The organism is Loktanella salsilacus (assembly GCF_900114485.1).
Taxonomy (GTDB): domain Bacteria; phylum Pseudomonadota; class Alphaproteobacteria; order Rhodobacterales; family Rhodobacteraceae; genus Loktanella; species Loktanella salsilacus.
Genome location: NZ_FOTF01000026.1, coordinates 1 through 40,644, shown reverse-complemented (window position 1 = coordinate 40,644; position 40,644 = coordinate 1). Strand labels below are relative to the sequence as shown.

Annotated in this window: 39 protein-coding genes and 1 riboswitch; of the genes, 18 read left to right on the top strand and 21 right to left on the bottom strand. The window is 61.7% G+C overall.

Annotation, left to right across the window (positions count from 1 at the left end; genetic code table 11):
- A partial coding sequence (locus BM131_RS16945; RefSeq protein ID WP_139222673.1) for a transposase occupies positions 1 to 224 on the bottom strand: 224 nt, incomplete at its 3' end.
- Between the two features lie 354 nt (positions 225 to 578).
- Between BM131_RS16945 and BM131_RS16940 the strand changes: the two genes are divergently transcribed.
- Positions 579 to 1,658: a methyl-accepting chemotaxis protein gene (locus BM131_RS16940; RefSeq protein WP_175499417.1), complete on the top strand. Its 1,080-nt coding sequence runs from the start codon at positions 579 to 581 to the stop codon at positions 1,656 to 1,658.
- 371 nt (positions 1,659 to 2,029) lie between these two features.
- Positions 2,030 to 2,656, top strand: a complete 627-nt coding sequence (locus BM131_RS16935; RefSeq protein ID WP_090191366.1) for a cytochrome b/b6 domain-containing protein — start codon at positions 2,030 to 2,032, stop codon at positions 2,654 to 2,656.
- Here BM131_RS16935 and BM131_RS16930 read toward each other — a convergent pair.
- Both BM131_RS16930 and BM131_RS16925 read right to left on the bottom strand, forming a co-directional pair.
- On the bottom strand, positions 2,612 to 4,015 hold the full coding sequence (locus BM131_RS16930) for a sensor histidine kinase (protein WP_090191358.1): 1,404 nt from the start codon (positions 4,013 to 4,015) through the stop codon (positions 2,612 to 2,614). The genes BM131_RS16935 and BM131_RS16930 overlap by 45 nt on opposite strands.
- Entirely contained in the window at positions 4,012 to 4,686 is a 675-nt protein-coding gene (locus tag BM131_RS16925) for a winged helix-turn-helix domain-containing protein (RefSeq protein WP_090191356.1), read from the bottom strand. Before BM131_RS16925 ends, BM131_RS16930 begins: the two co-directional genes overlap by 4 nt.
- A gap of 213 nt (positions 4,687 to 4,899) precedes the next feature.
- Here BM131_RS16925 and BM131_RS16920 point away from each other — a divergent pair, with 213 nt between their 5' ends.
- Both BM131_RS16920 and BM131_RS16915 read left to right on the top strand, forming a co-directional pair.
- On the top strand, positions 4,900 to 5,532 hold the full coding sequence (locus tag BM131_RS16920) for a hypothetical protein (RefSeq protein WP_090191355.1): 633 nt from the start codon (positions 4,900 to 4,902) through the stop codon (positions 5,530 to 5,532).
- 23 nt (positions 5,533 to 5,555) lie between these two features.
- Positions 5,556 to 6,329, top strand: a complete 774-nt coding sequence (locus BM131_RS16915; protein ID WP_090191353.1) for a COG4705 family protein — start codon at positions 5,556 to 5,558, stop codon at positions 6,327 to 6,329.
- On the opposite strand, the gene BM131_RS16910 is transcribed toward BM131_RS16915, so the two are convergent.
- Both BM131_RS16910 and BM131_RS16905 read right to left on the bottom strand, forming a co-directional pair.
- On the bottom strand, positions 6,316 to 7,560 hold the full coding sequence (locus BM131_RS16910; protein ID WP_090191352.1) for a cytochrome P450: 1,245 nt from the start codon (positions 7,558 to 7,560) through the stop codon (positions 6,316 to 6,318). The two genes, BM131_RS16915 and BM131_RS16910, sit on opposite strands and share 14 nt — an antisense overlap.
- A complete protein-coding gene (locus tag BM131_RS16905; protein ID WP_175499415.1) occupies positions 7,557 to 8,675 on the bottom strand; it encodes a sulfotransferase family protein in 1,119 nt (372 codons plus the stop codon). The genes BM131_RS16910 and BM131_RS16905 overlap by 4 nt, the downstream gene beginning before the upstream one ends.
- A gap of 81 nt (positions 8,676 to 8,756) precedes the next feature.
- On the opposite strand from BM131_RS16905, the gene BM131_RS16900 reads away from it, so the two are divergent.
- The 7 genes from BM131_RS16900 to BM131_RS16870 are packed head-to-tail and all read left to right on the top strand — an operon-like array spanning position 8,757 to position 17,994.
- Positions 8,757 to 10,022: a hydroxymethylglutaryl-CoA reductase gene (locus tag BM131_RS16900; RefSeq protein WP_090191348.1), complete on the top strand. Its 1,266-nt coding sequence runs from the start codon at positions 8,757 to 8,759 to the stop codon at positions 10,020 to 10,022.
- Complete coding sequence (locus tag BM131_RS16895; protein WP_090191347.1) at positions 10,019 to 10,924, top strand: UbiA family prenyltransferase; 906 nt, start codon at positions 10,019 to 10,021, stop codon at positions 10,922 to 10,924. The genes BM131_RS16900 and BM131_RS16895 overlap by 4 nt, the downstream gene beginning before the upstream one ends.
- Positions 10,924 to 13,344: a PEP/pyruvate-binding domain-containing protein gene (locus tag BM131_RS16890; protein ID WP_090191345.1), complete on the top strand. Its 2,421-nt coding sequence runs from the start codon at positions 10,924 to 10,926 to the stop codon at positions 13,342 to 13,344. The genes BM131_RS16895 and BM131_RS16890 overlap by 1 nt, the downstream gene beginning before the upstream one ends.
- The gene (locus BM131_RS16885; RefSeq protein WP_090191344.1) at positions 13,334 to 14,431 is read left to right on the top strand and encodes a BtaA family protein; all 1,098 of its coding nucleotides are present in this window, start codon (positions 13,334 to 13,336) and stop codon (positions 14,429 to 14,431) included. Before BM131_RS16890 ends, BM131_RS16885 begins: the two co-directional genes overlap by 11 nt.
- Complete coding sequence (locus BM131_RS16880) at positions 14,428 to 15,738, top strand: diacylglycerol/polyprenol kinase family protein (RefSeq protein WP_090191342.1); 1,311 nt, start codon at positions 14,428 to 14,430, stop codon at positions 15,736 to 15,738. The genes BM131_RS16885 and BM131_RS16880 overlap by 4 nt, the downstream gene beginning before the upstream one ends.
- Positions 15,735 to 16,580: a hypothetical protein gene (locus tag BM131_RS16875; RefSeq protein WP_090191340.1), complete on the top strand. Its 846-nt coding sequence runs from the start codon at positions 15,735 to 15,737 to the stop codon at positions 16,578 to 16,580. Before BM131_RS16880 ends, BM131_RS16875 begins: the two co-directional genes overlap by 4 nt.
- Entirely contained in the window at positions 16,573 to 17,994 is a 1,422-nt protein-coding gene (locus BM131_RS16870; protein ID WP_090191338.1) for an AMP-binding protein, read from the top strand. Before BM131_RS16875 ends, BM131_RS16870 begins: the two co-directional genes overlap by 8 nt.
- On the opposite strand, the gene BM131_RS16865 is transcribed toward BM131_RS16870, so the two are convergent.
- From BM131_RS16865 to BM131_RS16815, 11 genes are all read right to left on the bottom strand, one after another.
- Positions 17,991 to 18,731: an ABC transporter permease gene (locus tag BM131_RS16865; RefSeq protein WP_090191337.1), complete on the bottom strand. Its 741-nt coding sequence runs from the start codon at positions 18,729 to 18,731 to the stop codon at positions 17,991 to 17,993. The two genes, BM131_RS16870 and BM131_RS16865, sit on opposite strands and share 4 nt — an antisense overlap.
- On the bottom strand, positions 18,728 to 19,450 hold the full coding sequence (locus BM131_RS16860; RefSeq protein WP_090191335.1) for an ABC transporter ATP-binding protein: 723 nt from the start codon (positions 19,448 to 19,450) through the stop codon (positions 18,728 to 18,730). The genes BM131_RS16865 and BM131_RS16860 overlap by 4 nt, the downstream gene beginning before the upstream one ends.
- A complete protein-coding gene (tenA, locus tag BM131_RS16855) occupies positions 19,447 to 20,127 on the bottom strand; it encodes a thiaminase II (protein WP_090191334.1) in 681 nt (226 codons plus the stop codon). Before tenA ends, BM131_RS16860 begins: the two co-directional genes overlap by 4 nt.
- Positions 20,124 to 21,062, bottom strand: a complete 939-nt coding sequence (locus BM131_RS16850) for an ABC transporter substrate-binding protein (protein ID WP_090191332.1) — start codon at positions 21,060 to 21,062, stop codon at positions 20,124 to 20,126. The genes tenA and BM131_RS16850 overlap by 4 nt, the downstream gene beginning before the upstream one ends.
- A gap of 12 nt (positions 21,063 to 21,074) precedes the next feature.
- Positions 21,075 to 22,049 (bottom strand): HesA/MoeB/ThiF family protein, encoded by a 975-nt coding sequence (locus BM131_RS16845; RefSeq protein ID WP_175499413.1) that lies wholly within the window; start codon positions 22,047 to 22,049, stop codon positions 21,075 to 21,077.
- Positions 22,046 to 22,642, bottom strand: coding sequence for a thiamine phosphate synthase (locus tag BM131_RS16840; protein ID WP_090191329.1), 597 nt, complete (start codon positions 22,640 to 22,642; stop codon positions 22,046 to 22,048). Before BM131_RS16840 ends, BM131_RS16845 begins: the two co-directional genes overlap by 4 nt.
- Positions 22,639 to 23,412, bottom strand: a complete 774-nt coding sequence (locus BM131_RS16835) for a thiazole synthase (protein WP_090191327.1) — start codon at positions 23,410 to 23,412, stop codon at positions 22,639 to 22,641. The genes BM131_RS16840 and BM131_RS16835 overlap by 4 nt, the downstream gene beginning before the upstream one ends.
- 3 nt (positions 23,413 to 23,415) lie before the next feature.
- Entirely contained in the window at positions 23,416 to 23,613 is a 198-nt protein-coding gene (gene thiS / locus BM131_RS16830) for a sulfur carrier protein ThiS (protein ID WP_090191325.1), read from the bottom strand.
- A complete protein-coding gene (locus BM131_RS16825) occupies positions 23,597 to 24,604 on the bottom strand; it encodes an FAD-dependent oxidoreductase (RefSeq protein WP_090191324.1) in 1,008 nt (335 codons plus the stop codon). The genes thiS and BM131_RS16825 overlap by 17 nt, the downstream gene beginning before the upstream one ends.
- The gene (gene thiD, locus BM131_RS16820; RefSeq protein ID WP_281245353.1) at positions 24,601 to 25,410 is read right to left on the bottom strand and encodes a bifunctional hydroxymethylpyrimidine kinase/phosphomethylpyrimidine kinase; all 810 of its coding nucleotides are present in this window, start codon (positions 25,408 to 25,410) and stop codon (positions 24,601 to 24,603) included. The genes BM131_RS16825 and thiD overlap by 4 nt, the downstream gene beginning before the upstream one ends.
- A 62-nt stretch (positions 25,411 to 25,472) precedes the next feature.
- A riboswitch (TPP riboswitch) is annotated at positions 25,473 to 25,573 on the bottom strand.
- 143 nt (positions 25,574 to 25,716) lie between these two features.
- Complete coding sequence (locus BM131_RS16815; protein WP_090191322.1) at positions 25,717 to 26,217, bottom strand: lactoylglutathione lyase family protein; 501 nt, start codon at positions 26,215 to 26,217, stop codon at positions 25,717 to 25,719.
- Positions 26,218 to 26,322: 105 nt separating this feature from the next.
- Here BM131_RS16815 and BM131_RS16810 point away from each other — a divergent pair, with 105 nt between their 5' ends.
- The 4 genes from BM131_RS16810 (at position 26,323) to BM131_RS16795 (ending at position 32,926) form a co-directional block, all read left to right on the top strand.
- The gene (locus BM131_RS16810) at positions 26,323 to 27,213 is read left to right on the top strand and encodes a LysR family transcriptional regulator (protein WP_090191320.1); all 891 of its coding nucleotides are present in this window, start codon (positions 26,323 to 26,325) and stop codon (positions 27,211 to 27,213) included.
- A gap of 158 nt (positions 27,214 to 27,371) precedes the next feature.
- Positions 27,372 to 28,607 (top strand): efflux RND transporter periplasmic adaptor subunit, encoded by a 1,236-nt coding sequence (locus BM131_RS16805; RefSeq protein ID WP_175499411.1) that lies wholly within the window; start codon positions 27,372 to 27,374, stop codon positions 28,605 to 28,607.
- Positions 28,604 to 31,723 (top strand): efflux RND transporter permease subunit, encoded by a 3,120-nt coding sequence (locus BM131_RS16800; RefSeq protein WP_090191319.1) that lies wholly within the window; start codon positions 28,604 to 28,606, stop codon positions 31,721 to 31,723. Before BM131_RS16805 ends, BM131_RS16800 begins: the two co-directional genes overlap by 4 nt.
- A 63-nt stretch (positions 31,724 to 31,786) precedes the next feature.
- On the top strand, positions 31,787 to 32,926 hold the full coding sequence (locus BM131_RS16795; RefSeq protein WP_090191317.1) for a YHYH protein: 1,140 nt from the start codon (positions 31,787 to 31,789) through the stop codon (positions 32,924 to 32,926).
- A 50-nt stretch (positions 32,927 to 32,976) separates the two neighbouring features.
- On the opposite strand, the gene BM131_RS16790 is transcribed toward BM131_RS16795, so the two are convergent.
- From BM131_RS16790 to BM131_RS16775, 4 genes are all read right to left on the bottom strand, one after another.
- Positions 32,977 to 34,011 carry a YeiH family protein gene (locus BM131_RS16790; protein ID WP_245754284.1) on the bottom strand — a complete coding sequence of 345 codons (1,035 nt, stop codon included), beginning with the start codon at positions 34,009 to 34,011 and terminating at the stop codon, positions 32,977 to 32,979.
- Positions 34,012 to 34,072: 61 nt separating this feature from the next.
- Positions 34,073 to 34,918, bottom strand: coding sequence for an ABC transporter permease subunit (locus BM131_RS16785; protein WP_090191316.1), 846 nt, complete (start codon positions 34,916 to 34,918; stop codon positions 34,073 to 34,075).
- Positions 34,915 to 35,703, bottom strand: coding sequence for a taurine ABC transporter ATP-binding protein (locus tag BM131_RS16780; RefSeq protein ID WP_090191314.1), 789 nt, complete (start codon positions 35,701 to 35,703; stop codon positions 34,915 to 34,917). Before BM131_RS16780 ends, BM131_RS16785 begins: the two co-directional genes overlap by 4 nt.
- Positions 35,704 to 35,734: 31 nt before the next feature.
- The gene (locus BM131_RS16775; RefSeq protein WP_090191313.1) at positions 35,735 to 36,724 is read right to left on the bottom strand and encodes a taurine ABC transporter substrate-binding protein; all 990 of its coding nucleotides are present in this window, start codon (positions 36,722 to 36,724) and stop codon (positions 35,735 to 35,737) included.
- Positions 36,725 to 37,334: 610 nt separating this feature from the next.
- On the opposite strand from BM131_RS16775, the gene BM131_RS16770 reads away from it, so the two are divergent.
- On the top strand, positions 37,335 to 38,177 hold the full coding sequence (locus BM131_RS16770; protein WP_090191311.1) for a shikimate dehydrogenase family protein: 843 nt from the start codon (positions 37,335 to 37,337) through the stop codon (positions 38,175 to 38,177).
- Positions 38,178 to 38,272: 95 nt separating this feature from the next.
- Here BM131_RS16770 and BM131_RS16765 read toward each other — a convergent pair whose 3' ends face one another.
- Positions 38,273 to 38,776, bottom strand: a complete 504-nt coding sequence (locus tag BM131_RS16765; RefSeq protein ID WP_090191309.1) for a hypothetical protein — start codon at positions 38,774 to 38,776, stop codon at positions 38,273 to 38,275.
- 245 nt (positions 38,777 to 39,021) lie between these two features.
- Between BM131_RS16765 and BM131_RS16760 the strand changes: the two genes are divergently transcribed.
- A complete protein-coding gene (locus BM131_RS16760) occupies positions 39,022 to 40,323 on the top strand; it encodes a DUF2339 domain-containing protein (RefSeq protein ID WP_090191307.1) in 1,302 nt (433 codons plus the stop codon).
- Between the two features lie 64 nt (positions 40,324 to 40,387).
- A partial coding sequence (locus BM131_RS16755; RefSeq protein WP_139222669.1) for a transposase occupies positions 40,388 to 40,644 on the top strand: 257 nt, incomplete at its 3' end.

The window sequence follows — 40,644 nt, the reverse complement described above, 5'->3', positions numbered from 1 at the left end:
GCCTCATCCAGCGTTTTCAGATATGCCCTGCGCCAGCCAAACAGTTGCGGCGGCGAAATCCCCAATCGACGCGCCAGCGCCGAAACATTGACATCCGGTGCCATGGCCGCGGCGACAGCCTGCGCCTTGAACTCATCAGACCAGCGACGACGCTCTCCGACGGGCGCACCGTCAAGACGTTCGACGACGGCTTCGATCAACTGAAAGCTACCATGCGTAGGCATAGGCGTAGGACTGGTCGTAGACATAAAACCCCGGCGCTTGCGTGAACGTCGCAAACCTACCAAGGAATAGGCCGCCCTTTAACCCACGGGGCTGCCTTGTCGCTTACGCTATCAGTATTGGTTCCCTCGCTTATTTACCCGTCGTCGGACATGATCCTAAATGTCGAACGATCGCTTTTTCACGGTGTTGCCGTGATTGTTGAAACTGCTGCGCTACTCCGGGCCATCTCGACACGGGCACGCTTGGATCGTCAGTCCAGTCTTGATCGTAGCGCGATCGAAACGGCAATGACTGATGCTGCTGCAGCGCTTGTTCAAGCTAAAGCCGGTCAAAAAGAAAGCGAGGAACTGCGCATGCGCGCAGAGGCCGCTGTGACCAAAGCAGAACAAGAGACCCTGAAATCAAGCGAGGCGATGGCCCAATTGGATGTCGCCAACGCGCGCGAACGCGAACGTCAGCAAAACGAGGCGGAGCGCGACCGCGCCCAAGCCGAGCGGGTGTCCTTTGTCGTCGAACAGCTGCGGATCGGATTGAAAAACCTGTCTGATAAGCGTCTTGATCAGCAGCTCGATCAGCTATTTTCTGACGAATACGATGACCTACGCCGCGATTTTAACGACGCTGTCGTGTCACTGCGGCGGGCGATAGAATCTGTCCTAGAAGGCGCTGACGATATCAGTGTCGAAACCAGTCAAATCTCTAAGGCGACAGCAGATTTGGCGACCCGGACTGAAAGTCAGGCAACCATGCTTGCTGACGTCGCAGCGCAGATGTCGCGGGTGAATGAAAACGTGCGCGGCACGGCAAAGCTGGCGAAAACCACAAGCGGGGAAGCGAACCAAACGCAGGTCGAAACGGAAAAAAGTGCTGCATTGGTTGGCGATGCGGTCGTTGCCATGGGAAAGATTGAAGCATCGTCCCAGCAAATCACATCAATTATCAAAGTGATCGAAGACATTTCCTTCCAGACGAACCTATTGGCGCTGAACGCCGGCGTAGAAGCTGCACGCGCCGGAGATTCTGGTCGGGGCTTTGCGGTTGTCGCATCTGAAGTGCGCGCCCTTGCACAACGTTCGTCGCAGGCGGCAAGCGAGATCAGAGGGTTGATCGAAAACAGCGGCGCACAAGTGACCCAAGGCGTTGATCTGGTGCAGCGCACAGGGGTCGCACTGAAAGACGTGGCAGAGCGTATCATCGCGATGTCATCGCGCGTCACTGAGATTGCGACATCCGCAGAACAACAAGCCAAAGTGATTCAAGGGATCGATCAGTCTTTGGGCCAGCTTGATCTGGTAACCCAGCGCAATGCCGCAACCTTTGAAGAGACAACAGCAGCCAGTTCTTCGGTCGCCACAAATGTGCAGGAATTGGTGCAGACGATTGCTGTGTTCGTTCCTAAAAGCACAAAATCTGTCAAACGCAAAGTCGCGTAAAGTATCAAGCCCTGTCTCTTTGCCAAGTTTGGTCAGATAGAATCGAAAAGGTAAATGTATTCAAATCTTGCCGATTTACGCGTCTAGCACATTTCGATTGATCCCGTGATCGCGCCTAAAAGCCAGATGGGACCGCATTAGATCCGCCGTTCGTTTGGCGGATCTAATGGCGTAAAATGGCGGGTGCCCAGCCCCCGATTCGACGATTTGTGGAAGGCGGCCTAATCTTGTGACTGCGTGATCCATTGGGGCAAATGGGGCGCACATTACAGCGAAGACATGTTTGCGACATGAAGCGACATGGTATGCCCAATATCGTGAAGGGTAAGCGATCTGACACCGGGTCAGGTCCACGGTCCGAGAGATTGATCATGTCGCAGACACCCCCGCTTTTCTACACGACCGGTGCCACCCAAACGCCGCGCCACGCAATCGCAACGCGCGTTTTGCATGCAGGGCTTGCCACGGCGATCGTCGTGCAGCTTGGCAGTAGTCAGTTCATGAACCCTGACGACGGGGGCGATAATATCTTTCGTGCTCATTCTTATGTTGGGCTGGCGGCCTTTGCCCTCGTGCTTGCGTTTTGGGTGCAGACGCTTTTGCGCCAGCGCGGCACGCCGCTGGGCACGTTGATCCCTTGGTTTAACGGCCAGCGCCTTGGCGCGGTCTGGTCTGATTTTAAGGCGCACCTGTCCGCGCTGACAAAACGACGCCTTCCGGTGCACGACACCCATGCGCCCTTTGCTTCAGCCATTCATGGTCTTGGTTTGCTTTTGGTGACGGCGATGGCTGCGTCGGGCACGCTGTATTATTTCGTAACCACGGGCGATCCTGACGCAGGCGGCTTGGTCAAGGTTGCGATGACCGTTCATACGACGCTGGCTAATCTTGTATGGATTTATCTCATCGGTCACGCGGCAATGGGGTTGATTGCGCATTATGGTGGCACCCTATCACTGCGGCAGATGTGGTCCTTGCGCAAACATCCCGGTGCCTGACGGGGGCTTGGGAAAATCGATGCGCGCGGCCAGTCCGGGCGCATTGTCGGCCAAGGTCAAATGCGCGCGGTGCAAAGTGCAGACTGCCGCCACCAGCGCCAAGCCAAGCCCGTTTCCATCCGCCGTGCGGCTGCGTTCAAGGCGGTATAGTCGTTGCAAAACCTTGCTGCGCTCATGCTCTGGAATACCCGGACCTCGGTCTGCGACAACAAGCGTGACGCCATCCGGTCCAGTGGAAACGGTGACCTGAATGCTTCCGCCATCGCCGCCATGCAGCATGGCGTTTTGGATCAGGTTGACCAGCAATTGCGATAGCAGTTGTCGTTCGCCTGCCACGATAGCATCCGAAGTCAAATCCGTCGTCAGGATCAACCCTCTTGCCTCGGCGTCGACTTCTAGAAAATCGACAACGTCGCGGGCGATATCTGTCAGATCAACCGCCGTCAGACGGTCGCGTGCGGCACCGCCTTCGATTTGTGCCAGCTGCAGAAGCGCCTGAAACGTGCGCACGATGCACGCGGTCTCATCCTTTGCGCGTAGCAGCAGCGTTTCCTGCGCTGCGGACAGGTCTGTTTTCGTCATCACTTGATCCAGCAGCACCGACACCCGCTGGATCGGCGTCTTAAGGTCATGCGCAATATCGGTCGAGACTTGGCGCATGGACACAAGTAGCGCCTCTTGCGCGGCGGCCATGTCGTTCACGTCCTGCCCGATGCCTGACAGATCATCGTGGCGGCCAGCAACGCCCGGCACGCGCGCGGCGGTTTGGCCGCTTGTGATTGCACTTAACGCGGTCTGGATGGTGCCAATCCGCTGCTGCGTCCGCCGGGCCACCCACAGGCCCGCACTGGCGGCGATGCCAATCGCGGGCAACAATCCCATTAAAACGGCGGCGGCAAACACTTCGGCCATTTCAATAATAGAATCGCGGGATTGAGCGACGATCAATTGCCCATCCCCGATCCGAAGGCTGCGCACCTGATAACTTTCGGCGAGGGGCCGATCAGACGTGGCAAAGTCGGACCCCGGCAAGACGGCAAATCCGCTAACCGGTGCGGCCCGTTTAACGTTCGCAATGACAGCCCCATCATCGGGCAGAAAGTGCAGGATCCGGTAAGCCGGGTCGGTCGTCAGGGCCGCCTCTGTCAAATGTTCGCGTAGTTCGGCAAGGTCGGCCGTAGACCCAAAGGTATCGACGGTCTGCTGCATATCAGACAGGATCGCCGCCGTCAGATTAGCGCGCACGAGGAAAAAAGTTGTGGCAAAACAGGCCAGCGACGTCGCGGTAAAGATGACCGACAAGATGACGGTCAGGCGCAGCGGCGTAGACCTGATGCGCAGCACGCGGGCGGGCATCATGCGACGTTGATCCGGTAGCCCGCGCCGCGCACTGTCTCGATCAGTTCTGATCCAAAGGGTTTGTCGATCTTGGCCCGCAGCCTGCTGATGTGGGTGTCGACAACATTGGTCAGCGGATCATAGTGAATGTCCCAGACCGACTCCATCAGCATGGTCCGCGTTTGCACCCGGCCTTTTCGGCGCATCAACTGCTCTAGCAGGGCGAATTCACGCGGCAGCAGATCAATGATCTGGCCCGCCCGCGTGACCTTGCGGGTCAGCAAATTCATGTCCAGATCCGCGACGGTTAGGCTGATCGGGTCGTCCTGCATCTTGGGGCGCCGACCAATGGCTGCGATCCGGGCAGAGAGTTCGCCAAAGGCAAACGGCTTGACCAGATAGTCGTCCGCGCCCGCGTGCAGTCCGGCGATCCTGTCATCGACGCCGCCCATCGCAGTTAGAAACAGCACGGGTGTTGCGTTTTTCGTGGCCCGCAGGGTTTTGACCACGCTCATGCCGTCTAGTCCCGGCAACATCCGGTCCACGACCATCACGTCATAGGTCCCGATCGTGGCCTGCACCAATCCGTCAGCGCCAGAGGCGATCAAATCAACGCTATGGCCCTCTTCGCGCAACCCGTCCGCGATATAGGCCCCGGTGGCTGCGTCGTCTTCGATGACGAGTATTTTCATGGTCGCCCCTTACGCGCTGAACCGACTAACAAAGCAGCGGCTTTGGGGATGAGTATCACAGGGCGCTGAACTGCGATCATTGCAAATTTGCAATGATCCGGAAAACGCCGCGTGGGGGCGGGGCTGTCACGCCACGCAACATGGCAGCGTAGGATTTGCGACTGCTTGCACGATCATCCCCGGCCCTGTGCCGGACCATCAGGGGCACCCGCGATGAAGAACCTTTTGTTAAGCACGGTGCTGATCATCGTCCCGGTCGGCCTTTTCGCCGCCGGATACAATTTCTTAACGCCGGCGCAGATTGTGCAGGCCGCCGCACCCAGCCTTGGCGACATGGCGCACTTCGTCGTAATCACAACGGACGTACAGGGGGTCGCGGCGACTGGCGATTTGCCAGCTGCCAAGGCGCGGATCACTGATCTGGAAACCGCTTGGGATGACGCACAAAGCACGTTGCGGCCTAATAATACACTGGCGTGGGGCAATGTTGACGGGGCGATTGACGGCGCGTTGACGGCGCTGCGCGCTAAGGCTCCGGACGGCACCACGGTCACCGCGACGCTGGCCGCTTTGCAAACCGCGCTTGCTGACCCCGCCGTAGGGACCGCAGGCGGGCCGCTACAAACCGTGTCCGGCGTGGCCACCACTGACGGAAACGGTCGTGCGCTGCCGTGTGAAGTCATGCTGGACCAGTTCCGCACGGCCCTGTCGCAAGCCACCATCGCGCCGCGCGATCGCGCCACCATCGACACGCTGCAGGCCAAGGGGACAGAGCGTTGCAACGCTGACGACGACACCCGCGCCGATGACTTTTTCGCGCAGGGCATTGCCCTGATGACCCACTGAATCTGCGAGCTAAGGGAAAAACCATGAGCACTTTTGCACCATCCGCCGCCCTGAACCGCGTACCTGATGTGACCGTCGACTTCTGGCTGATCAAACTGATGGCCGTCACGATGGGGGAAACCGCGGCCGACTTTTTGGCTGTGAACCTTGGCCTTGGGTTGACTGCGACCTCGCTGCTGATGGCGGCCATTCTGATCGGCGCGTTGGCGCTGCAATTTCGCCAAAGGCGGTACGTGCCGTGGTCATATTGGCTGGCGGTCGTGCTGATTTCGATCGTTGGCACGTTGGTGACTGACAACCTTGTCGACAACTTTGGCGTATCGCTGGTGACGACGACGGTTTTGTTCAGCGCCTTGCTGGCCCTGACCTTTGCCGCTTGGTTCGCGTCAGAACGCACACTGTCGATCCACGAGGTCAAGACGACCCGGCGAGAGGGCTTCTATTGGCTTGCGATCCTGTTCACCTTTGCCCTTGGAACCGCTGCGGGCGATCTGGTGGCAGAGCATTTTGCGCTGGGCTACATGGCGACGGGCATCTTGTTTGGCATGATCATCGCATCGGTGACGGCGGGGTATTTCGTGCTGAAACTTGACGGGAATTGGGCGTTCTGGATCGCTTACATCTTCACTCGCCCGTTGGGCGCATCCCTTGGCGATCTGTTGTCGCAGCCTGCGGAATATGGCGGCTACGGTCTTGGGACGATTATGACCAGCGCGCTGTTTCTGGCCGCCATTGTCGCGATTGTCATCTACATGTCGCGGGGGCGCCAAGCCCGCGTGCAGCCTATGATCGGCTAACGCTCATCCAGAATGGCTGCGCATGGCGCAGGGTGATCCCGGGATCGGTGTGGGGCGTTTGGCCGGGCAGGGCGCGCAGGTCAAACTCAGCAAAGACCCGGCCGATCACGTGGGCTGCGATCTTGTTCGCCAGATGCAGGCCGACGCAGCGATGTTGCCCCAGCCCGAACGGCAGGTAGGCATCGCGCGGACGCGGTGTGCCATCCGCAAAGCGGGCGGGGTCAAACCGCGTCGGATCAGGCCAGAAATCAGCCCGGCGGTGCAACAGAAACGGAGAGATCAGGACCGAACTGCCGCGCGGGATGTCAAAGCCGCCAATGGTGTCCGCCTGCAACGCACGGCGTTCGATGATCCAGATCGACGGGTAAAGCCTGATCGCCTCTGCAAAAATATGGGCGGGGTCTGCGGCCTGAATGGTACCAGAGGCGTGGATGAAGGCCCAAGACAGGGCATTCGCCGTCGTCTCGTGCCCCGCAAGCAGCAGCGTCATGGCGGCGTCGCGCAGTTCTTGATCCGTCAGTTGCGCCTCTCCCTCTGCCGCGTGGGCATCCAGCAGGCGGGTCAGCACATCGTCCGGGCGCTGGACACTGGCGCGGCGCGTTTGGATCAGATCGAGCACGATCGCATCAATCTGCGCAACGGCCTTTTTAAAGGCGGGGCGGTGCAGACGGGGAGAGAGGAGAGAGGCGTCCAAAGGGGCCTCGATCCGGCGCCAGGTGTCGGCCAGCAGGATTTCCAAAGGCGCGTTAATGCGCTGCGGATCGATGCTGGATGAAAACAGAATGCGGATTGCGGCGGCGATGACCAGTTGCATCATCTCGTCCACGATGTCGATCTTGCCCGCCTTGTCCCAACGGACAAACATCGGCGCAATCAGGTCGTCCAAGACGGGGCCGATCCCATCGAAGGCGCGAGGCTGGAATGCGGGCTGGATCAGGCGGCGGTGCCGCGCCCATGCGGTCTGATCGGCAGACAAAAGGCTGCGCCCTGTGGTGGCCGCGATCCGGTCCGCGCTGCGGGTGGCCTTGTCATAGTTTGCCGCATTGCGCGACAGCACCTGTTCCACCAGCGCAGGGTGGTTGACTAAATGCGCCGTGATCGGCCCAAACCGCAGGCGCACAACATCGCCATGGTCCTGCGCGGCCTGCGCCAAAAACCCCAGCGAGTCCGCCTTGAACGCCCCTAGCGATCCCCACAGCAGGCTGCCCTTTGGCCCCGGCGCACGCGTCATTTCGCATAGCCCCCGCGTTCAAAACTGCGGGCCCAGCGGTCTGCGACGATGGCTTTGGTGGGGGCATCCAATTCGCCGAAACTGTTCTTTTTATACCCTTTCAGGCTGGCGACATAACCGCGCAAAACCAAAGAGAATTCCGCGAAACCGTCCAGCGACAGCGCGTCATAGGCCTTTGCGATTTCGCCGACCGGATCGGCCTCTAACGCGTCAAAGCGAAGCTCGTGAATCTGGCCTTTTGGGACCAAGGGCAGATCGGCGTAATAGGCGTCATACATCGCCTCGTGGCGCCGCAGGATGCCATCGTCAATCGCCCCCAGATCGGGCTTTTGCAGATAGGTGTACCAGCCAGCAGTATCAAAGAAATGCCGCTGCGATTGAAAGACGCGGTAGGGGTCGCGGTGGATATGAATGAAACGGGCGTCCGGAAACATCTCTAATATCAGCCGAATGCGCGCGGTATGCGGCGGCGATTTGATCAGCAAATGGCGCGTGTCATGCAGCGATAGCTTTTTACAAAAGGTGACAAAGGCGGACTTCCAGGCTGCAACGTCTTGCGGGTCGGCATCTTGAAACGTCATGTAGCGGTCGTAATGATCCATCCGGCGCGGAAAGCTCGTGCCAAGGTAAAGCGAGGTCAGCGTCATCAGCAGCGGGGCGAACTCGTCCTCTTGCGGGGACGTAAAGGCCAGCGCCATGTTATCCATCGGGCGCTTTGGCGGGACCAGCCATGGGAACATGCGGGTGGTAAAGCCTTCGGTCGTCAGAAAAGTGTAAGGGTTCACAACCTGATAGGTGTTAGGAAATTGAAACTGGGCGCGGTCCTGCGCCAGTAATTCGTGCAGCAGGGTCGTGCCGCTGCGCCAATGGCCAAGGATAAACAGCGGCGCTTTGGGGCGCGGGGCCTGGCGGATCGCCGCGCCATAGCGCAATTCCTCAACCCCGGCGCAGACCGAATTGGACAGGCTTGCCAGCGTAATCGCGGCAGCGCGGTGCAAATAGGCAGGGGACACCTGAAACCCGTTTTGCGCCAGCAATTTGCACCACCGCCCAAAGGTGATTCCGGTCAGATAATTGTGCCCAATGCTCCATTGATGTTTCAGCTGGGCACTCATGTCCTTGTCCGATCGCATATTTACCGCATTGCCGATATGTTTTTAGGCTATCACCCGCGAAGTAAAGCCGGAGTTCTGCCTATGACCATCCCGTCCCATGTGATCGACATGCTGCGCAAAGTCCGCGCAACGTTTCAGGCAGAGCCACTGGCAAACCGTATGCAGCCCAGCGAGGCTGCCTTTGCCGCCCTGCGCCCGGTGCGCCGCGCCACGGCGGCATCGGTCGCGAAATACTGGAACCGTTTGTTGGAGACAGCATCGACGCAGGACCGGGACGCCTTGGCCGACTCGCTGACCATGGCTGATCCGGCGCTATTCGACTCCAATATCGAAAACTTCATCGGCACCGTGAAAATCCCCGTCGGCATCATCGGCCCGCTGCGCATCAACGGCTTGAACGCCCACGGCGATTACAACGTCCCGCTGGCCACGACAGAGGCGGCCTTGGTCGCGTCCTACGGGCGGGGCGCTTATGCCGCGACAAAATCCGGCGGCATCAGCACCGCGCTGCTGTACGAGGGCGTGATCCGCACGCCAGCCTTTGTCTTTGACAATTTGGTCAACGCAGGGCTGTTCGTGGAATGGGTCGTGAATGACATCGAAACGCTCAAGGCCGCAGCAGAGGCGACAACGCGCCACGGCAAGCTGACCTCGGTCGAGCCGATGGTGGACAATAACATCGTGTTTCTGATCTGCCGCTACACAACGGGCGACGCGGCGGGGCAGAACATGGTGACCATCGCGACAAACGCGCTATGCGAAGACATCAACGCGCGCTGCCCTATTCCGATGAAGGCGTGGTATATCGAAGGCAACTTTTCCGGCGATAAAAAGGCATCCTTTTTGGGCCTCGTCACTGGGCGCGGGCGCAAGGTCAGCGCGTCTGTCACCTTGCCCGCCAAGGTGGTCGAAACCGTGCTTGGCACCAGTGTGCAGGCGATGCTGGATTACGGTCAGGTTGCGAACCTTGGATCACATCTGTCAGGCCAGCTTGGCGCGCAGGCGCATTACGCGAACGGTTTGGCCGCGCTTTATCTGGCGACCGGGCAAGACGCCGCCTGCGTTGCCGAAAGCGCCGTTGGGATCACACGGATGGAGGCGCGGGGCGATGATTTGTTCTGCTCTGTCACCATGCCCAACATCCTTGTGGGGTCGGTCGGCGGCGGCACATCGCTGCCAAGCCAATCGGCGGGGCTGAACATTCTGGGGCTTAAGGGCGCGGGCAAAGGCGCGGCATTGGCAGAGGTCGCGGCGGCGACGTGTCTGTGCGGTGAAATCTCGATCGTGGCGGCGATTGCGGCGGGCCATTTCACGCGGGCGCATCAGCAATTGGCGCGGCACCGATGAAGGCTGCGGCGCTTTGGACCTATCAAAAGGAACGCTTTCCGCTGGCCAAGACGGTTCCGTTGCTGGCGGTGTTTTCAGCGGCAAGCCTGTGCGCTTCGGCTGAAATGGCAGGGCGGCCGCTGCCCGAAGCGTGGGCGTTTGTGGCGGCCTTCATGGCCGCGATGATGCTGTTTTTCCAGATGCGCGTTTGCGATGAATACAAGGATCTGGACGACGACCGCCGCTATCGCCCGCACCGCCCGATCCCCCGCGGGTTGGTGTCGCTGCGCCAGATTATCGCGCTTGGGCTAGCCTCGTTGCCCGTCACGGCGCTGGCCGTTTGGCTGTGGCATCCCCCCGCGCTTTGGCTACTCGCGCTGGTCTGGCTCTGGCTGGCTGCGATGACCGCAGAATTCGGCGTGGCAGCGTGGCTCAAGGCGCGGCCGCTGCTGTATCTGGTCAGCCATATGGCGATCATGCCCTTGATTGATCTTTTGCTGACCGGGATCGAATGGATGCCCGGCGGCGGGGCAACGCGCGGCATCTGGCTGTTTCTGGCGCTATCTTTCGTCAACGGTTGCGTGCTGGAAATCGGGCGCAAGCTGTGGGCACCGCAAAGCGAATTGCCGGGGGTGGAGACCTATTCCCGCCTCTGGGGGCCGCGCCGCGCGGCCATCATCTGGGCGGCTTGCACCGCGCTATCCTTTGGCCTGCTGCTGGGCGTTGGTGCCGTAACAGGCGCATTTTGGATCACGCTTGCATTGGGCGGGGCAGGCTTTGCCGCCTGCCTTTGGGCCGCGCGGGCCTATGCCATATCCCTCACACCCGGCGCGGAAAAGCGCATGGATACGGTTGCGGGCCTTTGGGTTTTCGCCTGCTATGCCATCGCAGGCTTTGTGCCCGTCTTGATAAGGGTTCTTTAATGTCTGGCATCATCGCTCAAGAGGCCGCGCAGGACGTGCAGCAGGTCGGCGGTAAGGCTGCGTCCCTCGCGCAGCTGGCCAAGCTGGGGTTCAACCCGCCTGTGTTCTTTGTCATCCCGGCAAGCGCCTGCGCTGCGCGTGAACCGATCGCCGGGCTGGACGCGGCCTTGCAGGCGCTGGGGGCCGGCCCCTTTGCCGTGCGCAGCTCTGCCCGGGCAGAGGACGGGGCAGAGCATAGCCACGCGGGGCAGTTTGATACGGTGCTGAACGTCGCTGCCGCTAACGTCTGGCAGGCCGCGCAACAGGTTTATCAGTCAGGCTTTGGCGATACCGTCGCCACCTATCGCCAGCTTAAATCCGGCGGTGCGGCAGAAGGGCCCGCCGTCATTGTCCAGCGCATGATTGACGCGCAATCCGCAGGCGTCGCCTTTTCCGCCGATCCGGTGTCGGGCCAGCGGGGCGTTGTTGTGATCTCTGCCATCGCAGGCTTGGGCGAAAGGCTGGTGTCGGGCGAAGTCGACGGCGAGGATTGGATCGTCACGGATACAGCGCAAGGGCCAGATGCGCCGCAGGTGCTGACCCCCGCGCAGGCGCTGGGCATCGCAGACCTTGCGCGCCGGGCAGAGGCGGCCTTTACCGCGCCGCAGGATATCGAATGGGCCATCGACGCCGCTGGCCTGCATATCCTGCAATCGCGCCCGATCACGACGCCGCTGCTGCCAGCGCCGCAGGTGGACACGGCGCTGACGATCTTTGACAATTCCAACATTGTCGAAAGCTATCCCGGCATGGTTAGCCCGCTAACCTATTCCTTTGCCGTGCATGTCTACGCCCGCGTCTACCGCGCCTTTGTTGGCCTGTTGGGGGTGCCTGATGCCACGGTTGCAGCGCATGCCGGCGTCTTTGGCAATATGCTGGGGCGGGTTGATGGCCGTGTCTATTATAACCTTGTGAACTGGTATCGCGCCTTGGCCCTGCTGCCGGGGTTTTCGCTGAACCGCGCCTATATGGAAACCATGATGGGCGTCGCGACCCCGATGCCGGATGAAGTCACGCAAAGCATAGGCCCGCCCCCCGCCAAAGGTGCCGCGCGCGTGCGGGAATACCTCAAGCTGGTGCGGGTTGCGGGCGGTCTGATCTGGCAGGCGATCCGGCTACCCCGCACGCGGGCGCGGTTTTATGACCGCCTGAACGCGGCGCTGGATAGCGGATTTGATCCACAAACGGCGGGGCCAACCGCGTTGGCCGCCGAATACCGCCGGATCGAAAGCACGCTACTGGACCGCTGGGACGCGCCGCTGGTGAATGACTTTTTGTGCATGATCGCCTTTGGGGCCTCGCGCAATCTGCTGGAAAAATGGCTGGGGCCACAGGGGCTGATCCTGCACAACGATGTCATGATCGGGCAGGGGGATATCGTCTCGGCCGAGCCTGCGCAGCGCATTGCGCAGATGGGGCAGATGGTGGCGCAGGCAGGGCTGGCCAAGGCTTTGGCCGCTGATGGATTGGACGCGCTGGCCGGACATCCGGCGATATTGCAAAAGGTTCACGCTTATCTGGACCGCTTTGGTGATCGCTGCACCGAAGAGCTAAAGCTGGAAAGCATCCCGCTGACGGATGATCCCAGCAGTCTATTGCAGGCCATCGCCGCCAGTGCCGGGCGCGGCCCGGTGGCTGATCGGGTGGGGACCGCGCCGGACTGGTCCGCGCTGTTTCCCAAAAATCCCATCAGACGACACTTTGCCAAATGGCTTATCAACTGGACCAAGGCCCGGGTGCGCGACCGCGAAAACCTGCGGTTTGAACGCACGCGCATCTTTGGCCTGACGCGCCGCGTCTTCCTTGCGCTGGGGCGCGAATTTGCCGCCCGCGGGCTGATCGCCGCGCCGCGCGACATCTTCTATCTGACCAAGGACGAGGCGCTGGGCGCGGTCGAAGGCTACGGTCTGTCGCCAGACCTGAAATCCCTGATCGCCCTGCGCAAGGCAGAGGACGCCGCATCCGCCCTGCGCCCCGACCCGCCAGAGCGGATTACGCTGCGCGGCCCTGCGATTGCGCCGGTGTGGCAACCCGAAAGCACGACAAAAGACCCCGCCACGCAGCGCAGCGCGACAGGCTGCTCTGCTGGCCGCGTCACGGCGCGGGCGCGGGTGATCCGCGATCCGCGTACGGAAACCTTGACCCCCGGCGACATCTTGATTGCGCGCCATACCGATCCGGGCTGGATCGCGGTCTTTTCCAACGCCGCCGCCATCGTGGTCGAACGCGGCTCGCTCTTGTCCCATTCGGCCATCGTGGCGCGCGAACTGGGCATCCCTTGCGTTGTGGGTCTGAAAGGCGCGACACAGTGGATTAGCGACGGGGAATTGATCTGCGTCGATGGGGCAACTGGCATGGTGGAGCGTTTGAATGACCTCTGAAATCGCGGCAAAGGCGGCCTTTGACCATATCCGCTATGCTCAGTTGTGGGAGGACGCGGATGTCCTGACGCAGGCCCTTGGCGATTGCGCAGGCGGCACGCTGGTGTCGATCTGTTCCGCCGGGGATAACGCATTGGCGATGCTGACGCTGGACCCTGCAAAGGTCGTGGTCGTCGATCTGTCGCCGGCGCAAATCGCCTGCCTGCGCTTGCGGATCGGCGCATTTCGCAACCTGTCCCACCCAGAGTTTCTGGAGCTGATGGGCGCGCGCGCCAGCACGCAGCGCGCAGGTCTGCTGGACCGGGCGCTGGCGGGGCTGGACCCAGACACGCAGACCTTCTGGCAGGCGCTCGCCGATGACGTCGCGCTTTATGGCGCGGGCGGCGTCGGCAAGTTCGAACGCTATTTTCGCATCTTTCGCACCCGGCTTTTGCCGCTGGTCCACAGCAAGCGGACGATCGACGCTATCTTCGAAACTCGCCCTTTGGCCGCGCGTCAGGCGTTTCTGGATCAGCGATTCAATACGTGGCGGTGGCGTTTGCTGCTGAACACCTTCTTTTCGCGCTTTGTCATGGGGCGCATGGGGCGGGACAAGGCGTTCTTTGACCACGTCGACGGCAGTCCGGCGCAACACGTTGCCCGCCGGATTCACCATGCTGCCGTCACCTGTGATCCGGCGGAAAACCCCTATCTTCACTGGATCATGAAAGGCACCCACGGCGCGGCCCTGCCGATGACGTGGCGGGCAGAGCATTTTGAGGCGATCAAGGCGCGCCTTGATCGCCTCGATATCCGCCCCGGCGCGCTAGAGGCATTTATCTCGACCGGGGAAAAGGCCGACGGGTTCAACCTGTCGGACATCTTTGAATACATGTCGCCGGACACCTTTGCGCAGGTCTATGGCGACATCCTAAGTGCCGCGGCCCCCGGTGCGCAGCTGGTGTATTGGAACATGATGGCCCCGCGCCGGATGCCGCCACAATACGCCGGCCGCGTCCGCACCCTGACACAGACCGAGGATCGCCTGAAAGCTATCGACAAGGCGTTCTTCTACTCCGACCTGATTGTCGAAGAGGTCACTGCGTGACGGCTCCGCTCCAGATCGGGCTGGCGCTTGGCTCTGTCGCGGTGCTGCTGGGGGTGATGGCTTTGGTGCGGCGGTTGGCGGGCGTTTGGCAGATCGGGGCAGAGGTGCAGCGCAAGCTGGTGCACATCGCCACCGGCCTTTACGCCCTGACCCTGCCGTGGCTGTTCCCGGATCGCTGGCCTGTCTATGTGCTGGTCGCGGTGACGCTTGTCGTCATGCTGGTGCTGCGGCGTCCCGGATCGCGGCTCGGGCAGACGTTGCACGGCGTCGAGCGCACGTCCTATGGCGATCTGCTGTTGGCGCTGTCCGTCGGCGTTTGCCTCTTTCTGTCGGGCGACGAGCCTTACCTTTATGTGCTGCCGATGGCTGTGCTGACACTTGCGGATGCTGCGGCGGCGCTGGCGGGCAGCACCTATGGCACGCGGTTTTTCAAGATCGAAGAAGGGCGCAAAAGCGTCGAAGGCAGCGTCGTCTTTTTCACCGTCACCCTGCTGATTGCGATCCTGTGCCTGATGCTGATGACGCCGTTCCCGCCGCCCAATATCATCGTCATTGCCCTGATGGTCGCAGGTTTTGGCACATTGGTCGAGGCCGCCAGTTGGCGCGGCTTTGACAACCTGTTCCTGCCCTTGGGTCTGCTGACATTCCTGTCCGTCCATGCGGCCAGCCCCTTAGCGGGCCTGCTGTGGCTGGCGGCTGTTTTTGCGGCGTCCCTTGTGGCATTCCGCCTGATTGCGCCGCGCATCGGGCTGACGCATCACGCGTCCCACGTCTATGTCACCACGGTTTTCCTGCTGCTTGCTACGGTCGAGGTGCACAACGCGATCATCCCGATCCTTGTGCTTGCCGCCCATGCGTTCAGCCGCAGCGCCGCACCCTGCCGGGGCAAATACCCCGATCTGGACATCGTCGCCGGGCTGGCGCTTGTCAGTTTCGGTTGGCTGACGCTGGGCAATGCGACGGGGTGGAACGCGGTGACCTTTTACGGGCTGACCGCGATGGGCATGACCTTGGCGCTGTGTGCCTTGGCGCTGGCAGCCCGTCCCGTAGCGGTGCGCGGCTGGCTGCTGTTGCTGGCAGCAGGGGGGCTTTGCGTGATTTACGCAGTGGCCTTTGGGCTAAACCCTGATGCGTCGAATTGGAACGGGCCGATGTGGCCCGCCGTGGTCGCCAGCGTTTTGCTTTCAGGGCTGACGCCGTCCCTGATCCCGGCCGCTTTCGGGGCAAGCCGCGTGACAAAGGTGACGCTGATGTCCCTCGCGATCCCGGTGACAACCTATCTGGCAGCGATTGGATTTGCCGCATGACAAGCCGTGTGTTTCAAAATGACGGTGCTAAGATCACCGTGTATCTGGACGGCCCGGCATGGGACGGCGCACCAACGGCGACGCTGGGCGGGTTCGCCTGCAAAACGCCAGAGGCAGGCCGCGCGGTGTTGGATCAGGCGATCGCCCATGTCTGGGATGCGGGCCAGCGCCGCATTATCGGCCCGATGGATGGCGACACATGGCACAGCTACCGCTTTGTCACGCAAACAGACGGCAGCCCCGCATTTCTGTTGGAGCCGAAGGACGATCCCGCAGCGCCCGCCCTGTTTACGGACGCAGGCTTCACCCAGATCAGCAGCTACTTTTCCGCCCGGGTGCCACTGGCCACTGCCGCAGCCACGTCGCCTGCGCCCACCGATGATTTCACAATTCAGGCGTGGGACGGCACCGCGCCAGAGGCGCTGTTTGCGCAGGTCTACGCCCTGTCCAGCGCCGCCTTTGTGCGCAACGCGTTCTACAAACCGATCAGTCAGGATGCCTTTCTGGCGATGTATATGCCCATGGTGCCGATGCTAAAGCCCGAGCTGATCTTCTTTGCCCGCCGCCCGGATGGCACGCTGGCAGGCTTTTTGTTCGGCACGCCCAATTACGCCGAAGGGTTTGCGCCGCGCAGCGCGATCCTCAAGACTTATGCCAGCCTGCAAAAGGGTGCGGGGCAGCATTTGGCCCATGCCTTTCACACCGCCGCCGCCGCGCTGGGCTATGACACCGCGATCCATGCGCTGATTCATGACGACAACCTGTCGGCCTTGCGCAGCGCGACCGAAGGCGCGCAGATCTTTCGCCGCTATGGTCTGTTCGGGCTGATCCGCGATGGCTGATCTGCTGTCCGACTTTGCCGCCGCCGTCGCACGGACCCCTGACCGAACGGCAATCATCGACGGGCTAGGGCGGCGGGTCAGCTTTGCGCAGTTGCAGGCCCGCGCGCAGGGATTGGCGTGGGCGTGGCACGCCTGCGGCATCGGCAAAGGCGACCGCGTGCTGCTTGCGATGCGCGTGGACGCCGACCTTTACGCCAGCCTTGCGGCGCTGTGGTCGCTGGGCGCGACCGTGGTCTTGCCAGAGCCTGCGATGGGTCTGGCGGGCCTGCGCCATGCGGTGCGGGTGGCGGGGGTCACGGCCTTTGCCAGCGCGGGCGCATACGGGCTGCTCCGCTTTGCCTTGCCTGCGCTGTGGCGCTTGCCGCATTTGCGGCCCATCGCAAAGCCGGGCCCCGCGCTTGATCTGCCCCTGCCAGATGCGGGTGATCTGGCGCTGATCTCTTTCACCTCTGGCACCAGCGGCGCGCCCAAAGCGATCCCGCGCAGCCATGGCTTCCTTGCCGCCCAGCACCGCGCCATTGCGCCGATGCTGGACAGCAGCGCGGCAGAGGTCGATCTTGTCGCCTTTCCGGTCTTTGTCCTGATCAACATTGCCAGCGGCCGCACGTCCGTCTTGCCAAACTGGAAGATGTCGCAACTCGCGCAGGTGCAACCCGCCGCGCTGACGGCTTGGATGGCGCAGCACACCGTCACCCGCGCCCTGCTGCCGCCCGCGCTTTGCGACACGCTGGCTGGCGGCGCGATACCGCCGTCACTGCACACCGTCTTTACTGGCGGCGGCCCGATCTTCCCGGACCTGCTGCGGCGATTGCAAGCCGAGGGGCCCGCCTTGCACATCACCTGCGTCTACGGCTCGACCGAGGCAGAGCCGATTGCGCACCTCAGCAGCGCCCAGATCACCGCTCAGGACGTGGCGGCAATGGCGGCGGGGCAGGGCCTTCTGGTCGGATCGCCCGTTCGCGATATTCACGTGCGCATCGTCACGGGCGAAATTCAGGTCGCCGGCGGGCATGTCAACGGCGGCTATCTGGACCCCGCGCATGATGCGGAAAACAAGGTGCGGATTGGGCAGATCATCTGGCACCGCACCGGGGACGCTGGGTATTTCGACGCGCAGGGACGGCTTTGGCTGCTGGGGCGCGTTGGCACGCAGGTCGATCTGGCTGGCAAGCCAACCTATCCGTTTCAGATTGAGGTCGCCGCGCGGTCTTGGCCCGGAGCGGCCCAATGCGCATTGATGTCGGTGCGCGGTGCGCCCTGTCTTGTGATCGCAGGGGACGCGGCGTGCCTGAACGCTTGGACGAAAGCCGCCGCGCAGCTGGATATCCCCGGCGTTAAGCATATCGCCCGTATCCCGATGGACCGCCGCCATGCGTCAAAGGTAGACCGCAAGGCGTTGCAAAAGCTGCTTTAATCGCCGTGCGCATAGCGTGACAACCGATCCGCAAGCTTTCCCACACCCAGATGCAAAGCGACCGTCAGGCAGGCCAAAACGATCAGGGCGGCGAACATCAGGTCGATTTTGGCCCGACCATTGGCCAGCAGCATTAGATATCCCAGCCCCCGCGACGCCCCGACCCATTCGCCAATGACGGCCCCGATTGGCGCATAAACTGCCGCCAACCGCAGGCCCGTCCCCAGCGCGGGCAGCGCCTGCGGGATCGCGATATGGCGCATGAACCGCCAGCGGCTTGCGCCCATCGTCGCGGCCAGATCGTGATAGCCGGGGGCCGCGCGGCGCAACCCGTCGTGAAAGGCTGATGTCACGGGAAAGAAGATGATCAGCACGGTCATCACGATCTTGGACCCCATGCCATACCCGAACCACAGCGTCAGCAGGGGTGCGAGGGCGAAGACCGGGACCGCTTGGCTGAAGACCAGCAGCGGCAGCATCAGCCGCTCTGCCCTTTTTGACAGCGCCAGCCCGATCGCCGTCGCAGCGCCTAAAACCGTGCCAAGGATCAGGCCCAGCAGCACTTCGATCCCCGTCACCCACGCGTTTTGCGCGATTAAAACGCGGCTTGCCCAAGCGGCCTGCATGACCCGCAGCGGCGAGGGAAGGATGAAATGCGGCGCGCCTGTCAGTGTGACCGCCGCCTGCCACAGGGCCAGCGCAAGCAGCACCGCAGCCAAGATATCCCGCCCCCTCATGCGGCGCAGCGCAGATGCGCCAGCAGGCGGCTTTGGCTCGCGATAGTGTCCGGGGCGTCGATGGCGCGGGGCGGGGATTGCGGCGCGGTCGGCCAGACTGCCGTCCCTTGCGGCGACAGCAGGACGATCTGATGGGCCAGCCGCGCGGCCTCTGCCGGGTCGTGGGTGACCAGCAGGACGGTGCGGCCCGCCAGAGCCTGCGCCGCAAGGTCCTGCATATCGGCGCGTGTCCCTGCATCAAGGGCCGAGAAGGGCTCGTCCAGCAGAACAACGGGGCGATCCTCGCACAGGGTGCGGGCAAGGGCGGCGCGTTGGCGCATGCCGCCGGACAACTGGCGCGGCATGTGATGTGCGGCGCCTGACAGACCGACACGGCGCAGCAGCTCTGCCGCGCGGGCACGGTCGGGGATCGTGCCCCGCAGGCGGGCGCCGATGCAGACGTTATCCAGCACATTCAGCCAAGGCAGCAGCAGATCAGACTGCGCCATATAGCTGACGCGGTTTTGCAGGCTGGCACCGTCCGTGGCTGCAATCTGCCCGGCAAAATGGCCACCCGTCGGCAGGCCAAGCAGCAACCGCAGGATCGTCGTTTTGCCGGTGCCGGACCGCCCAAGCAAGCAGGTCCATTCCCCCGCCCGCAGGTGCAAATTCGCGCGGAACAGCGGCGCACCCCCAAGGGCATAATCCCCCGCCAACGTGATGCCCGGCGGGGGTGTCATGCGTCCAGACCCATCTGCCAAAAGCCGACCTCTAGCTGGGTCGCCGTGGTGAAACGCTGCTGCAACCGCGCAGCACGAGGTGAGGTGGCCAAGCTGCCGATCCGCTGCGTCACGGCGTCGTCGATCATCGCGCCAACGCTTTTGCAAACGGCCTGATAGTCCGGCGCGGCATAGGTGTCGATCCAGTCCTTATAGGGCGTGTCCGGCGTGCAGGTCTGCGCCAGATGCAGGCCGATTTCGCCGTATCCCATGACGCAGGGCGCAAGCGCGGCCATCAGATCAAGGAAATCCCCCTGCAGGCCCGCGTCCAGAACGTAGCGGGTATAGGCAAGGTTGGGCGCAGCCTCGGCAGTTTGAAAAAGGGCCGCCTCGTCAATGCCATGCGCAGCGCAGACCCCGATATGCAGGGCCATTTCGTGATTGACCAGCGCATCAACGGTTGCAGCGCAGGTGCGCATCTCCTCCAGCGTTTCCGATTTGACCACGGCCAGCGACCACGCGCGGGCGAAGTGCACCAGAAAGACGTAGTCCTGCGTCAGGTAGTGCAGGAACGCCGCACGCGGCAGCGTCCCGTCGCCCAGTCCCGCGACAAAGGCGTGGCGGGTATAATCGCGCCACTGCCCCTGTGCGCCGCCGTGCCACAGGGCAAAGGTTTGCCCGTAATCCGGTGCCGTCATGGCGCGGTCACGTCAATCGCGATGCCGGACACAGGAGTCTGGTCAGGCACAAGGCCAGCTTCGGCCAAAAACGCCTCGAACGCGGCATAGCGGCCGACGTCAAAGGCGGCGGGGCGCAGGGCAAAGCGCGGGATCGTGTCGATCCAGGCGCGGGCGTTCAGGGTGTCGTCAAGCTCTGTCGAGGTGGCGGCGAAGACCTTCCAACTGTCTTGCGGGTGGTTGACGATATATTGGGTCGCCTTCTGCGTGGCGGCCAAAAAGCGGGCGATGCGGTCTTTGTCCATCGTGTCCGCGTTGGCGACATAGATCAGCTCGTCATAGGACGGGATGCCTTCTTCTTCGACGAAAAAGCAGTGGCCTTTGACGCCTTCAAGTTCCATCTGGGTCAGTTCGAAATTGCGAAAGGCCCCGATGACCGCGTCGACTTGGCCCGACATCAGCGACGGCGACAGGGACCAGTTCACGTTGACCATTTCGACATCGTCCGGGGCGACGCCGTTGTGGGTCAGGATGGCACCCAGCATCGCCTCTTCAACGCCGCCGACAGAAAAGCCGACCTTTTTGCCCGCAAGGTCGGCGGGGGATTTGATCGGCCCGTCCGCCAGCGCCAGCAGGCAATTCAGCGGGGTCGCGACCAGCGTGCCGACACGGCGCAGCGGCAGGCCTTCGTGGATTTGCAGGTGGAGTTGTGGCTGGTAGGAAATCGCCAGATCGGCTTGGCCCGCTGCGACCATCTTGGGCGGATCGGACGGATCAGCCGGGGCGATGATCGTGACGTTCAGGTCTTGATCCGCGAAATAGCCCATTTCCTGCGCTACAATAATCGGGCCGTGGTCGGGGTTCACGAACCAATCCAATAGAACGGTCATGTCGTCAGCAGCCCAAAGTGGCTGAGCGGTGAGGGCCAATGCGGCGGTGAGGGTGGTCAGTTTCATGGTCTGTGCCTTTCAAATTTCCGGCGTATCGCCGCATGCAATGAGTGAGATTTCGCCGCCCCGTTTGGTCCGCAACGTGCTGGCCGCCTGCCATGCCCGCAGGCCAGAGCGGCAGGCGAAAACGATGCGGCCCGTATCAGGGAAAGCCTGATCCGCGATCTGCGCGTTGGTCATGCGCAGGGCGGTGGGGATGACGGGGAATGGTGCCTCTTGGGTATCGCGCAGGTCGATCACCAAATCGGCGGGGCCAATCTGCGCGGGGGCGATAAAGCGAAAACCGGCTTCGGGCTCTGGCGCTGTATCAAAACGAAAGCCGCTGGCGCGAAAACTCGCCATGTCGAACTGCAACATCTGCCCTAGGGGCGACGGGGTTTGCCCGATCAGGACAGCCAGCGCCATCTGCGCCTGCGCCGCCCCGATCAGCCCGACAACGGGGCCCATCACGCCTGCGGTCGCGCAGCTGGCGGCGCGGTCCGGCAGATCGGGGAATATGGCGCGCAGGGATGGGGCACCGGCGCAGAACCCGCCGACATAGCCGGTAAATCCAAGGGTCGAGGCGCTGATCAGCGGTACCCCAGCGACAAGGCAGGCGTCAGACAGGATGTAGCTGGCGGCAAAGCTATCGGCGCAGTCCAGCACAAGGGTGTGGGCCGCAATCAGCGCAGCGGCATTTGCCGGATCAAGGGGGCACTGCAATGTGTCGATCTGAATGTCATCGTTCAGTTGCCGCAGGGTCGCGGCGGCGGCGTCTACCTTGGGTTGGCCGATGTCATCCATGCGAAACAGCGTTTGCCGGTGCAGGTTGGACAGGGACACGGTGTCCGGATCGACGAGCGTCAGATGTCCGGCACCCGCCCCAACCAAATATTGCAGCACCGGCGCGGCCAGCCCGCCAGCGCCGATGACAAGCACACGGGCGGCGCTGATGGCGGCCTGACCTGCGGGGCCGACCTGGGGCAGGATTTCCTGGCGGCTATAGCGGCTCATCGGGTGGCCGCCAGCCAAGTGCGGACCCGCGCCTCTGGGTCTGTGTGCAGGGTGATATCCGTCACGGCGGACACCGTGTCTGCCCCGGCGGCAAAGGCCCCCGCCGCGCGGTCAATGGTCATGCCGCCGATGGCGATCAGGGGCGTTTGACCGATCAGGCTGCGCCATGTGGTCAGCTTGTCCACCCCTTGCTGGTGCCACTTCATCTGCTTCAAGATCGTCGGATAGATCGGGCCAAGGGCGATGTAGTCGGGGACCAATTCCAGCGCGCGGGCCAGCTCTGTGCGGTCATGGGTGCTGACGCCAAGGCGCAGGCCTGCGGCGCGGATTGCGGGCATGTCGGCGGTGTCCAGATCCTCTTGACCAAGGTGCAGCCAGTCGCAGCCTTCATCAATCGCGATGCGCCAGTGATCGTTGATGACCAGCGTGCAGCCCTGCGCGGCGCAAAGCGTTTTGGCGCGGCGGATGTGACCCCGCAGCACGGCTTCGCTGGCGTCTTTCATCCGCAATTGCACCAATTTGATGCCCAGCGGCACCAGCCGTTCCAGCCAGTCGGCGCTGTCAAAGATGGGATAGAAACGATCAAGGCTCATCCAAGGAACGCCTTTCCAAGCAGGGGGGTGGACGGTGCGGCCATGTCGCGCGGCTCCATCGGGTCTGCGTGCGCGGCCAATTGCCCGGCGCGGATTGCCAGCGCAAACGCCTCTGCCATCGCGGCGGGATCGCCGGCTGCGGCGACGGCGGTGTTCAACAGCACGGCGTCAAATCCCAATTCCATCGCATGTGCGGCTTGCGATGGCAGGCCAAGGCCCGCGTCGATCACCAATGGCACATCCGGAAAATGGGCGCGCAAGGCCCGCAGGCCAAAGATGTTGTTGAGCCCGAGCCCCGACCCGATGGGTGCCCCCCAAGGCATCAGGACCTCGCATCCCGCATCCAGCAGGCGGTCTGCGACAACCAGATCCTCGGTCGTGTAGGGGAAGACCTGAAAGCCGTCGGCGGTCAGGATGCGGGCGGCTTCGACAAGGCCAAAGACGTCGGGCTGCAGCGTGTCGGCATCGCCGATGACCTCTAGCTTGATCCACGGCGTATCGAAGACTTCGCGGGCCATATGGGCGGTGGTCACCGCCTCTTTCACCGTGTGGCACCCTGCGGTGTTGGGCAGAACGCGTACGCCCAGATCGCTGATCAGCCGCCAGAAATCTTGGCCTGCGCGGTCTTGTCCGCTTTCGCGGCGCAGGGACACGGTGGCGACACTGGCTCCGCTGCGGCGGAAGGCGTCGGCAAGGATCGCAGGCGACGGGTATTGCGCGGTGCCCAGCATCAAACCGCCGGGCAGGGCGGTGCCATAAAAATCACGCATCACTCAGCCCCCCTGCATCGGCGCAAGGATTTCGACCTGATCGCCGTTTGACAGCGCATAATCCGCGCGGTCGGTGGCGGGCACGAATTTGCCGTTCACCGCGGTTGCCACTTTGGCATTGGCGAAACCGTAGGCGTCCAAGAGCTCTGCAAGGGTCGCTGCCTGCGCCGCGATGGGCGCTCCGTTAAGCTGCAGTCTCATCCATCACCTCTGGCATTTGGTTGTCGAAAATCAGGTCGGCCACCATGCGGGCGGCGGCGGGGGCCAGCAGAAAGCCGTGACGGAACAGGCCGTTCAGCCGGATCAGATTGCCGTTGCGGCGAATGCGCGGCAGGTTGTCGGCAAAGGCGGGGCGGCTATCGACGCCAACCTCGATCACCTCGGCTTCGGCAAAGGCGGGGTGCAGGGCGTAGGCGGCGGACAGCAGTTGCAGCAGGGCGCGGGCGGTGATGTGCGGGCCTGCACGGCCTTCGATCATCGTCGCCCCCAGCATGAATATGCTATCCCCGCGCGGCACGATGTAGAGCGGCGCGCGGGGATGCAGCAGGCGAATGGGGCGGGACAGCGACACGTCAGGGCAAGACAGGATCAGCATTTCCCCTTTCACGCCGCGCAGGTCCGCGATCGCGTCTCGTGCCGCAAAGCCGCGGCAGTCGATCGCCAGACCGCGGGCGGCGTGATCTTCGGGGCGCGCGTCGGCGATTTGGAAGGTGCAACCATCTGCCACAAGGCCAGCCCGCAGATCGGCAAGCGCGGTGCGGGGGGACAGATGCGCCTCTTGCGCGAAATACAGCCCGCTGGTGAAACGTCCGGCAAGATCGGGTTCCAGCGCGGCGATGGCGTTTTGATCGACGGTGCTGTGCCCGGTCGTCCGCTTGGCGAAGCGTGCAAGTTCTGCCCTATCCCGCGCCGGAGAGATCACCAGAGAGCCGCAGCGTTGCACTGATCCGGTGCGCCGGGCCCACCAATCAGCCGCCTCTTGGCCTAGCCGCACCACGGGCTCCTCGGCGCTTTCGCCTTCGCAAAATGGGGCCAGCATGCCGCCCGCCCACCATGAACAGGCGTGGGGGCCGGGGGCGGCGTGGCGGTCGATGACCGTGACCTGCGCGCCGCGATCCAGCAAGGCGCGGGCAGTGCACAGGCCTGCAACGCCTGCGCCGATGACGGTGACAGAGGCGGTGTTGGGGGTCATGCCCAGACCGCGTGGAAATGATGCACCGGACCGTGACCGGCACCGATGTGCAACTGATCGGCGGCTTTGATCGCGCCTTGCAGATAGCGGTGCGCGGCCGTGACGGCGGCAGGCAGGTCCAGCCCCAGCGCCAGTTGCGCCGTGATCGCGGCAGAGTAGGTGCAGCCGGTGCCGTGGGTGTTGCGGGTGGCAACGCGGGGGGCGTTTAGCGTGGCCATTACGCCGTCCGGGCCGATCAGGATATCGGTGCAAACCGCACCTTCAGCATGGCCGCCTTTCATCAAAACGGCCTGCGGGCCAAGGTCCAGCAGGCGCATGCCTTGGGCGATCACCTCATCCTTGGTCGTGGCGGGGGCGGTGTCCAGCAGGCGGGCGGCCTCTGGCAGGTTGGGGGTCAGCAAGGTCGCGCGGGGCAGCAGCGCCCGGGTCATGGCGGCGACGGCGGCATCTTGCAAAAGCGCGTCGCCGGATTTGGCGATCATTACGGGATCAAGGACGATGGGGCCTGTAAATCCAGCCAGCCCCAGCGCCACGGCATCGATGATAGGCGCGGAAAACAGCATCCCCAGCTTGATCGCCCGCACATCCAGATCGGACAGCACTGCTGCAATCTGGGCGGCAACGATGTCGGCGGGGATCGCGTGCAGATGGGTGACAGCGCAGGTATTTTGCGCGGTCACAGCGGTGATGACACTGGCAGCATAGGTGCCATTGGCGGACATCGCCTTGATGTCAGCCTGCACGCCAGCGCCGCCACCGCTGTCGGATCCGGCAATCGTCAAGGTGATCGGAGGGGCAGTGTTCACGGCGGCAACTTTCCAAGTTTTGGGAAATGCCGACGTGAAAAAACGAGAATACGCCCCAAGAGTGGTGCGTTCTACCCGTTCCCTACGCCGGTATAACCCGGATCAGGTTCGACGGGTCGGTGCGTGCACCTCTCAGCCCCTAAGGGCCCCCCGACGGATAATATGTCTTGCGCCGCCCCCAAGTTTGGGGCGGCGATTTGACCGGACGCTAGTTGCGAATTTTGCGGATCGCAACAGCGGAATGGTTGTGCCGGGGGCGCGCACTGCAACCGCGTGCCGCTGGGCGTCCCCCCGGTCGCGGGGGCTTTAGGACGCGTAGGCCCCGGCAGAGTAGGTCAGCTCGTAGCTGTGGCTGTAGATCTCGAACACGATACCAAAAGGGTCTTCGACATAGACCATGCGATACGGTTTTTCGCCGGGGAAATATTCGCGGATCGGCATCCGCTGGCGGCCGCCTGCGGCGACGATGGCTTTGGTCAAACCTTCGACATCGGGGTCTTGGACGGCAAAGTGAAAGGCGCCGTGGCGCTTGTGTTCCAGCTTTTCATCAGGGGCATAATTGCCAGGGAATTCAAAGATTTCGATACCGATACCATCGGCGGTGGAAAGGTGCGCGATGCGCAGCGACACCCAGCCGGGGCCGAAAACATCGGTGCACATCACGCCGATGGCGCTGTCATCTTCGAACGCTTCGGTGGGCTGCATGACGACGTAAAAACCAAGCACGTCGGCATAGAATTTTACGGCGGCGTCAAGGTCGGGAACGGAGAGGCCGATGTGGGAAAAGGTGCGGGGTGTCTGGGACATTTTAGGTCTCCTGCAAGGTTGCGATACCCATCAGATAGCGATGCGTGCCTTGCGTGTGAAATTATGATATGCAATAAAAATCATAACAAAATATTTGGTTAACCTATGCTGAACGCGACTTGGCTCGAGACCTTTACAACCCTGTGCGAGGCGGAACATTTCACCCGCACGGCGGCGCGGTTGAACATGACGCAGCCCGGCGTGTCGCAGCATCTGCGCAAGCTAGAGGCGCAAGTCGGCCAAAGCCTGATCACGCGGCAAGGCAAAAGCTTTACCCTGACCCCGGCGGGGGAGGCTGTTTTGGCTCTTGGTCAGTCCCGCCGCGCGCAAGAGGACGCCCTGCGCCGCACAATCACCGCCGATGATCGCGACAGTGGCACCGTGCGGATCGCCTGTTCCGGCAGCTTTGCGATGCTGCTGTATCCCGCGCTGATGCCTTGGATGCAGGCTGCGCCTGATCTGGCGATCCACCTGCAAGCCGCGCCGCAAGCGCAGGTGCTGTCGGGGCTGATTGACGGGCAGTTTGACGTGGGCGTGTTGGACGCAGACCCCGGCCACCCGCGTCTGCAAGCGACGCATTTGGGCGAAGAAGAATTGTGCCTTGTCCTGCCAGCAGATGCGCCGGATACGCCGCCCAGCTTTGCCGATTTGCAGGCGCGGGGGATGATCGGGCATCCTGACGGCGACGCCTATGCCGATGACCTGCTGCACTTGAATTTTCCCGGCGCATACCCCGGTGCCGACAGGCTGCGCGTGCGTGGTTTTGTCAACCAGATCGGCCAGATTCCGGCCCCGGTGGCGCAGGGCGTTGGCTATACGTTGTTGCCGCGCAGCGGGGTAGAAGCCTTTGCCCGCAGGGACTTGCTAAAGGTCGTGCAACTGGCAAAGCGGCGGCGGCATCCGCTGTGGCTCGCGGGGCGGCGCGGACGCACGATGTCGGCGCGGCTGCGGTATGCCAGCGAACTGATTGCATTGGCGGCGGGACAGTTAAGCTAAGTTAAATGCCCTAAATTCGCGCGCGGCCTTGATACGCAACGGCGCGTCTGACGCCGATGTGATCTGCAAAGCAAAACAATCGAAAGAAACTTGCGACGGATGCTGCATCACCGCGCGTTCAAGCCGGGATACATCTTGGCATCAAAGGGGCACAGGGCGTGCGCAGACTATTTTCAGTGATATTCTCGGTTGTGATTTTGTTTGCGATCTATGCTGCGGTCTTTGGCATGCCGGACCGCGTCACGAGCGCTCTCAATCTAGAAACGGCAGAGGCACAAGGCGATCAGGCCGCAGCGGCTGGCCCTGCCGCTGGGGGCCGCCCCGGTGGCGGCGGACGGCCCGGCGGGGGCAGCCGTGCGACGACCGTGGTGACCACGCCGCTGGAACTGCAACCCTTTGAGGTCGTCCTGAACGCGCTTGGCACCGCTGTCGCCCTGCGCAGCGCCGATGTTGTGTCCGACACGGCGGGCGAGGTGACGCAGGTGAACCTTAGCGCCAATACCACTGTCGCGGCGGGTGATGTGCTGGTCCAACTGGACGCCCGCACCCAGACGCTGGATCTGGAAATCGCGCAGGCGCAACTGGATCAAGCGAACGAGACCGTTGCGCGTTATGACCGCCTGCGGGCCAGCGGCAATTCCACCGTGACCGACGTGACCCTGTCGGATGCGCGTATTGCCCAGCGGTTGGCCGAGGCGAATGTCGGCTTGGCGCAAGTGGCGCTAGACGACCGCACCCTACGCGCGCCCATCGCAGGCAAGCTGGGGCTTAGCGATATCGAGGTCGGCGATCAGTTGTCCGCCAATGATGTCGTCGTCACCATCGACAATGACGAAGCCTTGTTGGTGGAGTTTGAACTGCCAGAGCGTGCCATCGGCATTCTGCAGGACGTTCAGACCGTCGTCGCCAGTACCCCCAGCTTTACCGGGCGCAATTTCGAGGGCGAGGTGGTGTCCTTTGACAGCCGTCTTGATGATGTGACCCGCAGTGTGACCGTCAAGGCGCGGATCGATAACGCCAGCAGGGAACTGTGGCCGGGCATGACCTTTGCCGTGCGCATCTTGCAAGAAAGCGACCCGCTGCCTGCCGTGCCCGCGACGGCGATTACGTGGTCGCGGGCCGGGTCCAGCGTTTGGATCGACGCCGATGGCAAGGCAGAGCAGGTCGCCGTGACGATCCTGTATCGACGCGATAGCACCGTTTGGATTGATGCTGATATCGCTGCAGGCACCGCTGTGATCAGCGAAGGCGCGCAAAAGCTGCGCGCTGGTGCGGCGATCACGACGCCGGATGCCGTGCGCAGCGGTCCCAAGGACGGCGCTGCCAAAGAAGGCGGGCCGCGTGTGGGCGCTGACGCAAGTGCACAAACCGCGCCAGCAGGTGATCCGACATGAGCGGGACTTTGAAAACGGGCTCTATTAAAAAAGGTTTTGCCGACCTGTTCGTGGCGCGGCCCTTGCTTGGGATCGTGCTGAACCTGCTCATCCTGATCGCGGGTCTGGCGGCGCTGTCTTCGGTCGATGTGCGCGAAATGCCTGACGTGGACCAGCCGGTGCTGTCTGTGCGCACGTCCTATGAGGGCGCTGTGCCATCCACCGTCGATCAGGAAATCACCCAGGTCCTAGAGGACGCGCTCAGCGCGCTCGAGGGGCTGTCCTACATGGAATCCAGCTCCTCTACCGGGTCCAGCCGCATTACGATTGACCTGTCTGAAGGCACCGATGTCGACGTCGCCGCAAACGAGGCCAGAGAGATCGTATCCGCCACGCTGCGGCAGTTGCCGGACGATATTGACGACGATCCCAGCGTGACGAAAAGCGATAGCAACGCCGATGCGATCATCCGTTTGGCCCTACTGGGGGACGCGAGTTTTGACGAACTGACAGCGATTGCCGAAGGCGCGGTCTATGACCGGCTGTCCACCATCGACGGTATCGCCGAGGTGACTGTGCGCGGCAATCGCGCGAATGAATTTCGGGTCACGCTTGATATGCGGTCCTTGCTAAGCCGGGGGCTGGACGTTGCAGACGTGACCGATGCGCTGGCGTCCTTGCGCGATGACACGCCGCTGGGGTCGGTGGAAACGGATGCGCAAACCTTGGCGCTGCGGGTCGGCAATGCCGATGTGACTGTCGATTCCGTCAATCAGGTGGCGATCAATGCGACGACACGCGTGTCAGACGTGGCCTTCGTCCAGATCGTGCCAGAGGACAGTGATGTATCCACTCGCGTGAATGGCCAATCTGCGGTGGGGCTTGATATTACGCGGCAATCCGTGGGCAACACGCTGACGATTTCCAAGGCCGTGCGCGCAGCTGTCGACGATCTGCGCACCACCCTGCCCGAAGGGGTCGAGCTGCTGATCGCATCCGACGATGGTGTGTTCATTGAAGGGTCCATCGACGAGGTGATCAAATCCATCGGCCTTGCGACGGTGATCGTTGTTGCCGTGATCTTTGCCTTCCTGCGCTCGCCGCGCGCGACGATCATCCCGGCGGTTACGATCCCGGTGTCGCTGGTCGGCACGGTCGCGGCGATCTGGATCACAGGCTTTTCCGTGAACTCGATCAGCTTGCTGGCGCTGGTTCTGGCCACGGGCATGGTCGTGGATGACGCCATCGTCGTGATCGAAAACATCGTGCGCAAACGCAAAGAAGGCATGGGCCCCTTTGCCGCCGCCGCCGCTGGCACAAACGAGGTGTTCTTTGCCGTGATTTCAACCACGGCGACGCTTGCCGCTGTGTTTATCCCGATTTCATTTCTGCCGGGCCAAGCGGGCGGCGTGTTCAGCGAATTTGGCTTTGTGCTGGCGTTTTCCGTCACGCTGTCTTCGCTGACGGCGCTGACGCTGGCCCCCGTCATGGCGGCGTTCCTAGACCCGGGAAAACCGGGCAAGGCAGAGGCGGAGCCGAAGCCGAAAAGCCGCATGGCGCGGTGCTTTGACGCGATCATGGACCGGGCAATCCGCGCGCCAATCCTTGTGCTGACCGTCGCCATGGGCTTTGCCATCATGGCCGCAGGCGCGTCGCAGACCCTGTCGTCCAGCATCACACCAGAGGAAGACCGCGGGTTTTTCCTGATCCAAGCGCGGGGCGCGGCTGATACAACCGTCGCCTATCTAGACACGCAGGTCGCCCAGATCGAAGCGATCCTTGATCCCTACCGCGCCAGCGGCCAGATCGACGTGGTGCAAAGCATCATCGGCGTCGGCGGCGGCACCAGTGCCTTTATCGTGGTGCGCTTGCCAGATTGGGCAGATCGCGACTGGTCGCAGGCAGAACTGATCGCCAAGATTAACGCCAAGCTGGGCAGCGTGCCCGGTGTGCAGGTCAGCGCCCGGTCCACCAACAGTCTGAACATTCGTGGGGCGGGGCAGGGCCTTGGGTTCGCGGTGACGGGGAACAACGTCGATGCGATGACGGATGCGGCTGATACGCTGGTGGCGGCCATGGGCAACGACGACAGCTTTGTGAACCCGCAGCTGTCTGGCGACGATGTGCAGGCGCAATACGAAGTGCGCGTGGACCCCGAAATGGCCGAAGTCTTTGGCCTGACCGAGGCAGAAATCACGCAAACCGTCAGCACCATGATCCAAGGCAGCGTGGCCGTCACCGTGTTCCAAGATGACACAGAAACCGACGTCAATGTCGTCGCGGGCGGGCCGCCGATTGACGATCCAAGCGATATCGAAGGCATCTTTTTGCAGCTGCCCGGCGGCAGCTTTGTCCCGCTGTCGTCAGCGGCAACCTTGGTGCCCGTGGTCAGCCAGTCCAGCATCACCCGGCAGGGCGGATCATTGGCCGTCTCAGCGCAAGCGAACCTTGCCGAAGGCGTCGATTTGGGCACGGCCATGGCGCATCTGACCACAATCGCCGAGGAGGTTTTGCCAGACGATATGGGCATCATCTTTACCGGTGAAGCCGCAACACTGACGGACGGTCAGTCGGCGATGTATACCGTCTTTGGCGTGGCGTTTTTGATTGTGTTCCTTGTGCTGGCCGCCCAGTTCGAAAGCATCGCGAGTGCGGTTGTGATTATGCTGACCGTACCTTTCGGTCTGGCCGCGGCCTTGTTCGCGATTAAACTGACGGGCGGATCACTGAACTATTACAGTCAGATCGGTCTGGTGATGCTGATCGGGGTCATGGCTAAGAATGGCATTCTGATCGTCGAATTCGCCAACCAGCTGCGCGAGGCCGGGCAGGATATCGACAGCGCCATCCGTGACGCGCTGGCACTGCGCATCCGGCCTGTGATGATGACGATGGTGTCCACCGTTTTTGGCGGCCTGCCGCTGATCGTCACCTCTGGCGCGGGGGCAGAGGCGCGGATTGCCGTGGGTTGGGTCATCGTCGGCGGGCTTGGCTTTGCCACTGTCTTTACCCTGTTCCTGACGCCGGTGTTCTATCGCTGGATTGCCGTTTGGGGGTCAGAGCCCGGGATGGCGTCCAAACGCCTGCAAGGCGAGCAGCAGGCCGGCGGGTTCGACACGACGTTTGACCGGGTGTGAGTTTTAACGCCGTAAAACCGGCGGGCTGACGTTTGAACCATCAAAGTGAAAAGGAAATTGACGATGCAGCGTGTTTGGACGACCTCAATTTTTATCGCGGCAGGGTGCTTTGCACCTGCCATGGCCTTTGCCCATTCGGATGTGGACAGCATTTCCGACAAAGCTTTGGTGCAGCCTGCGCAGATCGTGGACTGCACGCTGGAAAATGGGGACGCGGCGCAATGCGCGTCCTATACGCTGAAATTCGTGCCGGATGATTTGGAAATCGGGCCATTCTGCCCCGCGACACTGGACGACGTCGGCGGCATTTGGGACTGGGATGGAGAGAACGCAGGCCTTTACCGGATCGACGGCGACTACTTTAAGATGCTGTCAGGACTTGGCTACACTTTCTACAACGACGACGGCGTCGTGAACCTCTTTGACATCCGCGTCGAAGGGCCAGAGGCAGAGCACGAATGTATCGCCGGATCGCTGGACGCGGGCAGCGAGATGTCGATCACCACGCTGATCCCGATCGCACCCGTCTTGGCGGACGCGCCGACATCGCTCGGCACCGTGGCCAAGGTCGGGATCGCGCTCGACGGCGTTCCGATCTTTGCCGATGCGCCCAGCGTGCTGGACACCGGACATATGCCCGCGCTGGATACCTGCGGCGGCCACGTCGATCCGGGCGGCTGGTATCACTGGCACGCCACGGCGACGGATATCGACACGGTCTTTGCCCAAGACGGTGTTGACGCCAGTTGCGCCAATGTCGCGCAAGATCAGACCGCGCAGTTTGCCTATGCCTTTGACGGCTTTGCGATGTTCGGCTCGCTTGAGGCAGATGGAGCGGCACCTGTCGGGCTGGACCAATGCGGCGGCCATATCGGCACGACTCTGGGCAGCGCGGAAGAGGTTTACCATTACCACGCGGGGGACGGTTTTCCGAACCTGCCGACCTGTCTGATGGGCGTTGTTGCGCAGGATAACTTTGCAACAACTGCGGCGCAGGGCATCGGTTCTGCTGGTGGGCCGGGCGGCGGTGGCCAAGGTGGTCCCGATTTCTCAGGCACTGCAGCGGCGCTGGGCGTTGATCTGGCCGCTCTGCAAGCCGCACTTGACGCAGAGGGGGGCCGGGACGCTGACCTTGCCAAGGTGGCCGCACGTTTGAATGTGTCGCTGGACGATCTTCAGGCCGCTATGCCGGGGCGACCATAACGGGTTACGAAGTGGTGTTCAGTCCAAGCTGGGCTGAACACCCCCGCAGTTCAAAGCAAGAAGATATGCGCAAAGATCACGGCCTGCAGCAGCAGAAACACCGTATCGACCGCGATCAGGACCAAGCCTTTGACGCCCGGCGCAAACAGCTTTTGCAGCGATGTTTTGACCCCAAGCGCCGAAATCGCGACGACCAGCAGGAACCGCGACGTGTCGTTGACGAAGTTCAGCAGCCCCTCTGGCAGCGGCACGAAATTGCGCAGCAGCATCAGCGCGATGAAGGTGACGACGAACCATGGCAGGCCAGCGGTGCCGCCAGCGTCCTTTCGGAAAATAACCGCGACGACCAGCAGGACGACCGGCAAAAGCGCGACGCGCAGCAGCTTGGTAAAGGTGGCGATATCGCCTGCGGTGTCGCTGACCGAATAGCCTGCGCCGACAACTTGCGCGACGTCGTGGATCGTCGCGCCAATCATGTAGCCGCTTTCGACGTCCGCAAGGCCAAGCCGGCTGAACAGCATCGGATAGACGATCATCGCGATGGTCGACATGGCGGTCACGCCGACGACGGTCAGCAAGACGTCTTCTTCTTTCAGGTATTTCTTGGGTAGCACCGCCGCTATGGCCATGGCGGCAGAGGCACCGCAAATCGCGACAGAGCCGCCGGTCAGCAGGCCAAACGCCGTCGTCCGCCCAAACAGCCGCGCAAACACAACACCGCCCAGCAGGGTCAGGATCAGCATCCCCACCACGCCGATGATCGGCGTGATGCCCAGTTGTGACACATCCGCAAAGGTCAGGCGCAACCCCAGTAAAGCGACCCCGACACGCAGCAAGGTTCGAGAGCAGAAGGTAATGCCTTCCATCGTGCGCGGCGTGTCGGTCATAAAGTTGAACGCCATGCCGATCAGCAGGGCAAACAGCATTGCAGGGGCGTTGTAGTGATCCGCTAAAAAGCTGGACGCCAGCGCGACGGTGACCGCCAGAATAATGCCGCCGCGATGATCCGCGATCCACGCCAAAGTTTGCGGAACGGGGCCAGTTTGGGGGCGAGGTGACAGGTTCATATCGTCTGGTCGGGACATTGGCGGGCCTTGATCTGGGGGCGGGGCGCGGCGTGGCAGCCGCGCCCGCGCAACCGAGGGGCTACATCCGGCCTTTCCAAGGCACAAGGCGCTGGATCATCAGCCGCATGAAAAGATCAAAGGCAAAGGCGATAAACGCGATGACAAAGATGCCCATGATCACGACGGGCGTTTGCAGGAACTGACTGGCCGACAACACCATATACCCCACACCCTTGGTCGCGGCGACCATTTCGGCGGCGACCAGCGTCGTCCAGCCAAAGCCGATCCCGATGCGCATCGCGGTCAAAATCTCTGGCAGTGCGGATGGCAGGATGACGTGGCGCAGCACCTGCCAGCGGCTTGCGCCAAAGGAATAGGCCGCGTGGATCTGTTCAATCGCAGCAGATTTCACGCCAGACCGCGCGCCCAAAACGATGGGCGCAAAGACCGACAGAAAGATCAGCAAAACCTTAGAGGTCTCTCCGATGCCGAACCAGATGATCATCAGCGGCAGATAGGCCAGCGGCGGGATCGGGCGATAGAATTCAATCGGCGGGTCAAGCAACCCGCGCATGACCGGGCTCATGCCCATGGCCAGTCCCAGCGGGATGCCGATCACGCAGGCAAGGATGAAGGCACCAAAGACGCGCGCTGTCGAAATGCCCACGTGTTCCAAAAACGGTGTGCCGGTAAAGCCTGTGTCCCAGATCGATAGAAATTTCTGCAAAACGGTCATGGGCGCGGGCACAAAAAGCGGTTTGACCCAGCCCATGAATGTCACCAGCCACCACGCAAAAAGCAGCGCCGCGATGGACAGGAGCGACAGCCACAGCGTGTTGCCTTGGCCGGGGACGCCGTAAACTGCGCCCGGTTTGACTGGACGGCTGCGGGATAGGCGGGCGAACAGGGACGGTTTTTGGCTCATGCCATGGCCTCTTGGTCGGCAAAGACGATGTCCAGCACCTGTTCGCGCATCGCGATAAAATCGGGGCTGGATTTCAGTGCGCGGGCAGGGGTGCCGTTCAGATGGGCGCGCGAAAACGGCAGGTCAAAGGTATGGGTGATGCGGCCCGGACGCGGCGACATGACGACCAGTTTGGTGCCCATGAACAGTGCTTCTTCAACGCTATGAGTGATGAAAAACACCGATTTTTGTGTGTCGTTCCAAACCTTCAGGATCAGCTCTTGCGCCTTTTCGCGGGTCAGTGCGTCCAGCGCGCCAAGCGGTTCGTCCATCAACAAAATGCGCGGATCGCAGGTCAGGGCGCGGGCGATGCCGACCCGTTGCTGCATGCCGCCGGACAATTCGTAAACCGGCGCATCGTGAAACCCGTCCAGCCCCAGCATATCTAGAAACGCATCGGCCGTTTTGTTGCGCAGCGCCTTGGGCACGCCTTGGATCTTCAGGCCAAAGGCGACGTTATCGCGCACGCTAAGCCATGGCAGCAGCGCATGTTTCTGGAACACCACCGCACGATCCGCGCCGGGGCCAGACACCACTTTGCCATCTAGCAGCAACTGACCCGAACTTGGGGCCAGAAAGCCTGCGATCAGGTTCAAAAGCGTCGATTTCCCGCAGCCAGAGGCACCAAGCGCGACGACAAATTCAGCATCCTTGATCGTCAGATTAATTTCGCTAAGCGCCGCAACTGGCGCACGACGTTTGGCCGCCGGATAGACGACCGAGGCGTCCGTAATGATCAGTCCCAAACGGGGGCTCCTTAGCTGGGCAAAGCGGCGGCTATTGCGTCGCGGCGGCCGCAATATCGGCGTTCACAAAGGGGGCATAATCATCTGCGACCGTATCGATCCGCCCGGCTGATTTTAGGAATGCGGCGGTAGATTGCATCACATTCGCCGCATTGCCCAGCCACGCCGGGCCGGTCTGATCTGCCAGCGGGACAAAGGTATAGCCCTGCAAAATTTGGGGGATTTGGTCCGCTGGCGCGCCGGTCAGATCGGCGATGGCCGTCACGGGCGCACTGCCGGGTGTCCACGCGGCAGGATCGGCCAGATAGGCCTGATTGGCACCGTCCATCACGCGGGCAAAGGCGGCCATTTCAGCCGGGTGCGCGGCGGCGAAATCCATGTCGACGACCCAAGCGTTAAACGTCGGATAACCCCAGTCCGCCGTCTGATCCGCGCCGACGATGCGCGTGCCACTTTCCAGCAGTTGGGTCTGCACGGGCGGCCAGATAAAGGCGGCGTCCAGCACGCCCATGCTCCAGCTTGCGGCGATCTGGTCGGGGGGCATCGACACGATGGTCACGTCAGCCTCGGTCAGGCCAGCGTGGGTCATTGCGCCCATCAGGGAATAATGCGCTGTCGATCCGACCGGAACGGCGACGCGTTTTCCTTTTAGATCGGCAAGGGTGGTGATGCCCGATCCGTCGTGTGCGATCAGGCTTTCCGCTTGGCCGATCGCATAGGACAGCATGAACATCTGCAAATCGACGCCCTGACTTGCCGCAATTGCCAGAGGCGACGAGCCCAGTTCCGCCACCTTCACATCGCCAGAGGCCAATGCCGCGATGACCTCTGTGCCAGAGTTAAAGACCCGCCATTCGATGTCCCATCCGGTTGCAGCGGCGAAGGCGTCGGTGCCACGCACTGCGTTCATCGGGGTCGGATCGCTGAAGGTCGCGATGACCATCGTTTCGGCCGCGAGGGTAGAGGCCGAAAACGCCAGCGCCGCAGTCCCCATCATGATCATCTTTGAAGGGCGGGTCATAGGTCGGCTCCTGAATGGAATAATAGGATTATGCTGCATTCTTCGTGGTCGAAAGGGGCCGAAGGTCATTTGTATGGCCCTCGCGCAAGACACGATTGTCTGGCGCGGATTGTGGTGATTATGAAATGTCGCGGCCCGCGTTGCCACCCCTCCTTTTTCGAACGGGGCGCAGGTTACGCGTGCGTGAAGGGCGAATGTACCGTCCTTATGACAGGGGTGCGACCGCAGCCTTGATTGGCAGGCGTCGACGGCACGATCCGCGACATTGCGATCTTGCCTGCAATGTAAGTAGCCAACGGCTATTTATAGCGCGGCGCGGATTAGCAAAAGCCGCGCCGTTTTGTTTAGGGGGCATGCCCTTGCAGTCCAGCCATGCGTCACCGTGGCCTGACTGGTGCAACAAGATCTGATCGGGCACCCTGTGCAGGAAACTCTGCCGATCAAAACCGAAGTGGTGACCTAAAACGGTCGCGTGATGTCCATTTTGACGCGAAAGACTGTCAGACAGTGCAAACCGCGTTGATCGGCGTCATCATCGGCGCATTGCTGGGCACCGGCGGTGCCTTTCGGCCCGGGCGCAGTGTAAGGCTTTGCTGCGAAAGGATCGCGCATGACGACGTTAAAACTGGGGCTTATCGGGGACAATATCGCCCGGTCCCGTTCGCCTTTGTTGCACCGGCTGGCGGGGGCGCAAAATGACCTAGCGGTGACCTATGATCGGCTGGTCCCGGTTGATCGCGGCGCGCCGTTCGAGGAGGTCTTTGCCGCCTGCCGCGACGGGGGCTATCGCGGGGTCAACGTGACCTATCCCTATAAAGAACGCGTCACCCAAGGGCTGCGGATCGACGATGCCTTGGTGCGGGCGATTGGGGCGGTCAATACAGTGATCTTTACCGCGGATGGGCCGCAGGGCCACAACACGGACTACACTGGGTTCAAAGCAGCCTACGCGCGGGTGCGCGGTGATGTGGCAACCGGTCCGGTGCTGATGATCGGCACTGGCGGTGTCGGGCGGGCCGTGGCCTTTGGCCTGATTGCACTTGGCGCGACTGATTTGCGGTTGGTGGACCGGGATCTGGCCAAGGCCAAAGCTTTGGCCGCCGACCTGCGCTGCGCGGCCCCGAATGTGCAGATCAGCGTTGGCAGCGACGCCGTTGCAGCAGCGCCGGGGGCGGCTGGGCTGATCAACTGCACGCCGGTGGGCATGACCGGCTACGAGGGCACGCCGCTTGCCGCTGCAGCAATGACCGGGGCCGAATGGGCCTTTGATGCCGTCTATACGCCGGCTGACACGCAATTCCTGACCGATGCCGCCGCCGCTGGTCTGACGGTGATGTCCGGGTGGGAGCTGTTTTTTTACCAAGGCGTGCACGCTTGGGCGATTTTTGCCGGGCTACCGCTGGACGAAGACGCGCTGCGCCATGATCTGATTCACACAAAGGAAGACGAATAGGAATTAGATCACCGAAGGCAGCGCGCTAAGCATTCGACTGTATCCTTAATGCGGTTTGACCGACAGGTGGAGTTTTTACCGCCCCTTTTCAATTTTCATCGCCAGCGGGGCTTCTGGAGATTTCCTGTGGGAGTTGCGTCAGCCATATTTTGGAAATCGTTTTCGTTCTTATAGACCCGAATCTCGGCACCATAAAAGCTGTCGTAGTATCTGTCGTCCACACCTATGAGGGCTGCGTAAATGTAATCGACGTTTTCATACCCGATAACCAAGAAATCGGTAAGATCTCGACCGTATATTTTTTGGTCAATCGCACTGGCACTTATTACGTTAAAATAGGACGTTGTTGGCGTGAAATATAGCTCTGTTGGGGCGGTTCCCCGCGCTAAGGAATAGCTGCTTTGGTCTTCTGGCACCGAAGATGCGTTCGATGTGCGTTCTGTCGCTATTTCATGGCAAAATTCGACCCGCGTATCGGTGTTTTCAAAGGTGCAAGCGAACAAGGTCTGCATTGGTGGCAGGCAGTTTGCGGATGCCGCTGAGCTAAACAGGACGAATGCAAGACCCGCAGATGGTATGTATTTCAAGCGGTTCTTCATGGATCGATCCGATGTGTTTGGCGCTGTGGTTCGAGGCGTGTTGGTTTTTAGGGTGCCAGACGGGCATCTGTATTACGCAAACTGTTCCACAGCCCAATCTTTTTGAACGCTTATAAAAGCCTAGCATTGCATGGTTTTTTGCTCACATTGATAACGCTGCCCAGTCCTTCTTGTTCAAGATAGTTTAAGTATTTAGGGCAAGGTGATGACGGACGTGCGTCAGTGAAGTTAGAGATGGAGCCATCATGATCCCGGCATATATGCTTATCGGTGCCCTGGTGGTTTTTGGCGTTCCTGCCGCCATCATCTATCTTTTGATATCAAATGCCAACTTGCGTCGCCGCGTTGCCATTTTAGAGCAAGCATTTGCGAGACCGGAAAACGCCACGCCAGCCATTCCCGTCCAGCGCGCTGGCCCGCCACCGCTAACTAAGATTTCAGAAACTGACGGTGTTGGCGGCGACTTTCATGAAAGGCCATCTCTGCCTCAGCCGGACACTTCAGCCACCGCCTCGCAAGCTATCGTGTTCACCGCAGTCAACATGAGGAAGCTTACCAGCTGGATCACTCAGAACTGGTTCTACGCGGTGTCAGCGCTGTCTCTGGCTCTCGCCGGGGTGTTCTTGGTCATCTACGGCGCTGAACAAGGCCTGCTTCCGCCATCGATCCGTATCATATCGGCTCTGGTGCTTGGTTGCGGCCTCATAGCTGCAGGAGAGTATATCCGACGGCGATATGGCGACGGGAAAGCAGTCAGCACGACTTACCTGCCATCCACGCTTTCAGGAGCAGGTATCGTCACGCTGTTTGCGGCCATACTCGCCGCACGTTGGCTATATGGCTTTACCGGTCCAGAGGTGACATTGGCGGGTCTGGCAGCGGTTGGTGCCATCGCCATGGTGCTAGGCTGGTTCTACGGTCCCTTCCTCGCCGCAGTAGGTATCCTTGGCGCAATGGCCGCACCGTTTGTCATTGGTGGACCATCGGAAGATCCTTCAGGCCTATATGCATACTTCGCGGTCGTTACCGTCATGGGGCTGGCCATCGACACATTTCGACGCTGGGCATGGGTGTCGGTGCTGGCGCTCATTGCAGGCTTCGCGTCAGGATGGCTGCTGAGCGTTGGTGCCGGAGCGATCGTTTCAATCTCGTTTGTGCTTTACCTTGCCGCACTATCGTTCGCCGCGATCACGATCCCGGTCAGAAGCCTGAAGCCCGATCATCAGGGGGCGCTGCTTAGCATGTCCATTCTGGCGCGGTCGGAAGGCGCTGCTTGGCCAGAGTTCCCCGCGCGCCTCGCTGGAGCTGCAATTTTAGCCGCGAGCCTTTTGATCTTGCATACGACGTTGGAAACATCAGACCAAAGCTTGTTCTGGGTCGCCGTTCTAACACTTACCGCGCTGACCATGGCGCTGATCGTCTGGGCCCGCAATGCACCTGCCTTGGCCGATTTGATCGCCTTGCCGGCCGCCGCTCTGCTGGCCATCGTATGGAGCAGCTCTCGAGTTTGGTCAGGCGTCGTCAGCGCCTCTCAGAGCCCGATTTAAAACTATTTGAGTGAGTTCAGTGGTTTGTGATTCTGTTCGGTTGTGAAGCTGAATGGAGATCACAATGGCTTGGACTGAACTCACCCGCCGTCAACATGATCGAAAAGGCGATAAATACGCAAGCGATATGAAGGATGCGGAATGGGCGTTGATAGCGCCTTCGATGTCGCCGCCGAAGACAACTGGTCGGCCCCGTACGACATGTTTGCGCGACGTGGTCGACGCACTCCTCTACATTGCAACGACCGGATGCCAATGGCGTATGTTGCCCAACGACTTCCCGCCGGTTTCAACGGTTCGGGGCTATTTCTACGCGTGGCG

Excerpts from the sequence above, each read along its gene's own strand:
- BM131_RS16940 (WP_175499417.1), top strand. The coding sequence starts at position 579 with ATGCGCGCAGAGGCCGCTGTGACCAAAGCAGAACAAGAGACCCTGAAA.
- BM131_RS16935 (WP_090191366.1), top strand. The coding sequence starts at position 2,030 with ATGTCGCAGACACCCCCGCTTTTCTACACGACCGGTGCCACCCAAACG.
- BM131_RS16930 (WP_090191358.1), bottom strand. The coding sequence starts at position 4,015 with ATGATGCCCGCCCGCGTGCTGCGCATCAGGTCTACGCCGCTGCGCCTG.
- BM131_RS16925 (WP_090191356.1), bottom strand. The coding sequence starts at position 4,686 with ATGAAAATACTCGTCATCGAAGACGACGCAGCCACCGGGGCCTATATC.
- BM131_RS16920 (WP_090191355.1), top strand. The coding sequence starts at position 4,900 with ATGAAGAACCTTTTGTTAAGCACGGTGCTGATCATCGTCCCGGTCGGC.
- BM131_RS16915 (WP_090191353.1), top strand. The coding sequence starts at position 5,556 with ATGAGCACTTTTGCACCATCCGCCGCCCTGAACCGCGTACCTGATGTG.
- BM131_RS16910 (WP_090191352.1), bottom strand. The coding sequence starts at position 7,560 with ATGACGCGTGCGCCGGGGCCAAAGGGCAGCCTGCTGTGGGGATCGCTA.
- BM131_RS16905 (WP_175499415.1), bottom strand. The coding sequence starts at position 8,675 with ATGAGTGCCCAGCTGAAACATCAATGGAGCATTGGGCACAATTATCTG.
- BM131_RS16900 (WP_090191348.1), top strand. The coding sequence starts at position 8,757 with ATGACCATCCCGTCCCATGTGATCGACATGCTGCGCAAAGTCCGCGCA.
- BM131_RS16895 (WP_090191347.1), top strand. The coding sequence starts at position 10,019 with ATGAAGGCTGCGGCGCTTTGGACCTATCAAAAGGAACGCTTTCCGCTG.
- BM131_RS16890 (WP_090191345.1), top strand. The coding sequence starts at position 10,924 with ATGTCTGGCATCATCGCTCAAGAGGCCGCGCAGGACGTGCAGCAGGTC.
- BM131_RS16885 (WP_090191344.1), top strand. The coding sequence starts at position 13,334 with ATGACCTCTGAAATCGCGGCAAAGGCGGCCTTTGACCATATCCGCTAT.
- BM131_RS16875 (WP_090191340.1), top strand. The coding sequence starts at position 15,735 with ATGACAAGCCGTGTGTTTCAAAATGACGGTGCTAAGATCACCGTGTAT.
- BM131_RS16870 (WP_090191338.1), top strand. The coding sequence starts at position 16,573 with ATGGCTGATCTGCTGTCCGACTTTGCCGCCGCCGTCGCACGGACCCCT.
- BM131_RS16865 (WP_090191337.1), bottom strand. The coding sequence starts at position 18,731 with ATGAGGGGGCGGGATATCTTGGCTGCGGTGCTGCTTGCGCTGGCCCTG.
- BM131_RS16860 (WP_090191335.1), bottom strand. The coding sequence starts at position 19,450 with ATGACACCCCCGCCGGGCATCACGTTGGCGGGGGATTATGCCCTTGGG.
- tenA (WP_090191334.1), bottom strand. The coding sequence starts at position 20,127 with ATGACGGCACCGGATTACGGGCAAACCTTTGCCCTGTGGCACGGCGGC.
- BM131_RS16850 (WP_090191332.1), bottom strand. The coding sequence starts at position 21,062 with ATGAAACTGACCACCCTCACCGCCGCATTGGCCCTCACCGCTCAGCCA.
- BM131_RS16845 (WP_175499413.1), bottom strand. The coding sequence starts at position 22,049 with ATGAGCCGCTATAGCCGCCAGGAAATCCTGCCCCAGGTCGGCCCCGCA.
- BM131_RS16840 (WP_090191329.1), bottom strand. The coding sequence starts at position 22,642 with ATGAGCCTTGATCGTTTCTATCCCATCTTTGACAGCGCCGACTGGCTG.
- BM131_RS16835 (WP_090191327.1), bottom strand. The coding sequence starts at position 23,412 with ATGCGTGATTTTTATGGCACCGCCCTGCCCGGCGGTTTGATGCTGGGC.
- thiS (WP_090191325.1), bottom strand. The coding sequence starts at position 23,613 with ATGAGACTGCAGCTTAACGGAGCGCCCATCGCGGCGCAGGCAGCGACC.
- BM131_RS16825 (WP_090191324.1), bottom strand. The coding sequence starts at position 24,604 with ATGACCCCCAACACCGCCTCTGTCACCGTCATCGGCGCAGGCGTTGCA.
- BM131_RS16815 (WP_090191322.1), bottom strand. The coding sequence starts at position 26,217 with ATGTCCCAGACACCCCGCACCTTTTCCCACATCGGCCTCTCCGTTCCC.
- BM131_RS16810 (WP_090191320.1), top strand. The coding sequence starts at position 26,323 with ATGCTGAACGCGACTTGGCTCGAGACCTTTACAACCCTGTGCGAGGCG.
- BM131_RS16800 (WP_090191319.1), top strand. The coding sequence starts at position 28,604 with ATGAGCGGGACTTTGAAAACGGGCTCTATTAAAAAAGGTTTTGCCGAC.
- BM131_RS16795 (WP_090191317.1), top strand. The coding sequence starts at position 31,787 with ATGCAGCGTGTTTGGACGACCTCAATTTTTATCGCGGCAGGGTGCTTT.
- BM131_RS16790 (WP_245754284.1), bottom strand. The coding sequence starts at position 34,011 with ATGTCCCGACCAGACGATATGAACCTGTCACCTCGCCCCCAAACTGGC.
- BM131_RS16785 (WP_090191316.1), bottom strand. The coding sequence starts at position 34,918 with ATGAGCCAAAAACCGTCCCTGTTCGCCCGCCTATCCCGCAGCCGTCCA.
- BM131_RS16775 (WP_090191313.1), bottom strand. The coding sequence starts at position 36,724 with ATGACCCGCCCTTCAAAGATGATCATGATGGGGACTGCGGCGCTGGCG.
- BM131_RS16770 (WP_090191311.1), top strand. The coding sequence starts at position 37,335 with ATGACGACGTTAAAACTGGGGCTTATCGGGGACAATATCGCCCGGTCC.
- BM131_RS16765 (WP_090191309.1), bottom strand. The coding sequence starts at position 38,776 with ATGAAGAACCGCTTGAAATACATACCATCTGCGGGTCTTGCATTCGTC.
- BM131_RS16760 (WP_090191307.1), top strand. The coding sequence starts at position 39,022 with ATGATCCCGGCATATATGCTTATCGGTGCCCTGGTGGTTTTTGGCGTT.